At 63.7% G+C, this 56,985-nt stretch carries 50 protein-coding genes and 1 pseudogene (1 of these 51 running past the window's edge); 27 read left to right on the top strand and 24 right to left on the bottom strand.

Annotation, left to right across the window (positions count from 1 at the left end):
• The 5 genes from iolE to RHIBR816_RS0103160 all read right to left on the bottom strand — a co-directional run.
• Positions 1 to 867 carry the 5' portion of a myo-inosose-2 dehydratase gene (gene iolE / locus RHIBR816_RS0103180; protein ID WP_018235085.1) on the bottom strand. Its footprint begins 36 nt before the window's first position, so 867 of the gene's 903 nt are visible here — the first part of the coding sequence; its start codon is at positions 865 to 867; its stop codon lies beyond the left edge, outside the window.
• Positions 868 to 1,060: 193 nt separating this feature from the next.
• Positions 1,061 to 2,914 (bottom strand): 3D-(3,5/4)-trihydroxycyclohexane-1,2-dione acylhydrolase (decyclizing), encoded by a 1,854-nt coding sequence (gene iolD, locus RHIBR816_RS0103175; protein ID WP_018235084.1) that lies wholly within the window; start codon positions 2,912 to 2,914, stop codon positions 1,061 to 1,063.
• Positions 2,915 to 3,024: 110 nt separating this feature from the next.
• Positions 3,025 to 4,992 (bottom strand): 5-dehydro-2-deoxygluconokinase, encoded by a 1,968-nt coding sequence (iolC, locus tag RHIBR816_RS0103170; RefSeq protein ID WP_018235083.1) that lies wholly within the window; start codon positions 4,990 to 4,992, stop codon positions 3,025 to 3,027.
• A gap of 109 nt (positions 4,993 to 5,101) precedes the next feature.
• On the bottom strand, positions 5,102 to 5,959 hold the full coding sequence (locus RHIBR816_RS0103165) for a MurR/RpiR family transcriptional regulator (protein ID WP_018235082.1): 858 nt from the start codon (positions 5,957 to 5,959) through the stop codon (positions 5,102 to 5,104).
• A gap of 115 nt (positions 5,960 to 6,074) precedes the next feature.
• The gene (locus RHIBR816_RS0103160; protein WP_018235081.1) at positions 6,075 to 7,205 is read right to left on the bottom strand and encodes a Gfo/Idh/MocA family protein; all 1,131 of its coding nucleotides are present in this window, start codon (positions 7,203 to 7,205) and stop codon (positions 6,075 to 6,077) included.
• A gap of 262 nt (positions 7,206 to 7,467) precedes the next feature.
• On the opposite strand from RHIBR816_RS0103160, the gene RHIBR816_RS0103155 reads away from it, so the two are divergent.
• Positions 7,468 to 8,316 (top strand): class II glutamine amidotransferase, encoded by an 849-nt coding sequence (locus tag RHIBR816_RS0103155; RefSeq protein ID WP_018235080.1) that lies wholly within the window; start codon positions 7,468 to 7,470, stop codon positions 8,314 to 8,316.
• Between the two features lie 15 nt (positions 8,317 to 8,331).
• Here the strand turns inward: RHIBR816_RS0103155 and coaBC are convergent, their stop codons facing one another.
• The 6 genes and pseudogenes from coaBC to ubiE all read right to left on the bottom strand — a co-directional run bounded on the left by coaBC (position 8,332) and on the right by ubiE (position 14,491).
• On the bottom strand, positions 8,332 to 9,537 hold the full coding sequence (gene coaBC / locus RHIBR816_RS0103150; RefSeq protein ID WP_018235079.1) for a bifunctional phosphopantothenoylcysteine decarboxylase/phosphopantothenate--cysteine ligase CoaBC: 1,206 nt from the start codon (positions 9,535 to 9,537) through the stop codon (positions 8,332 to 8,334).
• A gap of 231 nt (positions 9,538 to 9,768) precedes the next feature.
• Positions 9,769 to 10,311, bottom strand: coding sequence for a YbhB/YbcL family Raf kinase inhibitor-like protein (locus tag RHIBR816_RS0103145; protein WP_018235078.1), 543 nt, complete (start codon positions 10,309 to 10,311; stop codon positions 9,769 to 9,771).
• Positions 10,312 to 10,451: 140 nt separating this feature from the next.
• Entirely contained in the window at positions 10,452 to 11,303 is an 852-nt protein-coding gene (locus tag RHIBR816_RS0103140; RefSeq protein WP_026186589.1) for an AraC family transcriptional regulator, read from the bottom strand.
• Positions 11,304 to 11,427: 124 nt separating this feature from the next.
• Positions 11,428 to 11,930: pseudogene (locus RHIBR816_RS33625) on the bottom strand (N-acetyltransferase family protein).
• 205 nt (positions 11,931 to 12,135) lie between these two features.
• Positions 12,136 to 13,710 (bottom strand): 2-polyprenylphenol 6-hydroxylase, encoded by a 1,575-nt coding sequence (ubiB, locus tag RHIBR816_RS0103130; protein WP_018235076.1) that lies wholly within the window; start codon positions 13,708 to 13,710, stop codon positions 12,136 to 12,138.
• A 4-nt stretch (positions 13,711 to 13,714) separates the two neighbouring features.
• Positions 13,715 to 14,491, bottom strand: a complete 777-nt coding sequence (ubiE, locus tag RHIBR816_RS0103125; protein WP_026186588.1) for a bifunctional demethylmenaquinone methyltransferase/2-methoxy-6-polyprenyl-1,4-benzoquinol methylase UbiE — start codon at positions 14,489 to 14,491, stop codon at positions 13,715 to 13,717.
• A gap of 180 nt (positions 14,492 to 14,671) precedes the next feature.
• On the opposite strand from ubiE, the gene mutM reads away from it, so the two are divergent.
• The 9 genes from mutM (at position 14,672) to RHIBR816_RS0103075 (ending at position 23,505) form a co-directional block, all read left to right on the top strand.
• Positions 14,672 to 15,562, top strand: coding sequence for a bifunctional DNA-formamidopyrimidine glycosylase/DNA-(apurinic or apyrimidinic site) lyase (gene mutM / locus RHIBR816_RS0103120; protein WP_018235074.1), 891 nt, complete (start codon positions 14,672 to 14,674; stop codon positions 15,560 to 15,562).
• 79 nt (positions 15,563 to 15,641) lie between these two features.
• Complete coding sequence (locus RHIBR816_RS0103115) at positions 15,642 to 16,415, top strand: enoyl-CoA hydratase (protein ID WP_018235073.1); 774 nt, start codon at positions 15,642 to 15,644, stop codon at positions 16,413 to 16,415.
• 190 nt (positions 16,416 to 16,605) lie between these two features.
• On the top strand, positions 16,606 to 16,872 hold the full coding sequence (gene rpsT / locus RHIBR816_RS0103105) for a 30S ribosomal protein S20 (RefSeq protein ID WP_018235071.1): 267 nt from the start codon (positions 16,606 to 16,608) through the stop codon (positions 16,870 to 16,872).
• Positions 16,873 to 17,983: 1,111 nt separating this feature from the next.
• The gene (dnaA, locus tag RHIBR816_RS0103100; protein ID WP_034815919.1) at positions 17,984 to 19,423 is read left to right on the top strand and encodes a chromosomal replication initiator protein DnaA; all 1,440 of its coding nucleotides are present in this window, start codon (positions 17,984 to 17,986) and stop codon (positions 19,421 to 19,423) included.
• A 256-nt stretch (positions 19,424 to 19,679) separates the two neighbouring features.
• A complete protein-coding gene (locus RHIBR816_RS0103095; RefSeq protein WP_018235069.1) occupies positions 19,680 to 20,054 on the top strand; it encodes a YciI family protein in 375 nt (124 codons plus the stop codon).
• Entirely contained in the window at positions 20,051 to 21,319 is a 1,269-nt protein-coding gene (locus tag RHIBR816_RS0103090; RefSeq protein ID WP_018235068.1) for an RNA polymerase sigma factor, read from the top strand. The genes RHIBR816_RS0103095 and RHIBR816_RS0103090 overlap by 4 nt, the downstream gene beginning before the upstream one ends.
• Positions 21,320 to 21,400: 81 nt before the next feature.
• Positions 21,401 to 21,883 (top strand): SRPBCC family protein, encoded by a 483-nt coding sequence (locus tag RHIBR816_RS0103085; RefSeq protein ID WP_018235067.1) that lies wholly within the window; start codon positions 21,401 to 21,403, stop codon positions 21,881 to 21,883.
• Between the two features lie 14 nt (positions 21,884 to 21,897).
• Positions 21,898 to 22,764: a nuclear transport factor 2 family protein gene (locus RHIBR816_RS0103080; protein WP_018235066.1), complete on the top strand. Its 867-nt coding sequence runs from the start codon at positions 21,898 to 21,900 to the stop codon at positions 22,762 to 22,764.
• Between the two features lie 126 nt (positions 22,765 to 22,890).
• Positions 22,891 to 23,505: a glutathione S-transferase family protein gene (locus tag RHIBR816_RS0103075; RefSeq protein ID WP_026186586.1), complete on the top strand. Its 615-nt coding sequence runs from the start codon at positions 22,891 to 22,893 to the stop codon at positions 23,503 to 23,505.
• A gap of 52 nt (positions 23,506 to 23,557) precedes the next feature.
• Here RHIBR816_RS0103075 and hemW read toward each other — a convergent pair whose 3' ends face one another.
• Genes hemW through rph form a run of 4 tightly spaced genes read right to left on the bottom strand, consistent with a single transcriptional unit; the run spans position 23,558 to position 26,615 of the window.
• Positions 23,558 to 24,739, bottom strand: coding sequence for a radical SAM family heme chaperone HemW (hemW, locus tag RHIBR816_RS0103070; protein WP_026186585.1), 1,182 nt, complete (start codon positions 24,737 to 24,739; stop codon positions 23,558 to 23,560).
• Between the two features lie 11 nt (positions 24,740 to 24,750).
• Entirely contained in the window at positions 24,751 to 25,395 is a 645-nt protein-coding gene (gene rdgB, locus RHIBR816_RS0103065; protein ID WP_018235063.1) for an RdgB/HAM1 family non-canonical purine NTP pyrophosphatase, read from the bottom strand.
• Positions 25,396 to 25,429: 34 nt separating this feature from the next.
• Positions 25,430 to 25,861, bottom strand: coding sequence for a VOC family protein (locus tag RHIBR816_RS0103060; RefSeq protein WP_084810988.1), 432 nt, complete (start codon positions 25,859 to 25,861; stop codon positions 25,430 to 25,432).
• Positions 25,862 to 25,895: 34 nt separating this feature from the next.
• A complete protein-coding gene (rph, locus tag RHIBR816_RS0103055; RefSeq protein WP_018235061.1) occupies positions 25,896 to 26,615 on the bottom strand; it encodes a ribonuclease PH in 720 nt (239 codons plus the stop codon).
• A gap of 157 nt (positions 26,616 to 26,772) precedes the next feature.
• On the opposite strand from rph, the gene hrcA reads away from it, so the two are divergent.
• The 3 genes from hrcA (at position 26,773) to RHIBR816_RS0103040 (ending at position 29,003) form a co-directional block, all read left to right on the top strand.
• Positions 26,773 to 27,852: a heat-inducible transcriptional repressor HrcA gene (gene hrcA, locus RHIBR816_RS0103050; RefSeq protein ID WP_018235060.1), complete on the top strand. Its 1,080-nt coding sequence runs from the start codon at positions 26,773 to 26,775 to the stop codon at positions 27,850 to 27,852.
• A gap of 156 nt (positions 27,853 to 28,008) precedes the next feature.
• Positions 28,009 to 28,632, top strand: a complete 624-nt coding sequence (gene grpE / locus RHIBR816_RS0103045) for a nucleotide exchange factor GrpE (protein ID WP_018235059.1) — start codon at positions 28,009 to 28,011, stop codon at positions 28,630 to 28,632.
• A gap of 14 nt (positions 28,633 to 28,646) precedes the next feature.
• A complete protein-coding gene (locus tag RHIBR816_RS0103040) occupies positions 28,647 to 29,003 on the top strand; it encodes a hypothetical protein (RefSeq protein ID WP_018235058.1) in 357 nt (118 codons plus the stop codon).
• A gap of 105 nt (positions 29,004 to 29,108) precedes the next feature.
• Here RHIBR816_RS0103040 and RHIBR816_RS0103035 read toward each other — a convergent pair whose 3' ends face one another.
• From RHIBR816_RS0103035 to lptC, 8 genes are all read right to left on the bottom strand, one after another.
• On the bottom strand, positions 29,109 to 30,344 hold the full coding sequence (locus tag RHIBR816_RS0103035) for a D-arabinono-1,4-lactone oxidase (protein ID WP_018235057.1): 1,236 nt from the start codon (positions 30,342 to 30,344) through the stop codon (positions 29,109 to 29,111).
• A gap of 11 nt (positions 30,345 to 30,355) precedes the next feature.
• Complete coding sequence (locus RHIBR816_RS0103030) at positions 30,356 to 31,123, bottom strand: SDR family NAD(P)-dependent oxidoreductase (protein ID WP_018235056.1); 768 nt, start codon at positions 31,121 to 31,123, stop codon at positions 30,356 to 30,358.
• A gap of 273 nt (positions 31,124 to 31,396) precedes the next feature.
• Positions 31,397 to 31,861, bottom strand: coding sequence for a PTS IIA-like nitrogen regulatory protein PtsN (gene ptsN / locus RHIBR816_RS0103025; protein ID WP_018235055.1), 465 nt, complete (start codon positions 31,859 to 31,861; stop codon positions 31,397 to 31,399).
• A gap of 174 nt (positions 31,862 to 32,035) precedes the next feature.
• On the bottom strand, positions 32,036 to 32,608 hold the full coding sequence (gene hpf, locus RHIBR816_RS0103020; RefSeq protein WP_026186583.1) for a ribosome hibernation-promoting factor, HPF/YfiA family: 573 nt from the start codon (positions 32,606 to 32,608) through the stop codon (positions 32,036 to 32,038).
• A gap of 191 nt (positions 32,609 to 32,799) precedes the next feature.
• The gene (rpoN, locus tag RHIBR816_RS0103015) at positions 32,800 to 34,365 is read right to left on the bottom strand and encodes an RNA polymerase factor sigma-54 (protein WP_018235053.1); all 1,566 of its coding nucleotides are present in this window, start codon (positions 34,363 to 34,365) and stop codon (positions 32,800 to 32,802) included.
• Between the two features lie 140 nt (positions 34,366 to 34,505).
• A complete protein-coding gene (gene lptB / locus RHIBR816_RS0103010) occupies positions 34,506 to 35,318 on the bottom strand; it encodes an LPS export ABC transporter ATP-binding protein (protein WP_026186582.1) in 813 nt (270 codons plus the stop codon).
• A gap of 14 nt (positions 35,319 to 35,332) precedes the next feature.
• On the bottom strand, positions 35,333 to 35,896 hold the full coding sequence (locus RHIBR816_RS0103005) for an LptA/OstA family protein (protein WP_018235051.1): 564 nt from the start codon (positions 35,894 to 35,896) through the stop codon (positions 35,333 to 35,335).
• A gap of 15 nt (positions 35,897 to 35,911) precedes the next feature.
• On the bottom strand, positions 35,912 to 36,580 hold the full coding sequence (gene lptC, locus RHIBR816_RS0103000; protein WP_018235050.1) for an LPS export ABC transporter periplasmic protein LptC: 669 nt from the start codon (positions 36,578 to 36,580) through the stop codon (positions 35,912 to 35,914).
• Between the two features lie 259 nt (positions 36,581 to 36,839).
• On the opposite strand from lptC, the gene sppA reads away from it, so the two are divergent.
• The 8 genes from sppA (at position 36,840) to RHIBR816_RS0102960 (ending at position 44,679) form a co-directional block, all read left to right on the top strand.
• Positions 36,840 to 37,799, top strand: coding sequence for a signal peptide peptidase SppA (sppA, locus tag RHIBR816_RS0102995; RefSeq protein ID WP_018235049.1), 960 nt, complete (start codon positions 36,840 to 36,842; stop codon positions 37,797 to 37,799).
• A 122-nt stretch (positions 37,800 to 37,921) separates the two neighbouring features.
• Positions 37,922 to 38,224: an integration host factor subunit beta gene (locus RHIBR816_RS0102990; protein ID WP_018235048.1), complete on the top strand. Its 303-nt coding sequence runs from the start codon at positions 37,922 to 37,924 to the stop codon at positions 38,222 to 38,224.
• A 120-nt stretch (positions 38,225 to 38,344) separates the two neighbouring features.
• On the top strand, positions 38,345 to 38,686 hold the full coding sequence (locus RHIBR816_RS0102985; RefSeq protein WP_018235047.1) for a hypothetical protein: 342 nt from the start codon (positions 38,345 to 38,347) through the stop codon (positions 38,684 to 38,686).
• Positions 38,687 to 38,867: 181 nt separating this feature from the next.
• A complete protein-coding gene (locus tag RHIBR816_RS0102980; RefSeq protein WP_026186581.1) occupies positions 38,868 to 40,019 on the top strand; it encodes a class I SAM-dependent rRNA methyltransferase in 1,152 nt (383 codons plus the stop codon).
• Positions 40,016 to 40,873: an RNA methyltransferase gene (locus RHIBR816_RS0102975; protein WP_018235045.1), complete on the top strand. Its 858-nt coding sequence runs from the start codon at positions 40,016 to 40,018 to the stop codon at positions 40,871 to 40,873. Before RHIBR816_RS0102980 ends, RHIBR816_RS0102975 begins: the two co-directional genes overlap by 4 nt.
• Positions 40,873 to 41,373, top strand: a complete 501-nt coding sequence (gene lspA, locus RHIBR816_RS0102970; RefSeq protein ID WP_018235044.1) for a signal peptidase II — start codon at positions 40,873 to 40,875, stop codon at positions 41,371 to 41,373. Before RHIBR816_RS0102975 ends, lspA begins: the two co-directional genes overlap by 1 nt.
• A 47-nt stretch (positions 41,374 to 41,420) precedes the next feature.
• Positions 41,421 to 43,673 (top strand): hybrid sensor histidine kinase/response regulator, encoded by a 2,253-nt coding sequence (locus RHIBR816_RS0102965; protein ID WP_018235043.1) that lies wholly within the window; start codon positions 41,421 to 41,423, stop codon positions 43,671 to 43,673.
• A 115-nt stretch (positions 43,674 to 43,788) separates the two neighbouring features.
• Positions 43,789 to 44,679: a GNAT family N-acetyltransferase gene (locus RHIBR816_RS0102960; RefSeq protein ID WP_018235042.1), complete on the top strand. Its 891-nt coding sequence runs from the start codon at positions 43,789 to 43,791 to the stop codon at positions 44,677 to 44,679.
• Between the two features lie 399 nt (positions 44,680 to 45,078).
• Here RHIBR816_RS0102960 and RHIBR816_RS0102955 read toward each other — a convergent pair whose 3' ends face one another.
• Positions 45,079 to 47,364 (bottom strand): NADP-dependent malic enzyme, encoded by a 2,286-nt coding sequence (locus RHIBR816_RS0102955; RefSeq protein WP_018235041.1) that lies wholly within the window; start codon positions 47,362 to 47,364, stop codon positions 45,079 to 45,081.
• 102 nt (positions 47,365 to 47,466) lie between these two features.
• Here RHIBR816_RS0102955 and mutS point away from each other — a divergent pair, with 102 nt between their 5' ends.
• The 6 genes from mutS (at position 47,467) to RHIBR816_RS0102925 (ending at position 56,944) form a co-directional block, all read left to right on the top strand.
• Positions 47,467 to 50,214, top strand: coding sequence for a DNA mismatch repair protein MutS (gene mutS, locus RHIBR816_RS0102950; protein WP_018235040.1), 2,748 nt, complete (start codon positions 47,467 to 47,469; stop codon positions 50,212 to 50,214).
• 196 nt (positions 50,215 to 50,410) lie between these two features.
• Positions 50,411 to 53,260, top strand: coding sequence for a [protein-PII] uridylyltransferase (locus RHIBR816_RS0102945; protein ID WP_018235039.1), 2,850 nt, complete (start codon positions 50,411 to 50,413; stop codon positions 53,258 to 53,260).
• On the top strand, positions 53,257 to 54,858 hold the full coding sequence (gene murJ, locus RHIBR816_RS0102940) for a murein biosynthesis integral membrane protein MurJ (protein ID WP_018235038.1): 1,602 nt from the start codon (positions 53,257 to 53,259) through the stop codon (positions 54,856 to 54,858). The genes RHIBR816_RS0102945 and murJ overlap by 4 nt, the downstream gene beginning before the upstream one ends.
• A complete protein-coding gene (locus RHIBR816_RS0102935; protein ID WP_018235037.1) occupies positions 54,855 to 55,244 on the top strand; it encodes a VOC family protein in 390 nt (129 codons plus the stop codon). Before murJ ends, RHIBR816_RS0102935 begins: the two co-directional genes overlap by 4 nt.
• A gap of 91 nt (positions 55,245 to 55,335) precedes the next feature.
• On the top strand, positions 55,336 to 56,400 hold the full coding sequence (gene trpS / locus RHIBR816_RS0102930) for a tryptophan--tRNA ligase (protein WP_026186580.1): 1,065 nt from the start codon (positions 55,336 to 55,338) through the stop codon (positions 56,398 to 56,400).
• A gap of 52 nt (positions 56,401 to 56,452) precedes the next feature.
• The gene (locus RHIBR816_RS0102925; protein WP_026186579.1) at positions 56,453 to 56,944 is read left to right on the top strand and encodes a universal stress protein; all 492 of its coding nucleotides are present in this window, start codon (positions 56,453 to 56,455) and stop codon (positions 56,942 to 56,944) included.
• Positions 56,945 to 56,985: the final 41 nt, after the last annotated feature.

Below are 56,985 nucleotides of genomic sequence, written 5' to 3'. Positions count from 1 at the left end.
CTTCAGCGACTTCAGCCCGAGCGATTGGAATTCGAATGGGTTGCGTACGGCCGAATCCTGCTCCGCCTCGATCACCAGCCAGCCGTCATAACCATGCTCGGCCGCGATCTTCAGCACCGGCAGGAAGTCGACGCCGCCTTCGGAATCGCCCGGCACCGTGAAGACGCCGCGGCGCACGCCTTCGAGGAACGAGAGGCCTTCGCCCTCGACCACTTTGCGGACCGCCGGACGGACGTTCTTGCAATGGATGTGACGGACACGGTCCATGTATTTCCTGGCGACGTCCGCCGGATCGGAGCCGCCGAACCAGGCGTGCCCGGTGTCGAGCAGCAGCTTCGTCGCCGGGCCGGTGTTTTCCATCAACAGGTCGATCTCCTCGCCGGTCTGGACGATCGTGCCCATGTGGTGGTGATAGACGAGATCGATGCCCTGGGCGGCGCAATACTCAGCGACCGCTTCGAGATCGGCGCCGAACGTCTTCCACTGGTCGGCCGGCAGCACCGGCTTGTCCTTGACGAGCGACTTGGAATCGTCGCCGTGGATGGCGTTCGAGGTCTCGCAGACGATCGCCACCTTGCAGCCATTGTGCTTCAAAAGGTCGAGATGCGGTTGGATCGCCCGTTTCTCGGCTTCGACGTCATGGGTCAAGAGATTGGTCGAGTGCCAGCCGGAGACGAAGACGAGGTCGTAGGAGCCGAGCTTCTGCTTCAGTGCCTCCGGATCGGACGGCATCTTGTGGCCCTTCTCGATGCCGTCGAAGCCGATCTTCTGGCAATCGGACAGGCAGTCCTCGAGCGTCAGATGCGCGCCGATCGAATGGTCGTCGTCATTGCTCCAGGCGATCGGGTTGGTTCCGTAGCGGATCATGTCTTTTGCTTTCTATCATTGCTTGAAGCGATTGCTTCGCTGTCTCTCGTCTTATGTGTAAAGGGCGGGCTAGCCCCTCATCCGGCTGCTGCCACCTTCTCCCCCCATGCGGGGAGAAGGTGTATGTCGCGCCCTCTCAAGTCCCCTCTCCCCGCGAGCGGGAGAGGTTTAGGGTGAGCAATTGATTGCAGTATCAGCCGAAGCGCTGCGACTGGAGCGCCTTCTCGTAACCTTCGCGGGCCACTTTCACCTGCTCGCGCTCCGAGACTTCCGGAACGGCGACGTCCCACCAATGGCCGCCGGCCTCGGTCGTGATCAGCGGATGGGTGTCGATGACGATGACTGTGGTGCGGGCCTCGTTGGCGGTTTCGGCAAGCGCCGCTTCGAGTTCGGGGATCGAGCCGACCTTGCGGGTGACGGCGCCCATCGCGGCCGCATGCGCGGCGAAGTCGATCTGCGGCAGTTCGACGTGGTGCGTGTCCTGAAGCAGGTTGTTGAAGTTGGCGCCACCGGTTTCCATCTGCAGCCGGTTGATGCAGCCGTAGCCGGCATTATCCAGGAGAACGATGGTGAATTTGGCGCCGAGCATGATCGAGGAGGCGATTTCCGAGTTCAGCATCATGTAGCTGCCGTCGCCGACCATGACGATCACGTCGCGCTCGGGCCTGGCGAGCTTGACGCCGAGGCCGCCCGCGACCTCGTAGCCCATGGTCGAGAAGCCGTATTCCATGTGGTAGCCGCCGGGCTCTTCCGCCTGCCAGAGCTTGTGCAACTCGCCGGGTAGACCGCCGGCCGCGCAAACGAGCGTCGTCTTCTTGCCGCCGCGGGCGCGCTGGACGGCGCCGATGACCTGGGCGTCGGAGGGAAGCGCCGCATTGGTCGTGGCCGTCGCCTTGTCGGCGGCCTCCAGCCATTCGGCCTTGCCGGCCTTGGCCTTCTCGGTCCAGCTCGCATCTGCCTTATAGCTGCCGAGCCCGCCGGACATCCGGTTGAGGCCGACCCGCGCGTCCGAGATCAGCGGCAGGCCGTTGTGCTTGCCGGCGTCGAAGGGCTGGACATTGAGGCCGATGATCCTCAGGTCGTCGTTCTTGAAGAGCGCCCAGGAACCGGTGGTGAAATCCTGCAACCGCGAGCCGACGGCAAGCACGAGATCGGTCTCCTCGGCAAGCCGGTTGGAGGCGGACGTGCCGGTGACGCCGACAGAGCCCATGTTGAGCGGATGCGAATGCGGCAGCGCCGACTTGCCGGCCTGCGTCTCGACGACCGGAATGCCGTACTTCTCGGCGAAAACCGCGAGGTCGCTCGTCGCTTCGGAATAGAGCGCGCCGCCGCCGGCGACGATGATCGGTTTCTTCGCCTCCTTCAGCGCCGCAATCGCTGCCGCCAGCTCGTCGAGATCGGGCTCGATGCGGCGCGGCACCCAGACCTTCTCGTCGAAGAAGGTTTCCGGATAATCGTAGGCTTCGGCCTGGACGTCCTGGCAGAGCGAAAGCGTCACCGGGCCGCAGTCTGCCGGATCGGTCAGCACCTGCATGGCACGGCGTAGCGCCGGGATGATCTGTTCCGGCCGGGCGATGCGGTCGAAATAGCGCGACACCGGGCGGAAGCAGTCATTGGCCGAGACCGTGCCGTCGCCGAAGCCTTCAACCTGTTGCAGCACGGGATCAGGCCGCCGGTTGGCGAAGACGTCGCCGGGCAGGAACAGGACCGGCAGGCGGTTGACATGGGCAAGTGCCGCGGAGGTCACCATGTTGAGCGCGCCCGGGCCGATCGAGCTCGTGCAGGCCATGAAGCGGCGGCGGAAGCTTGCCTTGGCGAAGGCGATCGCGGCGTTCGCCATGCCCTGTTCGTTCTGGGCGCGGTAGGTCGGCAGGGTTTCGCGGATGGCATAGAGCGCCTCGCCGACGCCGGCGACGTTGCCATGGCCGAAGATCGCGAAGACGCCGCCGAAGATCGGCACGCGCTTGCCATCGATGATGGTCATCTGCCGGGTCATGAACCGCGCCACGGCCTGTGCCATGGTCAGGCGCACGGTTTTCTGGCTCATCTTGAATTTCCTCCAGGTGGCGAAGTCCGCTCCGCCCATTGTCGTTTTTGATGCCGCAGGCCGGCTATAAGTAGAGCAGGCTTCGGGCGCTTCCCACGTCCTCGTCCTGCTTAGGCGGCCTTTGTTTCACCCAAGCGCAGCCAGAGATCCACCAGCGCCTTGAACTTCGCCGCCATGTCGGCGACGGCCTCGTCGTCGGTCATCGAACCGGTGAGCCAGCTCTTGGCGGCGTCGGCGAAGATCGTCCGGCCGACCGCGAAACCCTTCACCGTCGTCGACGTCCTTGCCGCGGCAAAACCGTCCTTCAGCACCTCGTAAGGGGCCTCCAGGCCGAGCAGGACGACGCCCCGGCAGAGAGGGTCACGGTTTTCGATGACGGCGTCGATGGCCGCCCAGGCGCCGCGGCTCGCCTGCGGCTCGAGCTTCCACCAGTCCGGCTTCAGCCCGGCATCATAAAGCTCGTTGAGCGCCCGCGGAATGGTCTGGTCGTCGAGCGGCCCGTGCTTGCCGGCGATGATTTCGATCAGGATTTCACGGCCGACCTTGCGGGCCGCCTCGAAGGCCGAACGAAGCTTGGCGACCTGCGTGGCCTTCAGTTCGGCCGGATCGTCCGGGTGATAGAAGGAGAGCACCTTGATGCAATGATCGACGGGCCAATCGATGAGCCGGCTGCCGAGATCCTGGCTGAATTCGAACTGCAGCGGCCGCGACCCTGGCAGCTCGATCGGCTTGCCGATCCAGAAATCGCGGTGTGCGCCGGCGGCGAAAAGCGCGTCGCGACCGTATTTGTCGTCGATCAGCATGCCGAAGCCGGGCCGGCCGGCAGCGACCTGAGCGGCCGCCTTGACGGCCAGCGCCTTGAAGGCCGGGATGCGCGCCAGCAGCTCCGGCTTGCCCTCGGCGATATCCTCCAGCTGGCTGCGATGGTCGATCGCGAGCGCCATCAACAGCGGGATGTCGCGGCGGCGCGTCGTCGCCCAGTGCACGTGGTTGATCGCCTCGTCCTTGCGCAGCGCCTTTTCCTTGCTGCCGTATTCGAGGAAGAACTGGAGCTCGGTCCAGGTCGGGATCTCCGGCGCACAGAGCAGCCGCGACACCGCGAAGGCGCCGCAGGCATTGGCCCAGGTGGCGGAGGTCGCATGGGGCTCGCCCCTCAGCCAGCCGCGCAGGAAGCCGGACATGAAGGCGTCGCCGGCGCCGAGCACGTTGTAGACCTCGATCGGGAAGCCCTTGCCGACGATGCCGTCTTCGAGATCGTCCGAGATCGGCCCGTCATAGACGATGCAGCCCATCGGCCCGCGCTTGAGCACGATCGTTGCCCCGGAGAGAGAACGGATGGTCTTGAGGGCCTGGAGCAAGTCGCTCTCGCCCGAAGCGATCAGCACCTCTTCCTCGGTGCCGACGATCAGGTCGCAATCGCCGAGCACGGTCTTGAGATGCGCCGAGACGCGGTCGGAAGCGATGTAGCGGCTTTCGCCCGCATCGTGGCCCGCGAGACCCCAGAGGTTCGGGCGATAGTCGATGTCGAAGACGATCTTCGCGCCGTTCTCCTTGGCGATCCGGATCGCCTTGCGCTGGGCGGCATCGGTATTCGGCTTGGAGAAATGCGTGCCGGTGACGAGGATCGCGCGGGCGGAGCGGATGAAGTCCTCCGCGATGTCATGTTCATTGAGCGCGTTGTCGGCGCAATTGTCGCGGTAGAAGAGCAGCGGGAAGGACTTTTCGTTCTCGACGGAGAGGATCGCGAGTGCAGTCAGCCGTTCCGGATCGGTGACGATGCCGCGCGTCTCGACCCCTTCGCGCTGCAGCTGCTCGCGGATGAAACGGCCCATCTGCTCGTTGCCGACGCGCGTCAACAGCGCCGATTTCAGCCCGAGGCGCGCCGTGCCGACCGAAATATTGCAGGGGCAGCCGCCGACGGACTTGGCAAAACTCGCCACGTCCTCGAGCCGCGTGCCGATCTGCTGACCGTAAAGATCGACCGAGGCTCTTCCGATGGTGATGATGTCGAGGGGCTTGGCGCCCTTTGCCGAAGGAATTTGGGCTGATGGAGTTTGGGCCGATGGAATCTGGCTCACTGCTTCCTCCCCGCGGACGCCGCGCCGGCGCCGACAGTTATGATTATGTCATGGGCGATGAGCTTATGAAACATAAATTCCGTAGTTTCGTCAACATGGAATTTCTGTTCTATATTGCTGCATCTCCCGCGCGGCGACGCTTCTCGGCAATCGCCACGGTCAGCGCCATCGCAAAGGCCATGCTGGCCGAAAGCGAGCGGAATCCGGCGTGATCGGCCTCGACGAGTTCGAACCAGACCTTCGACGACTCGGCGAGCGGAGAGAAGGCGGAATCGGTCAGCGACACGACCGGAATCTTGCGGTTGGCAAGCAGGCGCGCCTGGGCCGCACTTTCCGACGCATAGGGCGAGAAGCTGACGGCGAAGGCGGCATCCTGTCTGGTCGCCATCGCCAGCATATCGTCGTCGATGCCGGCCGCCGTGCCGACATGCTGGTACTTCACCTTCAGCTTGCCGAAGGCATAGGCCATGTAGCTGGAGATAGGGTAGGAGCGGCGCTTGGCGATAAGGTAGATCGTATCGGCCTTGGCGAGGATGTCGACGGCCCGCTCGAAGGCTTCCGGATCGACGGATGTTGCTACATTGTCGAGCGAGCGATGCGCGGCCGCGACGAAGCCGTTGAAGATCGAGCCGCTTTCGAGCCGGCTGTGGTCATCGCCGCGCAACGCCTTCAGCCGCTCCTCGTAGCCCGGCGTTCGTTCGCGCAGGCGCGCCCGAAAGATTTGCTGCAGGCTCGAAAAGCCTTCGAAGCCGAAATGCTGGGCGAAGCGCACGAGCGTCGAGGGCTGGACATCGGCGGAGGTGGCGATGCTCGCCGCCGTGCCGAAGGCGATCTCGTCCGGATTGTCGAGCGAATAGGCGGCGACCTGTTTCAGGCGCTTCGGCAGTTGCGCCTTGCGCTCCAGGATGACGGCCTTCAGCGCCTCGAAATCCTGCGGCACATCCGTGGTCGTCTCCGGCGTTGACATCGTTCAGCGTCTCCAGGCTTGCCCGCGTTCCGTTTGCCTCACTCTAATCGATGAGCCGTCGCGGGTATAGAACGAACGTTCTATTTTGGACGGGTTCTCCACCCGCAATCCGGGATCAGCCGATGTCGATCCACGCGTTGGTCCTGGCCGACCGGTAGGTGGCGGAGAGCACTTTCTGCACCTCGTAGCCCTCGCGGAAATCCGTCGAAGGCTTGCCGCCCTTGGCGATCGCCTCCAGGAATTCGTGCGCCTCGATGGCTTTCAGATCGTTGAAGCCGATCTGGTGGCCGGGCGCCACGCAGAAGGCGCCGTAAGGCGGGTGCTCCGGCCCGGCCCAGATGGTGCGGAAGCCGCGGCTCTTGATGTCGTCGCCGGTAGAATAGACCTTGATTTCGTTCAGCCGCTCCTGGGTGAAGACGATGCTGCCCTTGGAGCCGTAGATTTCGAAGTCATGCTGCATCTTGCGGCCGGTGGCGATCCAGTTCGCCTCGAAGCTGCCGCTCGCGCCACTTTCGAAGCGAACGAAGGCGCGGGCTATGTCGTCGACTTCGACGGGGCGGGTCTCGGCCGCGCCGCGGGAGACCGGGCGCTCCGCTATGTGGGTGATCGTCTCTGCAAGCACCGATTTGATCGGTCCGACCAAGTGGCGCATGCAGGCGATGATATGACTGCCGATATCGGCGAGCGCGCCGCCGCCGCTTCTCGGATCGAGTCGCCAGGCCCATGGGATATCGGCATCGGCCATGAAGTCTTCGGCATGGACGCCACGGAACGACCGGATTTCGCCGATCTCGCCGCTGTCGATGATCTCCTTGGCAAGGAAGATCAGCGGGTTTTTCAGATAGTTGAACCCGACCTGGGTGACGAGGCCGGCCTTCTCGGCCGCCGCGACCATTTCGGCGCAGTCGGCAACGGTCGGTGCCAACGGCTTTTCGCAGTAGACGTGCTTGCCATGCGCAATCGCCGCAAGCGCCATCTCCTTATGCAGCAGGTTCGGCGTGGTGATGTCGATGATGTCGATGTCGGGATCGCTCAATAGCTCCCGCCAGTCGGCCGTCGCCTTGCGGAAGCCGAGGCGCGCGCGGGCCGCCTCGGCGCTCTCCGCAGTCACGTCCGCAACCGAAACCAGATCCAGTTCGAAGGGCAGGTCGAAGACCCGCGAGGCGATCGTGAAGCCGAGGGCATGGGCCTTGCCCATGAAGCCCGTGCCGATCAGGCCGACGCCCAGTTTGCGCTTGCCGCTCATGTTTCCTCCCGGGTCGAGCCTTAGCATGACGGGGTGGAAATGAAATGAAGTGTGCGGCGCTTGTCAATATGGAATGTTTATTCGAAATAGCTTTCTGATGTGCCAGGCGAAACAGCGCCCTCGAAGGTCTCTCGCTACTGTTGAAAAGGACGGCCTTGCGAAAAGTGTTAACGCATTTTTACCATGTTCCGTTGGAACATCGCCGTGACGATGGTCAGCGAATCGCCTTTTATCGAAGTCCCGCAACCGGAGTGATCGACGCATGTGCCGCTGGGCAGCCTATCGTGGAGAGCCGCTTTATCTCGAGGAACTGGTGACGTCGCCGGCGCATTCGCTGATCGAGCAGTCCCATTGCGCGACACGGGCGAAGACCGCCACCAATGGCGACGGTTTTGGCATCGCCTGGTATGGCGACCGCGCCGAGCCCGGCCGCTACCGCGATATCCTGCCCGCCTGGTCCGACTGCAACTTGCGGAGCATTGCTCGGCAGATACGCTCCCGGCTCTTTCTCGCCCATGTTCGCGCGGCGACCGGCGGCGGCACGCGACGCGACAATTGCCACCCCTTCGTCTTCGGCCGCTGGGCCTTCATGCACAACGGCCAGATCGGCCATTTCGAGCATCTGCGCCGGCCAATGGAAAACATGCTCGACGACGATCTCTACGCGGCGCGCACCGGCACGACGGATTCGGAGCTGCTTTTTCTTCTGGCGCTGCAGTTCGGTCTCGACCGCGACCCGCTCGGCGCCGTTGCCGAGGCGCTCGGCTTCGTGGAGCGCCTGGCAGAACAATTGAACCTGAAGGTGCTCGTCCGCTTCACCGCGGCGTTTTCCAACGGCCAGGATCTCTATGCGGTCCGCTACGCCTCCGACCGCAAGGCTCCGACGCTCTATGCCGCCCCGATGGGACCACAGGGCGGCTACTGCCTCGTCTCGGAACCGCTCAATGACGACGACAACGCCTGGGCCGAAATTCCGGACGGCTCGGCAGTGATCGTCGGCGAAAATGGCGTCGATGTTCGCCTTTTCAACGCCATTGAAGCGCCCGCGCGCGATCCGGTTCATACCGCGCCGCTTTCCCGGGCGGCCGGCAAGGATGTTCAACTCGCCTGAAGTCCCGAACCGCAGCTATGCGGAAAGTTTCGCGGCAATCAGCGCGGCCAGCCTTTCGGCCACCTCGTCCTTGCCCATCTCCGGCCACTCCTCCGTGCCGTCGCGGCCGATCAGCTTCACCCGGTTATGGTCGCCGCCCATGATGCCGGTTGCCGGGGAAACGTCGTTTGCCAGGATGTAATCGGCGCCCTTTCTTTCGAGCTTGGCGCGGCCGTTCGCGGCGACGTTTTCCGTCTCGGCGGCAAAGCCGATCACCAGTTTCGGGCGTGACGCATGATGGCCCACCGTCTTCAGGATGTCCGGGTTCTCTGCAAGCTGCAGCGGCGGCGGGGCTTCGCCCGGCCGCTTCTTAATCTTGTTGCCGGCCGCGGACGCAACACGCCAGTCGGCGACCGCCGCGACCATCACCGCGACATCGGCCGGAAGCGCGGCAACGACCGCGTCGCGCATCTCCTCGGCGCGCTCGACATGCACGACACGGACCCCCGCGGGCTCGGCGATGGTCACGGGACCGGACACGAGCGTGACGTCAGCCCCGAGCCGGGCGAGCGCGGCGGCGATAGCATGGCCCTGTTTGCCGGACGAGCGGTTGGCGATATAGCGGACCGGGTCGATCGGCTCGTGCGTCGGCCCGGAGGTGACGATCGCCTTCCGCCCGGCAAGCGGTTTGGCGCCTGAGAGCAGGTCCTCGATCGCCGCGACGATCTCCACGGGCTCGGCCATCCGGCCTTCGCCGGCCTCGCCGCTTTCCGCCATCTCGCCGGAGGCCGGCCCGACGAAACGGATGCCGTCGGCGGCAAGCGTCGCACGGTTGCGGCGGGTCGCGGGATGCATCCACATCATCGGGTTCATCGCCGGAGCGACAAGCACGGGGCGGTCGGTTGCGAGCAGGACCGTCGAGGCAAGGTCGTCGGCATGGCCGTTCGCCATCTTGGCCATCAGGTCGGCGGTCGCCGGCGCCACGAGGACGAGGTCGCACGCGCGCGCGAGGCGGATATGCCCGACATCCTGCTCGTCCTCGCGCGAAAAGAGCTCCGTATAGACGCGCGAGGCCGCAAGCGCGCCGACTGCAAGTGGCGTCACGAACTGCTGCGCCCCCGCCGTCATCACCGGCCGCACCGCGGCGCCGCGTTCGCGCAGCCGGCGGATGAGGTCCAGGCTCTTATAGGCCGCGATGCCGCCGGAAATGATGAGGAGAATGCGCTTGCCCGACAGTGTCATTCCGTTTCGGCCTCTCGCCGCTCCTTGCTGTTTCACGCGACCCTACTGCATGATTCCTCAAATCGGAATCGGTTTAAGGAATCACGCAGCAATTCAAGGTCCTACAGCGACCTTTGAGCGTCTGATAGGACGCGCGGGGTTGCAGCGGAGCGAACGGGTTGCGCGCAACTGGGGCGGGAATGTACCCGCGGCGGGGAGCCGCCGCGGGCAAAGCCGTGACCGAAGCGCAGGTCAGCGCTCGTACGTAACCTCGACAGTCGCCTGGTCAAGCGCATTCGCCCGGACGAAGAATCCGACCATCGCCCCCGGAGCCTGGCTGTCGAGTGGGAGCTTGTCGAGCGATAGAGCGTATACGGTGAACTGATAGCGGTGCGGTCCATGACCTTCCGGCGGGCATGCACCGCCGTAGCCGGAGGCGCCGAAATCGGTGCGGCCTTCTATGGCGCCGGCGGGAAGCTTTCCGCTGCCGCTCGCTCCGTTTGCGACCTCCGTCGCATCAGCCGGAAGGTTGAACACTGTCCAATGCCACCAGCCGGAGCCGGTCGGGGCATCAGGATCATAGGCCATGATCGCGAAGCTCTTGGTGCCCGCAGGCGCGCCCGACCATTGCAGTTGCGGCGAGATGTTCTTCCCGCTGCAGCCGAAACCGTTGAAGACCTGCGCCTCGGCCATGGGTTTGGCCGCCACCAGATCGTTGGACGTCAGTTTCATTTCGGCATGGGCTGCAGTGGCGCCGAGGAAGCTCAGGGCGAGAAATGTGGTGATGAAGCGCATGGATCTTTCCTGCAGTTGCTGGAGCAATTCCAGGAAAAGTGTGCAAGGGTTTTCCGTCCGGAATTGCGTAGTTTCAAAGGGTTAGGTCATTTCGGTGTTTCAAGGAAACAATGAGATGATCCAACAAAGCAACCGTAGCCTCAGGCGGACACAGCGTCTCTCCTGATCTGCTCAACTTCTGTCCCGATCCGCTCAAAAAATCCGAGATCTCCGCGTACCTCGCGCGGATTGATGCCGAACCGCTCCTTGAACCGGGCCGAAAACTGCGATGGAGAGTCGTAGCCCACCTCCTGGGCGACGTGGGCGATCGGCAGGGTGGTCGTCTGCAGGAGCGCCAGTGCCCGCGTCATGCGCGTGTCGCCCAATGTCTCCGTGAAACTGGTGTCTTCCGCCGCCAACTTACGCCGAAGCGTGGCCTCGCTCATGTTGAAGGTGCGGGCAGCGTGGCCCAAGGTCCAGTCGCGGGCAGGGTCGGCCTCGATCATCTGGCGCAGGCGATGCTGCAAGAGGGGGCTTTCCCGGTCGCCGAGCACGGCCCCGCTCAGGGCGAACCAGGTGATGAGTTCCATCAAGCGGACCGTGGCGACGGGGACGGGGAGCCTCGACATGTTCTCCGAGCAGCAACAGAAATCAAACAGCGCCATGGCCTCGGCGGGCAGGTCGACGGCCTTCACCGGTCGTGCTGTCCGCGGAGGCGTAATGAAAGGAAAATGCGCGTAGGTCTCCTCGAACAGGGGACGTGGAACAGGCAGGATGCGCGCTTCGTAGTTCTGAGGCGCCTTGGGAATGTTCTCCATCGTCATGGGCTGGTGGTCGGGCAACAGGCCAAACTCGCCGGCCGTGAGGAGCAAAGCTGTGTCGTGGACAACCACCTTGTTTCCCGAGCGCACGTGAATGAGCACCGGAGTTGTATTCGTCAGGCGATGAAAGCACGTCCTTCCGCCCTGTCGGATGGTGGCGCCGGCTTGAACGGGGTGGGCTTCATGCTTCATGTGTCTGGTCTCTCGGTTGGCAAACGGCATGGCAGTTCCGACGATTGATCGCAAGACGCGGGGAAAGTGAATCGGTCCGACCTTCCCTCTGCCCTTGCAAGGCAGCAGGACATCTTCGTTCCGCTCACCCTCGCAATCGCGCCATGGCAAAGACGTCGGCATAGTCTCCGTCTCGCAGTGCATAGGATTTCAGGACACCTTCGGTGACGAAACCCGCCTGGCGATAGAGGCCGATCGCCGCCTCATTGTCGGTAAAGACCGTCAGTTCGAGGCGGGCGATGCCGAGCCAGCGGTCCGCCGCCTCGATCAGCGCCTCGAGCAGAGCCTTGCCTATGCCGCGCCGGCGGTAGTCGTCGTGGACCACATGCCGAGGTCGGCCGAATGCTGCCGCCGCCCTTTGTGGCGGTGCAATCCGGCGAGCCCGACGACCTGCCCCTCGAACTCGGCGACGATGACCATATCGTTTTCCGTGAGGCTTTCGAGCCAGCGTCGCGTCTGCTCCGGCGGGGCGAAAGGCAGGCGCAGAGTTCCGGAGCGGACGCCGGGCAGATCGCGTAAGGCGGCGAGCGCCTGCCAGTCGGCAGCGGATGCAGCGCGAATATGGAGGTCGGGCGAGGCTGCGTTCATTGTTTCCTCTCTCTACTGGCCGAGGAAACAGAGCTGAACCCTGCTCGCCTCGGCAGGGTTTGCGTGAAGACAGTTCGCTTAGCGCGCCAGGCCTCCCGCACACCCCGGGGTCCGCGTGGTCACCATCATCGCAAGCGAAAAACGACTGTCCATCAACGGATGCTATCCCAGGATGCAAGAAATCGGAAGTGACTTTGCGTCTGGGTCAGGCCAACCGCCAGGCAATATAAACGAGCGTTGCCGCAATTACCCAGAGCGCCAGCCGGCCGGAGCGCGTATGGCGTGCCTCCGCCTTGCCGATTGCCTCCGCCGTCTCCGCATCGAAGCGCAGGCCGTTCTCGGTCATGGCCATGATTTCCGCCGAGAACCGTTCGGTGCGGGCGGCGATCTCCGGAAGGGCTTCGGCGACGCGGAGTGCGGCGTGCAGCCCGTCGCGCAAATCGGCGACGATGCGCTTCGGGCCGAGATTGTCGCGGATCCACTTGCCGACGACCGGCTCCGACGCCTTCCACATGTTGAAGCGCGGGTTGAGCGTACGCGCCACGCCCTCGACGACGACCATGGTCTTCTGCAGCATGACGAGCTCGGGCCGCGTCTGCATGTCGAAGAGCTCGGTCACCTCGAAGAGCAGCGTCAGGAGCTTGGCCATTGAGATGGTTTCGGCCGGCTGGCCGTGGATCGGTTCGCCGATGGCGCGGATCGCCTGGGCAAAGCTCGCCGCGTCGTGATGCGATGGCACGTAACCAGCCTCGAAATGCACGTCGGCAACGCGCTGGTAGTCGCGGGTGATGAAGCCGAAGAGGATTTCGGCGAGGAAGCGGCGTTCCTTCTTGCCGAGCCGCCCGACGATGCCCATGTCGACCGCAACGATATGGCCGGCGTCGTCGACGAACAGATTGCCCTGGTGCATGTCTGCGTGGAAGAAGCCGTCCCTCAGCGTATGGCGCAGGAAGGACTGGATCAGCGTTTCGGCGAGCGTGTTGAGATCGTGGCCGGCGGCTTTCAGACCTTCGATGTCCGACATTTTCACGCCGTCGATCCATTCCATCGTCACGACATCGCGGCCGGTGCGTTCCCAATCGACCTTGGGTACGCGAAACCCGGAATCTTCCTTGGTATTCTCGCCGAGTTCGGAAAGGGCCGCCGCTTCGAGCCTCAGGTCCATTTCGACCTTGGTCGTCTGTTCGAGCGTCTTCGTCACCTCGACCGGCCTCAGCCGCCTTGTATAAGGCAGGAACCGTTCCTGCATGCGCGAGACCAGGTACATCGCCTCGATATCGGCGGCGAAGCGCTGGCGCACGCCCGGGCGGATGACCTTGACGGCCACCCTTTCGGGCCGGCCGTCGCGCAGGACCACGGCCGGATGGACCTGGGCGATCGACGCGGCGGCCATCGGTTCGGAAAATTCGGCGAACAGCGCATCGACGGAGCGGCCGAGCGAGCCTTCTATCGCGGCCCGGGCCTCGCTCTCGGGAAACGTCGCCATCCGGTCCTGGAGGAGCGACAGGTCGGCTGCGAGCTCCGCGCCGACTACGTCCGGGCGCGTCGCGAGAAACTGGCCGATCTTGACATAGGAAGGGCCGAGCCGTTCGACGGCCCGGGCAAGCCGGCCGCTGCGCACCTCGAGCCGGGCCCGGCGGCGGGCGAGCAGCCCGGCGAGCCTCTGCACGAAACGCGCCAGCGGCGGCAGGTGTTCGGCAGGGACGGCCGAAAAGGCATCCTCGCGCGCCAGCACCCAGCCGATCCGCACGAGACGGAAATATGCTCCAGGCGTGCTCATGTGGTCAGATTTTCCAGCCGGAATGCAAGGCGGCGATGCCGCCCGTATAGTTGGTGAAGGAGACGCGGCCAAATCCGGCAGTGCGGATCATCGCTGCGAAATCGCGCTGGTTCGGGAACTTGCGGATCGATTCGACCAGATATTGATAGGGCGCCTCGTCACCGGTGATGAGCTTGCCGAATTTCGGGATCGCGTTGAACGACCAGGCGTCGTAGAAGCGATCGAGCAGCGGCATTTCGACCTCGGAGAATTCGAGTATCAGCAGCCGCCCGCCGCGCTTCAGCACGCGATAGGCTTCCGTGAGCGCCACCTCGATGCGCGGCACGTTGCGAATGCCGAAGGCGATCGTATAGGCATCGAAGGAATTTGCCGCGAAGGGCAGGTCCTCGGCATTCGCCTCGACGAATTCGAGATTGGCGGTGAGCCCCTTCTTCCTGGCGCGCTCGGCGCCGACGGCGAGCATCGAGCCGTTGATGTCGAGTACCGTCGCATGCGCTCGGCGCGCCGAGGCCTCGACGATGCGGAAGGCGATGTCGCCCGTGCCGCCGGCGACATCGAGGACCCGGTAGTCCTCCAGGCGCGGCGGATTGAGCGCGGCGATCATCGCGTCCTTCCAGACGCGGTGGAGACCGGCCGACATCACGTCGTTCATGATGTCGTAGCGTTTGGCGACCTTGTGGAAGACATCGTTGACGAGCGGCTGCTTTTCGCCCGTGCCGACTTCGCGGAAACCGAAGGAGGTCTCCATTCCGCCATCGGCCGATACGCGCTCATCCGTCATGCGAAACTCCACTTCAACGAATTTTGCCGCAACCATAGCGAAATCGTTCCGCGCGCGCTATCTCAGCGGCGGGGCATGGCTGCGACATAGCGCTCCCTATAGGCCATCAATCCTGCCATGGGAATGGCGCGCTTGCGGTGCGGGCGGATGGAATGAACAAAGAGTGAAGGAAGACGGCCGATGCCGGAATTGCCCGAGGTGGAAACGGTCAAACGCGGACTGTCGCCGACGATGGAAGGGGCGCTGCTGGTGCGCGCCGAACTGCGCCGGCCGGACCTGCGTTTTCCTTTCCCGGAGAATTTCGCCGCCGCCGTTTCGGGGCGCCGCATCGTCGCGCTGTCGCGTCGGGCGAAGTATCTGATGATCGATCTCGAGGGCGGCGACGTGATCGTCGCGCATCTCGGCATGTCCGGGTCGTTCCGCATCGAGGCCGGCGCGGAGCCCGTCGCGCCCGGCGCGTTCCATCAGCCGCGCGGCAAGGACGAGAAGCACGACCATGTGATCTTCCATCTCGACGGTCGGTCCGGCCCGGCGCGCGTGATCTACAACGACCCGCGCCGCTTCGGCTTCATGGATCTGGCGCGGCGCGACACCATCGCCGAGCACGCCTTCTTCCGCGAACTCGGCGAGGAGCCGACGGGCAATGCGCTCGACGCCGCCTATCTCGCCGCCCGCTTTGCTGGGAAGATACAGCCGCTGAAGGCGGCCCTTCTCGACCAGAGGATCATTGCCGGGCTTGGCAATATCTATGTATGCGAGGCGCTGTGGCGCTCGGGCCTGTCGCCGAAGCGGGCGGCCGGTACGCTTGTCGACAGGCGCGGCCGCCCGAAGCCAGCGCTCACTGCGCTCGTCGAGGCGATCCGCGCGGTGATTGCGGACGCGATTGCCGCGGGCGGCTCCTCGCTCAGGGACCACATCCAGGCGGATGGCAGCCTCGGTTATTTCCAGCACGCCTTCTCCGTCTACGATCGAGAAGGCGAGACTTGCCGCACATCGGGCTGCGGCGGTACGGTCGCCCGGATTGTCCAGGCGGGGCGTTCGACCTTCCATTGCCCGCGCTGCCAGAAATAGGCTCACACGAGGTCGTGCGCGGGGCGATGTCTGCCGCGCGCCCTTTTTGAATAGAGAATCTTGAAGTGGAGGAGACGACATGAGTTACGAGACGCTGCTGGTCGAAACGCGCGGGCGCGTCGGCCTGATCACCCTCAACCGGCCGCAGGCGCTCAATGCGCTGAATTCGACCCTGATGCGCGAGCTCGATCAAGCGCTGAAAGCCCTGGACGCGGACAGGGGTGTTGGCGCGATCGTCATCACCGGCTCGGAGAAGGCCTTCGCGGCCGGCGCCGACATCAAGGAAATGCAGTCGCTCGATTTTGTCGACAGCTATCTCGGCGACTTTCTCGGCGGCTGGGAACACGTCGCCGGCGCCCGCAAACCGATGATCGCGGCCGTTTCCGGCTTTGCGCTGGGCGGCGGCTGCGAGCTCGCCATGATGTGCGATTTCATCATCGCATCGGAGACGGCGAAATTCGGCCAGCCGGAAATCACTCTCGGCGTCATTCCCGGCATGGGCGGCTCGCAGCGCCTGACCCGGGCGGTCGGCAAGGCGAAGGCGATGGACCTGATCCTCACCGGCCGCATGATGGACGCGGCCGAAGCGGAACGGGCGGGCCTCGTTGCGCGCATCGTCGCGCCTGACAAATTGATGGAAGAGGCGCTCGCCGCGGCCGAGAAGATTGCCTCCTTCGCACTCCCGGCGGTGGTGATGGCCAAGGAGGCGGTCAGCCGCTCGCTGGAGGTAACACTTGCCGAAGGCCTGCGTTTCGAGCGCCGGCTTTTCCAGGCGCTTTTCGCGACCGAGGACCAGAAGGAGGGGATGGCCGCCTTTGTTGCGAAGCGCAAAGCGGAATTCAAACACAGGTAAGTCTGGAACGCGCCGGTTTTCTCAAAATGCGCGTTGACGTGAGGGCGGTTTCCCGTTATACGCCGCCCTCAGTTTGAAACGCCATCTCGCATGGCTTTCCGATAATGCTCCCGAATTGCTTGGATGACAGGTCGCAGTGACCCGGCACGGCGAGGGCGGGGTTCATGTCAGTTTTCGAAGAGAGGCATCAATGGCCAATACAACTTCGGCGAAAAAGGCGACCCGCAAGATCGCACGCCGTACCGCAGTGAACAAGGCTCGTCGTTCGCGCGTCCGCACCTTCGTCCGCCAGGTTGAAGAGGCGATCGCTTCCGGCGATCAGGCAGCCGCCGCCGCAGCGCTCAAGGCAGCGCAGCCGGAACTGATGCGCGCCGCCACCAAGGGCGTGCTGCATGCCAACACGGCATCGCGCAAAGTGTCCCGTCTGGCACAGCGCGTGAAGTCGCTTTCGGCCTAACCCGGCTAAATAAAAAGCAAATGATGAAAAGCCCGGCGCCTGCGCCGGGCTTTTCGGATTCATATTTCTGCCACGGTCATAGTTAATCTGCCGCGAAGGCATCTGTGTCAGTGGGGTGACATAACTCTCTCAATAATTTCAAAGGGTTGCGCGAGGATATCGCGAGCGCCGCGTCCCGGTGCGCCGGCGTCTTCGACGCAAGGTGAGTCAAGAGAATTTTTATTTTTTTTCTTTTTCGCCAGCTAAACATGGCCGCAAAAATCAAAACCCTTGATTCAAAAGCGATTCTTGCGGGACTCGCAAACGCCCATGCAAAACGCTGCACGAGAGTCAACTGGCAGCGCTTAAGAAGCGGTAAAAATCACCATTGATCTTGCCCCACGATCCTGCCTAAATGACTTCCACAGGGGACACGGATCACATCTGTAATAAGGAGGTTTGAGGTCATTTCAACGAGATGGCTTCGGGCATTCTGTTCCCTGTGGCGGGGGAAATCCACGTCGCTCAATCAGACAAGTCGAGATGGTTAAGCCGGGCGAGCCTTCGCCGCGGAACGAGGACATTTCGTCTTGTGGTTGTGGTGCGCGTGGTTCCCGTCGGTACTGTGCGGGTGTGTGTTCAGGATTGACGGAGACCTAGGCTACCCGCTTCGTACGAGGGCGCGGTGTAGTCATAAAAGGGTAAGGCCGGATAGCTTGAAAACAGCCGCACGGAATCGATAGGACTACAGCGCCGCGCGTCCGATAGACGCGCAAGGGTCGCTGTAGCACTTTGAATGGCTGCATGACTTCGCCTTAAATCGATTCCGATTTAAGGAAGCCATGCAGCAGGCGCGAGGGGACATTCGCTTGAACGAGGCGAGCGAGTGAGCGCAGCGCGCAACGGGGCGGGATATGAGGAGCCTGGTTTCGTTGCGACAGAGCGTCCGTCGGGCGCGGCATGGCATTGGAGGCAGCCGTGTCCGATGGACATAAAAGAGATGAGGCCGGCAGCGATGACGGCATCGGATAATATATTGGAAGGCGGCAAAATGCAGATGAATTTGGCGACGGCGTCTGACGGATTTCAGGCCGGAAGCAATCAGTCTCAGGCGGCGGGGGAAAAACACGACATGCGGCATGACGCACTTTTCGAGCGGGTAAGTGCGCGCCTGAAAGCCCAGGTCGGTCCGGATGTCTTCGCAAGCTGGTTCGGGCGTCTCAAGCTCCATTCGGTATCGAAAAGCGTCGTGCGCCTGTCGGTGCCCACGACGTTTCTGAAGTCCTGGATCAACAACCGCTATCTCGATCTGATCACGAACCTTTTCCAGCAGGAAGACGGTGAGATCCTGAAAGTGGAGATCCTCGTTCGCACCGCGACCCGCGGCCAGCGTCCGGCTGTTCACGAGGAGGCTGTGACCGCGGCAGCCGAACCGGCGCCGGCTGCCCCGGTCCGCCGCACCTCGCCGCAGCCGGTCGCCGCTGCCGCCGCCACGGTCGCCGCCGCCGCAAGGCCGGCGCAGGCGCCGCTGTTCGGCTCGCCGCTCGACCAGCGCTACAATTTCGAGAGCTTCGTCGAAGGCTCGTCCAATCGCGTGGCGCTCGCCGCTGCGCGCACGATCGCAGAGGCCGGCGCCGGCGCCGTGCGCTTCAATCCGCTGTTCATCCATTCGAGCGTCGGTCTCGGCAAGACGCATCTGCTGCAGGCGATCGCGCTTGCCGCCTTGCAAAGCGCCCGGGCACCGCGCGTCGTTTACCTGACGGCCGAATATTTCATGTGGCGCTTCGCCACTGCGATCCGTGACAACGACGCCCTGTCGCTGAAGGAATCGCTGCGCAACATCGATCTTCTCGTCATCGACGACATGCAGTTCCTCCAGGGCAAGTCGATCCAGCATGAGTTCTGCCATTTGTTGAACATGCTGCTCGACTCGGCCAAGCAGGTCGTCGTGGCGGCGGACCGGGCACCCTGGGAACTGGAATCGCTCGACAGCCGCGTTCGCTCGCGCCTCCAGGGCGGCGTGGCCATCGAGATGGAGGGGCCTGACTACGACATGCGCCTCGAAATGCTGAAGCGCCGTCTCGAGTCTGCACGCCAGGACGATGGCTCGCTCGACATTCCGCAGGAAATTCTCTCGCATGTGGCGCGCAACGTCACGGCCAGCGGCCGCGAGCTGGAGGGCGCCTTCAACCAGCTCCTCTTCCGCCGTTCCTTTGAGCCGCAGTTGTCGATCGAGCGTGTTGACGAACTCCTCGGCCATCTGGTCAATGCCGGCGAACCGCGCCGCGTCCGCATCGAGGATATCCAGCGCGTCGTTGCCAAGCACTACAACGTCTCGCGTCAGGAACTGGTCTCGAACCGCCGCACCCGTGTCATCGTCAAGCCGCGCCAGATCGCCATGTACCTGTCGAAGACGCTGACGCCGCGCTCCTTTCCGGAAATCGGTCGCCGCTTCGGCGGTCGCGACCACACCACCGTGCTGCACGCGGTGCGCAAGATCGAGGAACTGATCGCCGGCGACACGAAGCTCAGCCACGAGATCGAGCTGCTCAAGCGGCTGATCAACGAATAGGTAAGCTGAGGCTTACAAAAAGGCCCGGTTCGCCGGGCCTTTTTGCGTTATGAGACCAGCCGGCGGTGTCGCTCGACAGCCCTCTCGGCTTTTCGCCGCATCCGAAATCCGCAAGGCAAGGAAAGGCCACCACCGTCAGGGGCGACCCGTCTCGGTTCCTCCTTCGAGATGGAGCGTCGACGAGCATTTTTTTCGCCCCGCTTGTCGGCTATCTCTTTCGTCATTCGTCTTTTCAATCGAAGCGGGAGAGGTCTCGATGCTTTACGCGGTGCTTTGCTACAATTCGGAAGATGTGACCGGCGGCTGGACCAAGGAGGAAGACGACAAGGTCATGCGCGACCTGACTGCCGTCCAGCGCAAATATGTCGAGGCCGGCAAGCTCGGCCCCGTTGCGCGGCTCCTGCCGACGACGGCGGCCACGACCTTGCGCCACAGCCCGGGCGAGACCATCGTCATCGATGGACCTTTTGCCGAAACCAAGGAGCAACTGCTCGGCTTCTACCTGATCGATTGCGCATCGCTGGACGAGGCGCTCGATTTCGCCCGCGAGCTGAGTGCAGCCAATCCGGCTGCGGGTTCTTACGAAATCCGCCCCCTTTCCCTCTATAAGCCGAGCGAGCTCGCCCCATGACCGACACCGCCTGGATCGATCTTGCCTTGGTTTCGGCGCGGCCGCAGGCCATGGGCGCGCTGCTGCGCTATTTCCGCAATCTCGATCTGGCGGAGGAAGCCTTCCAGGAGGCCTGCATCCGGGCCTTGAAGACCTGGCCGAAGAACGGCCCGCCGCGCGATCCGGCAGCCTGGCTGATTTTCGTCGGCCGCAACAGCGGCATCGACAAGGTCCGGCGGCAAGCGCGCGAGACGGCGCTGCCGCCGGAGGAACTGCTTTCCGATCTCGATGACAGGGAAAGTGAGCTTGCGGACCGTCTCGATGGCGTGCACTACCGCGACGACATCCTGCGGCTGCTCTTCGTCTGCAGCAATCCGGCCCTGCCGGCGACGCAGCAGATCGCGCTGGCGCTGCGGATCGTGTCCGGCCTTTCCGTCCGGCAGATCGCCCGCGCCTTCCTCGTCAGCGAGGCGGCGATGGAACAGCGCATCACCCGCGCCAAGGCGCGCGTCGCGGCCGCCGGCATCCCCTTCGAAACGCCGGACGCTTCTGACCGGGCCGAGCGTCTCGCGGCCGTCGCGACGATGATCTACCTCGTCTTCAACGAGGGCTATTCGGCGATGAATGGGTCCGAAGGCGTTTCGGCCGACCTCTGCGACGAGGCGATCCGCCTGTCGCGGCTGCTGCTGCGGTTGTTTCCCGCAGAACCGGAGATCATGGGGCTGACGGCCCTGTTGTTGCTTCAGCATTCGCGTGCCCGTGCCCGCTTCGATGCCAATGGCGCCATCGTCCTGCTCGACGACCAGGACCGGAAGTTGTGGAGCCGGCCGATGATCACCGAAGCCCTGGCGATGATCGACAAGGCGATGCGCCATCGCCGCCCCGGTCCCTACCAGATCCAGGCGGCGATTGCGGCGCTGCATGCGCGCGCCGAGCGGCCGGAAGCGACGGATTGGGAGGAGATCGACCTGCTCTACCAGGCGCTCGAGCGTCTGCAGCCGTCCCCGGTCGTCACCCTCAACCGGGCGGTGGCCGTCTCGAAGCGCGACGGGCCGGAGGCGGCGCTGGCGCTGGTCGAGCCGCTCGCCGACAGGCTCTCCGGCTATTTCTATTTCCACGGCCTGCGCGGCGGCCTGCTCAAGCAGATGGGCCGGTCGCGGGAGGCGCGCACCGCCTTCGACCGGGCGATTGCGCTTGCTACCAACACGGCGGAAGCCACCTATATCCGTCAGCAGCTCGATCATCTGGCAGATGAGGCGGACACCTCGGACCTCACCGCAAAATAAACGAAAAAAATCGACGACCGCTGTCGGGACCCGACCTGGCCGGCCGTCCTATGCATGAAGCCATCAAGGAGGAATTCAAAAATGACCGCAGCGACCGACATCAAGCCTGCCGACGAACGCGAACTGGTTCTGATCCGCCTGATCGATGCACCGCGCGAAAAAGTCTATCGCGCCTTTACCGACGCGGAACTGCTGAAGCAATGGTTCGCACCCCTGCCGTGGACGATCACGGAAGCGGAACTCGATGTCAGGCCAGGCGGCACCAATCGCTTCGTCATGCGTTCGCCGGAGGGCGATCTCTATCCGAACCAGGGCGTCTATCTGGACGTCGTGCCGAACGAGAAGCTGGTGATGACCGACGCCTACACGGAGGCCTGGAAGCCGTCCGAGAAACCCTTCATGACGGCAATCCTGACCTTCGAGGACGAGGGCGGCAAGACCCGCTATACGGCTCGCGCCCGCCACTGGAGCGCCGCGGACCGCGAGGCGCACGAGAAGATGGGCTTTCACGACGGCTGGGGCCAATGCGCCGACCAGCTCGCCGCCCTGGTCGCAAAACTCTGAAGGGGGTATGAGCCATGTCCACCACCGAGAACAGCACCGCAAACACCGCGGCAATTCGGGCGGTGATCGAAGACTGGGCGGAAGCGCTGCGGCAGAAGGATGCAAGCCGCGTGCTTTCCCACGGCACGGAGGATTGCCTGGTCTTTTCGCTGGCGCCGCCCCTGAAGGCCTCGGACGCCGATGCCGGGGGACTGGAAAAGTGGTTTTCCACCTGGAAGGGTCCGCTCGGCTACGAGCTTCAGGACCTCGACATTTCATCAAGCGATGATGTCGCCTTCGCCACGGCGTTGGCGCATCTTTCCGGCGAGAAGCAGGACGGGGCGAAAGTCTCGCTCTGGCACCGCCATACGCTCGGCCTGAAACGCACCGACAAGGGCTGGAAGATCGCCCACCAGCACGAGTCCGTCCCCTTCTATATGGATGGGAGCTTCAAGGCGGCGATCGATCTCGAACCCACGTCAAAGATCGACTGGAACGCGCCCTCGCATCCGCCGATGGCTGGCGTCATCGCCTATCTCAACGTCGAGAATGCGGACGCAACCGCCAAATTCTACAGCCGTGCCTTTGGCGCCAAGGAGGAGGACCGCAAATATGCCGAAGACGGCAAGCGCCTCATCCATTGCCACCTGACGATCAACGGCGGCGCGCTGATGCTGAACGACCCCTTCCCGGAATTCGGCATTCCCTGGAAGCCGCCGGAGGGCTTCGTCCTGCACCTCATCGTCGACGACGCCCATTTCTGGTGGGAGCGGGCCGTTGCGGCGGGGGCGGAAGTGACGATGCCGCTGGAGATCGCCTTCTGGGGCGACTATTACGGCCAGCTCCGCGATCCCTTCGGCATTACCTGGGGGATCGTCGCGCCGGTGAAGAAGAGCGATTGAGCACTTGCGTACACCCACGGCCGCCGCGCGTGAAACAAACTTGCGCGGCGGCCGGCGAAACAGAGCGCAAATCTTGCGGCTGATTTCCTATTCTTCGCGGAGCGACGTAGGTTCACGCGAGGCAACATAATCCTGTATTATCAGACGCACTCCCCCTTCGCCCGAAAGGTGCTCGTCTTTGCCCATGAAGCGGGGATAGCCGCCCGGCTGGAGGTCATCCACCACGAGACGAGCCCGACATTGCGCAACGATCGGGTGTACGCCGAAAATCCACTCGGCAAGGTGCCCGTGCTGCTCCGTGCAGATGCGGCGCCGATCTTCGATTCCGATGTGATCTGCGCCTATCTCGATACCATCCACGGCGGCAGAAGGCTCGTTCCGGAGGACGGTGAAAGCCGCTGGCAGGCATTGACGCTGCAATCGGTCGCGCAAGGGCTGGCCCAGACGGGAATTGCGTTGCGCTGGGAAACCGTTCGACGGCCGGAACCGCTGCGCTACGAAGCGCTTCGCGATGGCTATGCCGAAAAGATCGAGGCGACCTATGACTGGTTGGAGACGACACCGGACTTCGAGGCGCCGCTCCATGTCGGCCATATTGCGCTGGCGACGGCGCTTTCCTGGATGGCGTTCCGCGGCCTGCCGTCGTTTCGCGATCGACTGAGGCTGGCCCGGTGGTTCGATGCATTCGAGCGGCGCCCATCCATGCAGGCGACGCCGCTTTCCGGCGAGACGCACGACTGAACTGTACTGCAAGGGGCCAGCGCTCTGACACGGCCGCGCGACGCTGTCCGTGTCAGCAAGCGAGGTCGGCGACCACCGCGTCGAGGATCAGCATGCCGGCCGGCGTGCAGCGCAGGCGCGAATTGCCGAGCCGCTCGATGAAACCGTGCTCGATCAGGAACTGTTCGCGGTCCGGATCCGGATCGCGGCCGGAGAGGCTCTGCCAGCGGGCGAGATCGACGCCTTCCCGCAGTCTCAACCCCATCAGCAGCAATTCGTCGGCCTGTGCCTCGTGGTCGAGCGATTCCTGCTCGATGATGCCGTAGCCGTGCTCCTCGACGAGGCGCAGCCATGCCTCGGGATTGCGTTCCGTTGCAGTCGCGATCTTGCCAGGCCCGACGGTCAGGCGCCCATGGGCGCCGGGGCCGATCCCCGCATAGTCGCCATAGCGCCAATAGGTGAGGTTATGCCGGCTTTCCGCCCCCGGGCGGGCGTGGTTGGAAACCTCGTAGGCGGGCATGCCGATCGCCGCGGTGATCTCCTGCGTTGCCTCATAGAGCACCGCCGACTGTTCGCCATCCGGCACGACGAGCTTGCCGGCCTTGTGCAGCCCGAAGAAGGGCGTGCCTTCCTCGATGGTGAGCTGGTAGAGCGACAGATGGTCGACGGCATAGGAAACAGCCTCCTTGAGCTCGCGCTCCCATTCTTCGACCGTCTGCTTCGGCCGGGCATAGATCAGGTCGAAGGACATGCGCGGAAAGATCTCGCGCGCCAGCCGCACCGCTTTCAGCGCATCCTCGACATTGTGCAGCCGGCCGAGGAACTTGAGGTCCCGGTCGTTCAGCGCCTGGACGCCGAGCGAGACACGGTTGACGCCAGCCGCCCGGTACCCGTGGAAGCGTGTCGCCTCGACGCTCGAGGGATTGGCCTCCATGGTGATCTCGATGCCGTCCGGCACGTGCCAGTGCTTCGCGATGCCGTCGAGGATCGCGGCGACGGTCGCCGCGTCCATCAGCGACGGCGTGCCGCCGCCCATGAAGATGCTGGTAACAGTTCTCTGGCCGGAGAGCGCCCGCACCGCCGCCATCTCCTGAAGGAAGGCCGCGACGAAACGCGGCTGGTCCACCGGCTGGTGGCGGACATGGCTGTTGAAGTCGCAATAGGGGCATTTGGCCGCGCAGAAGGGCCAGTGCACATAGACCCCGAAGCCTGGGTCCATGCCGTCACCGATTGCCGAAAGCGGGGCCGTCTGGATCATTCTCGTTCTCAGGCGCCGAGGCAGGTCTCGGCAAACAGCTTGAAGGCGCGGGCGCGATGCGACAGGGCTGTCGCATCACCCGGCTTCCAGCCGTGTTTCTCTTCCGCGCTCATCTCGCCGAATGTGGTGGCGTAGCCCTCCGGTTGGAAGACCGGATCGTAGCCGAAGCCGCTCGTGCCGCGCGGCGGCCAGACGACCTGGCCCTCGACCTCGCCGCGAAACAGCTCGACATGCCCATCCGGCCAGGCGAGGCAGAGCACCGAGACGAAGCGGGCCGTCCGTTCCTCCGGCGCCATTGCGCCCTTTTCCTTGAGTTCTTGCTCGACCTTCTCCATTGCCATGGCGAAATCGCGGCTGCCATCCTCGCGCTCGGCCCAATTGGCCGTGTAGACGCCGGGGGCGCCGCCGAGCGCATCGATGGCGAGGCCGGAATCATCCGAAAGCGCCGGCAGGCCGGAGGCCCTGGCCGAAGCCAGCGCCTTGATCGTCGCGTTCTCCTCGAAGGTCGTGCCGGTCTCCTCCGGCTCGACAAAATTCAAATCGGCGGCCGATTTTGCCTGGAAGCCGAGCGGACCGATCAGGTCGCGGATCTCACGGATCTTGCCGGCATTGTGGCTTGCGACCACGAGCGTCTTGTCAACGAGTTTGCGCATTCCGTTCCGTTCCGTCCAAACTTTCAAAGCCGCATCAATCAATGGCCCAGAGGCCGGGTTCGGCACATTCCAGGCTGTTCCCCGCCGGATCGCGGAAGTAGAAGGAGCGGGCGCCGTTCGGCCAGCGGATGTCCGCCTCGATCGCGACCCCGGCCGCCTCCAGCTTCGTCTTCCACGCATCGAGCGCTTGCGTCGCGACACGGAAGCACATGTGCCCTTTGCCCTGCGTGCCATGCGGCGGCACGGGCAGCGCGCCGGCCGGCGGCGGCTTTGTCGTTTCTGCCGCGTTGAAGATCAACAGCACGCCGTCGCCGCAGCGGAAGAAGACGTGGCGGTTGCCGGCACGCGTGATCCGCGCCAATCCGAGCACGGTGCCGTAGAATGCCTCGGCGGCGTCAAGATCGTCCGCGTAGAGCGCGGTTTCGAGGATGCCTTCAAGAGCCGGAGCCAACGCCAATCCTCTCATCTGTCAGCCAAGGCGGGCGCGCGCCCGCCGACCGCTAGCCGGCGATCGCCTGCTTCTGCAACGCGACGAGCTCGGCGATGCCATCCTTGGCGAGTTGCATCAGGCTCGCGAATTCTTCCTCGCTGAAGGGCTTTCCTTCGGCGGTTCCCTGGATCTCCACCAGGCCGCCGCTGCCCGTCATGACGAAATTGGCATCGGTTTCAGCCGCCGAGTCCTCGAGATAGTCGAGGTCCACCACCGCCTGGTTGGCGAAGATGCCGCAGGAAATGGCGGCGACGTGGTCCTTGAGCACCCGCTCGAGCTTGATCATGTTGCGCGCTTCCATCCATTTCAGACAGTCGTGCAGTGCAATCCAGGCGCCGGTGATCGAGGCGGTGCGGGTGCCGCCATCCGCCTGGATCACGTCGCAGTCGATCGAGATCTGGCGCTCGCCGAGTGCCGGCAGGTCGACCACGGCCCGAAGCGAACGGCCGATCAGCCGCTGGATCTCCTGCGTGCGGCCGCTCTGCTTGCCGGCCGATGCCTCGCGCCTCATCCGCTCGCCGGTCGCCCGCGGCAGCATGCCGTATTCGGCGGTGATCCAGCCCTTGCCGCCATTGCGCAGCCAGGCCGGGACCTTCTCCTCGAGGCTCGCCGTGCAGAGCACATGTGTATCGCCGAAGCGTACGAGGCAGGATCCCTCGGCATGCTTGGAGAAATTGCGCTCGAAGGAAACCTTGCGCATTTGGTCGGTTTTTCTGCCGGATGGCCGCATCGTCAACTCCTGTCGTCTCTGCTGAGCCTTCTAGAGCATGGCATCAATAAAGGGAACCAGTTGATATCCGGGGAGGGGAGTGATTTTTCCCTTTTGCCATTCACCCGGCCGGTCACTATATTCTGTGGGACACGAATGGTTGTTTGCACGGAGTGACATGGTACTGCGCAACCCTCAAAAGAAGGGGATCGCATCGACGCTGGACGAGCGCTCCGGCGAGATCTTTCGCCGCATCGTCGAGACCTATCTGGAAAGCGGCGAGCCGCTCGGGTCACGCAATCTTTCGCGCCTCCTGCCAATGTCGCTGTCTCCCGCCTCAGTGCGCAATGTGATGAGCGATCTCGAGGATCTGGGGCTGATCTATTCGCCTCATGTCAGCGCAGGCCGTTTGCCGACGCAGACCGGCCTGCGCTTTTTCGTCGATGCATTCATGCAGGTCGGTAACCTTTCCGCCGAGGAGCGCGCCTCGATCGATCGGCAGGTGCGGCGGGGGGAGCGCGATCAACCGGTCGAAAGTCTTCTCACCGAGGCAAGCCAGATGCTGTCGGGCATGTCCCGCGGCGCCGGCCTCGTGATCACGACGAAGAGCGATCCGGTGCTCAAGCACGTCGAATTCATCCGGCTCGCGCCGACCAAGGCGCTCGCGGTCCTCGTCGGCGATCACGATCAGGTGGAAAACCGGATCATCGAGCTGCCGGCGGGCATCACCAGCGCGCAGCTCACGGAGGCGGCGAACTTTGTCAACGCGCATCTTGCTGGCCAGACCATCCCGGAACTGCGAGGCCAGTTGGAGAGGGTCAAGGAAACCGTGCGCGGCGAACTCGACGCGCTATCGCATGAGCTGGTCGAGCGCGGACTTGCAATCTGGTCGGGAAGCGAGGGCGACGAAAAGCCCGCCCGCCTCATAGTCCGCGGCCGTGCCAACCTGCTGGAAGGCCTGGAGGGAAGCGAGGACATCGAACGGCTGCGCATGCTGTTCGACGATCTCGAAAAGAAGGATAGCCTGATCGAACTCCTCGATCTTGCCGAAAGCGGTCCGGGCGTGCGCATCTTCATCGGCTCGGAAAACAAGCTGTTTTCGCTGTCCGGATCGTCGCTGATCGTCGCACCCTATCGCGACAGCGACGACCGGATCGTCGGCGCCGTCGGCGTCATAGGCCCGACGCGGCTCAACTATTCGCGGATCGTTCCGATGGTGGATTACACCGCCCAGCTCATGTCGCGACTGTCGCGTTAAAGCCGTCCTTTTGCGCATCGGGTTCACTGGACCCTTGATTTTTCGAGCTCAAACCTCGATATCGGCTTCAAATCCAGGCAACAGAACGTTCAAGCAAAGCGACTTCCGCTGGTTTGATGATGCCGAACACCAAAGAGATGACATTCGGAGAACGTCATGACCGACGAAACGAACAAGAACGGACCTGAGGCCGCGGCGCCGGAAGAGACTGTAAAGACTGCCGCTCCCGAAGCGGAAAAGCCGGAGGCCGATGCTTCCGCCGCTGCGCCGGACCCGCTGGAACTCACCAAGGCGGAAAATGCGGAGTTGCGCGACAAATATCTTCGCCTGGCCGCCGAGATGGACAATCTGCGCCGCCGCACCGAGCGCGAGGTGAAGGATGCAAAGTCCTATTCCGTCGCCGGTTTTGCGCGCGACATGCTGGCCGTCTCCGACAATCTGCGCCGCGCGCTGGAAGCCATTCCGGCCGAGGCGCGGGAATCCGGCGATGCCGGCCTCACGGCGCTGATCGAAGGCGTGGAGATGACCGAGCGCTCGATGCTGTCCGCGCTCGAGCGCCATGGCGTGAAGCAATTGGACCCGACCGGCCAGAAGTTCGATCCGAACTTCCACCAGGCCATGTTCGAGGTTCCGAACCCTGAGGTTCCAAACAACACGGTCGTCCAGGTCGTCCAGGCCGGCTACACGATCGGCGAGCGCGTGCTCCGCCCGGCCATGGTCGGCGTCGCCAAGGGTGGCCCGAAGGTTGTTGCCGCGGAAAGCGAAACGCCGGCTGCCTGAGGACGGAGGAGGAGTTGCGCCTGACCGACGCAATTGAAAATGCGCAGAAAGAAATCTGCGAGAAATACGGCACGGCTTACTACCCTTCGTCACCAGGGATGAAGGTAGGGATTGCTTTGAACGGCTGGGATGGCACAACGCCCATAAATGGCTTGCGCCATCCGCCCGAAGGCGACACCACCGGCTGGTATATATGGACCGGTGAAGAGCTATCTGCCGACCCAGATTTCTTTGAACCACTGCATGTGCGGCATTTGGATGGTTGGTGGCCAGAGGTTCAGAAGTATCTTGCTTTGCCGCCCGGATGGCGATTTCTGGTAAGCGGGAACTATGAGGATGTTTGGTACGACGAGTCGCTATTGAACGTCTGATGTTTTGGTGTGCTGCTAGCAGCCGGTTCGGTGCCCCAACTGTTCGTCCGACCCGCGTTCGGCGCCACCGCGTAAGGTGAAGTTCAAACGACCTTGCAAGAGTCCCTATCCAAAGAGCTGCCGGAGGTGGTCGTTGAGGAAGCGGCCCTCCGGGTCGACTTTCGCTCTTAACGCCCGGAAGTCGCCGGAGCGCGGATAGAGCGCCGTCACGTCTTCGGCGCCGAGGAAGTGCAGCTTGCCCCAATGCGGGCGCGAGCCGTATTGCCGCAGGATCGTGTCGACGTCCTTCAGGTAGTCCCAATAATCGGTGCCCGGCTCGCCGGAAACGGAGAGGGTGATCGAATCCTGCTCGAAGAACGGGCTGATCCAGCCGGAATCGCCGGCGGTGAAGCGGTATTCGATCGGGTAGATACAGGTCGGGTGCTTCTCCAGCATCAGCTTGCGCACCGCCTGGACCGCTTCCTTGCCGTGCGCGACCGGCACTGCATATTCGAGCTCATGGAAATTGGGGACATATTCGATCGGGTAGATCTCCGAGGAATAGGCGATCCGCTCGAAGGCGCCGTCCATCGGTGGCTGGTCGGTGATGTCGATCACCTTCATTTCGCAGACGTCGGCGGTCTTTTCCGTCGTCGAGGCGGATGAGGTATCCGGCAGGCAGTAGCAATGGCGGCTTTCCGGAACCGGGCACCAGAAGAAGCCGAAATGCCGGTGCTTGGCGGCGAGCTCGTCATGCTGCTCCATGCATTCGTCGAAGTCGCAGCGCCACAGCTTCTCATGAAGGTTGTAGCTGTCCATCACCTGCAGCGTGATTTCCGAGATGACGCCGAGCATGCCGACGGAGACTCGCGCCGCCTCCAGCAGATCCGGGGTCGTCTCGTCGACGACGAGGATCGAGCCGTCCGGCTGCACGAGGCGCATGCCGACGATCTGCGACGCCATGTTGCCGAGCGCCGCGCCGGTGCCGTGCGTGCCGGTGGTGAGTGCGCCGGCGAGCGCCTGGCTGTCGATGTCACCCTGGTTGATGAGCGACAGGCCGTTCGATTTCAGCGCCTTGCCGAGCTGGTTGATCGTTGTTCCGGCGCTCACCGACACCCGTTTGCGTGCCTGGTCGATATGGGTGACGCCCTGCATGCCGGACAGTGTCAGGTGCAGGCCGCTCGTCAGGGCGACGGGGGTGAAGGAATGGCCGGAGCCGGCGCAGCGCACGTTGAGACCGGCGGACGTTGCTTCCCGCACCATCTCGGCAAGCGCCGCTTCGCTCTCCGGCGCGCCGCGATGACGGACGATGCAGGACTGATTTCCGACCCAGTTACGCCAATGACCACCCGCTTGCAGCATGCTTTGTCTCCTCAGACGGCCGTGAAGCAATTGTCGACGAACAGGTGCGTGCCGTTGACGAAGCTCGCCTCATCGCTCGCCAGGAACAGCGCGGCATTGGCGACTTCCATCGGATCGCACATCCGCCCCTGCTGGGCGGCGATTGCCGCCTCGGACACATCGACCCCGTATTTGCTCAGGCCCACCAGCTCGCGCTTGCCGTGATCGGTGGCGATGAAGCCGGGGCAGACGGCGTTGCAGCGAATGCCCCGGTCACGAAACTCGACGGCAATCGCCCGGGCGAACATGTGGCAGGCGCCCTTGGTCGTGTCGTAGAGCACTTCCATCGGCGTCGCCGCGACCGCCGAGATCGACGAGGTGCAGACGATGCTGCCGCCGCCGGCGCCGATCATGCCCGGGAGCACCGCCTTGGTCATCAGGAACATGCTCTTCACATTCACCGCCATCAGCCGGTCCCACTCCTCTTCCTCCGTTTCGAGGAAAGGGCCGACGGCGAGAATACCGGCATGGTTGAAGAGCACGGTTATCGGGCCGAAGGCAGCCTCGACGGTGCGGACGGCGGCGCTGACCTCGGCCGAGACCGAGGCGTCGGCGGCCGCGAACACGGCTTGCCCGCCCTCGGCGCGAATGGACGCCGCGACCTCCTCGCCCTTGCTCTTCGGCAGGTCGACGATGCCGACTTTGGCGCCCTCGCGCGCGAAGAGCCGCGACGCCGCCAGCCCGCAGCCGCCGGCGCCGCCGCTGATCAGCGCAACCTTGCCCGAAAGCCTTCCCGTCATGATGTACTCCTCCCGCAGATCGAACGCTCAGGTGGATTATTGTCGACGACGGGTAAGCTGTCGATAGCCGCCGGGGATGGGCGACAGCAACCTTTCGGAGATAGGCGGGCAGCAGCGCAACGCTTGAATTACGTGATTATTCGCGCCTGCAGACCTTGGGCGTCGACAAGCGATGACGCTTGCCGAAGGCGTGGCCGCACCGGTCTCGGGTCGCTTGCACGCTACGGCGTTAAATCAGCCCCGATTCAAGAAACATGAAATGCCAGCCGTCTCTCACGCGGCGTGCGAGGTCGTGTCTTCGTTGAGGAGCATATAGATGGCGCTTGCGGACTCGGTCGCCCGGATCCGCGTCACCATGTCGTGGTCGCGCAGCACTCGGGCAATGCGCGACAGTGCCTTCAGATGATCGGCTCCGGCGCCCTCCGGCGCGAGCAGAAGGAAGACGAGGTCCACCGGCTGGTCGTCGAGCGCCTCGAAATCGACCGGCGTCTCGAGCCGTGCGAAGATGCCGACGAGCGATGAAAGATTGCTGAGCTTTCCGTGCGGAATGGCGATGCCGTTGCCAACGCCGGTCGAGCCTAACCGTTCACGCTGCAGGATGACGTCGAAAATCTCCCGTTCCGGCAGACCGGTGAGTTTCGATGCTCTTGACGCCAATTCCAGAAGGAGCTGTTTTTTCGAGTTGGCCCTCATGGCCGGGATGATCGCATTTTGATGCAGCAAGCCTGCCAATGCCATTCTTTTATCCTCGTTCGCCGGTTAGAGCCTGACAACTTCATCACAAATATGCCGCAATGGCTCTAACCATCTTTAGCCTGGTGGATCCCATGCACAGAAAAGTCGAGCTTTTCGGGCGGCCCACCGATCGGAGCGGCGGGGAAGGCCGGCCACGCCGGCATCCCCCTATCCCACTCATCCTTTGATATTGGCGGCGTCGATCCAGCCAATATTTCCATCGTTGCGCCGATAGACGATGTTCAGATCTTCCTTGCCGGGGCTGCGGAACATCAGCACCGGTTCGTCCGTCATGTCGAGCGCCATGACGGCGTTGGCGACGGACATCGTTCTCAATTGTTTCGTGCTTTCGGCAACGATGGTCGGTGCATAATCATCGGGAACTTCCTCGTCCTCGAAAGGAACCGAGTCCATTACCCTGTAGGCCACCTCGGTAGCATTCTGTCCATTGCCGTTGTGATGGTCCTTGAGCTTACGCTTGTAGCGCCGGAGCCGCTTCTCGATGCGGTCCGAGGCTGCATCAAAGGCCGCCTGTGGCTCATTCGCCTGACCGTTTGCCTGCAAGACCACGCCCGTATCGAGATGAAGCTTGCAGTCGGCGCTGAAGCGTGAGCCGGACTTTTCCACAGTGACCTGGCTTGAATATCCTCCGTCGAAATATTTGGCTACGGCCTCTCGGATCTGCTCGCCTATGCGCGAGCGAAACGATTCACCGATTTCCATATGTTTACCGGATACACGCACACTCATGGAGTTTCCTCTCTCGTTCGTGACTTGCGCATCCAGTCTATTCCAAGCGCTTCCGTCATCCAAGCGTTTCGGCAAGGGGTGCGGATGGGCCGCCTTGAGCCGCCGAAGTGGAGTGGTGGCCTCGGCAATTCGCGGCGGCCTAATATCGCCTGCGCCGCGGGGAGTCAATTGCAGCCGCAAAAAAACCGCAATCAGAAGCCGGCCGCCTTGGCAAGGGCGCGCTTCTCGCGCCGCCGCTGGACCGAGGAGGGGATGTTCATCGCCTCGCGATATTTGGCGACGGTGCGCCGCGCGATGTCGACGCCGGCTTGCTTGAGGATATCGACGATATCGTCATCGGACAGCACAGCATCGGCGCTTTCCTGAGAGATCAACGTGCGGATGCGGTGCCGGACGGATTCCGCCGAATGGGCGTCGCCGTTCTCCGCCGAGCCGATCGAGACGGTGAAGAAATACTTCAGTTCGAAAAGGCCGCGCGGGGTCAGCATGTACTTGTTCGACGTAACGCGGCTCACCGTCGATTCATGCATCTTGATCGCGTCGGCGACGATCCGGAGGTTCAGCGGCCGCAAATGGTCGACGCCGTGAACCAAAAAGGCGTCCTGCTGCCGAACGATCTCGCTGGCGACCTTCATGATCGTCCTGGCACGCTGGTCGAGGCTGCGCGTCAACCAGTTGGCGTTCTGCATGCATTCGCTGAGGAAGGCCTGCTCGGCGCTGTTTTTGTGGGCGCCGCGCGAGATTTCGGCGAAATAGGCGTGATTGACCAGAACCCGCGGCAGCGCGTCGGGATTGAGCTCGACCAGCCAGCCGCCATCGGGCGCCGAACGCACGATGACATCCGGTATGATCGACTCGCTGACCCCGGTCTCGAAGCTGGTCCCCGGCTTCGGATCGAGCTTGCGGATTTCCGCAAGCATGTCGATGAGGTCCTCCTCGTCCACGCCGCAAATCTTCTTGAGGCTCGCGAAGTCACGGCGCGCCAGAAGCTCGAGATGGGCGACAAGCGCCGCCATGGCCGGATCGAGGCGGTTGCGCAAGCGCAGCTGAATGGCGAGGCACTCGCTGAGCGAGCGCGCGAAGACGCCGGGCGGATCGAACTGCTGCAGCACGAGAAGCACGCGCGTCACATCCTCCGTGGCCGCGCCGAGCCTTGCCGCCGTTTCGGCGATCTCCGCATGCAGATAGCCCGCTTCGTCGAGTTGGTCGATGAGATGCTGGGCAATCAGCCGGTCGCCGCGGGCACCGAGCGCAAAGGGGATCTGCTCGAGCAGGGTCTCGCGCAGGGTCTTCCGGCCGGCGACGAAATCGTCAAGGTCGTATCCCTCGCCATCGTCGCTGCCGCCGGCGCCCGGCATCGATTTCCATTGGCCGAGCAGTTCCGGCGCATCGGCGCGCTGCGGGGCGGTGTCGTCCTGGAAGACGTTGGCGAAATCGGCGTCGAGCTCTTCGCTGAGCCGCTCGCCGGAGCGTGACGTGGCACTGTCATAGAGGTCGCCCGTGCCGGCAGCCTGCTCCGTGCCGCCATCCGCCTCGGCCGCCAGGCCGGCATCCTCGCGCTCGGACCGGTCCGAGCCGAAGCCGCCGGTCTCCTCGGCCGATTGAAATTCAAGCAGCGGGTTCTTTTCGACTTCCTGGGCGATGAACTGGCCGAGTTCGAGATGCGTCATCTGAAGCAGCTGGATCGACTGCATCAGTTGCGGCGTCATGACCAGCGACTGTGACTGTCGCAAATGAAGGCTGGCGGACAAAGCCATGCAGACGCGAAACTCCCGTCATATCTCCGGGCCTGTCTTGCGTGGACGGGCCATTTATTAATTGGCCCAAAAATTGCTTATAACTTGGATTTGGTCAAGCGCCGAGGCGTTGTACCGGCCGATTCGCCGGCACGGATCGGTTACAGGCTGAAATTATCGCCGAGATAGAGCCTGCGCACATCCGGATTGGTGACGATGTCGTTGGCACGGCCATGCGTGAGCACTTCGCCGGCATGGATGATATAGGCGCGGTCGATCAGTCCGAGTGTCTCGCGCACGTTGTGATCGGTGATCAGCACGCCGATGCCGCGCGACGTCAGGTGCCGCACCAGCGCCTGGATATCGGCAACCGAGATCGGGTCGACGCCCGCAAAGGGTTCGTCGAGCAGCATGAAGGTCGGGTCGGTTGCCAGTGCACGGGCGATTTCCAGGCGTCGGCGTTCGCCGCCCGAAAGCGCGATGGCAGGCGATTTGCGTAAGTGCGTGATCGAAAATTCGCCAAGCAGGTCGTTGAGCTTGCTCTCGCGCCGATCGACATTCTTGTCGTGGATCTCCAGCACCGCGCGGATGTTTTCCTCCACCGTCAGCCCACGGAAGATCGAAGCCTCCTGCGGCAGGTAGCCGACGCCGAGCCGTGCCCGGCGGTACATCGGCATGGTGGTGACGTCGTTGCCGTTGATCTCGATCGATCCCTCGTCGACGGGGACCAGGCCGGTGATCATATAGAAGCAGGTCGTCTTGCCGGCGCCGTTCGGGCCGAGCAGGCCGACCGCCTCGCCGCGCCGCACGACGAGCGAGACGCCATTGACGACGCGGCGCGAGCGGTAGGATTTCGTCAGGCCACGGGCGATCAGCGTGCCGTCATAGCGCGCCTTGTCAACCGACCGCTCAGCGACGCTTGCCGCCGACGGCTTCTTGACCCGTTTGCGTTTGGGAAAAAAGGGAATCTGCACGTCCGAATCTTGCATCAATTCTGCTTGCGGGACTGCGGATCGAGCTGAATCTGCACGCGGCCGCCGCAGGCCTCGAGCTGGGCTTCGCCCGTATCCATCTGCACATTCAACTGGCAGCCGACGAAGACATTCTTGCCTTCCGACAGCACCACCTTCTCTCCCTTGAGCACGATCGTCTGCTTGGTCAGGTTGACAAGGCCGGTATCGCCCGTGGCCTGTTGGGCGCCGGAACTTAAGAACACCTTGTTGCTGACCTCGATCCGGTCGATATCGGCGTTGCCGCTGGTGATCGTCGCACCCTCGGTCGCCTTGTAGAAGACGGTCATGTTGCCGGCCTGCAGCGTCGTCGTGCCCTGTACGACCTTCACATTGCCGGTGAAAATCGCCTTGCTTTCAGGGTCCTTGATCTCGAGCTTGTCGCTCTCGATCTGGATTGGCTGGTCGTTGGAAAGCTGCATGCCCTTCATGCGGCTGGATGTGGCCTGCGCCAAGGCGCCGGATGCAATCATCAAAGCGCCGATCCCGGCGGCAGCCAGGGCGGCGGATACCTTAAAAGAAACAGAAGAAGTGACCGACATGGGGTGCACCGGGTCCTATTTGGCGTTTTTGCGGATGGCGCTGGGTTCGACATTGACCCGGACCATGCCTTCGAATGTTACAATACGTCCCTTATCTGTCATTCGCAGCGACTGCGCAATGATCGATCCGCCGTTCATGCTGATGGCAATCGGACGTTTCGTTTCCATTTCGCCGGCGTTGATATCCAGATAGGCCGTCTGGAAATCGGCATTGACCCCATTATTCATAGAAATAGTGAACGGGGCGTTCATATCGAGCGTATTTGCACCGCGATCGTAAATGCCGCTCGTCGCTTCCACCGTGGCGACCAGCGTGTCGTTGACCGGCATTTCGGCATGGATCCGCTCAAGCGTGATGAGGTCCGGGTTGGCGATGTCCTGCAGCGCCCTCCGCGCTTTCATGGAATAGCTGATGTCCTGCCGGTTGCGGCCGGAAATTGCCGGATTCTGCATGACGATCTTGCCGTCTTCGATCGTTGCGGTCTCGAGCTGCAGGTCTTCCGGCAGAAAGGCGCGCACGAAGGAAACGGCCGCAAAGACGAGGGCAATGACGCCGGCCGCGAGCGGCAGGACGACTTTCAGGCTCCTGACCCGCGCGGAGTGGCGCGCCGCCGATGCATAGGCATCCGCAGGACTCGTGCCCGAATCGGAAAAGATGTCGGGAAAGCGCGCTTGGTTCAGCATCAAGGGCCCGTCAGTTCTCTTGAGATCCTGCGATATCCGCCGGATCCGCATTTACATACAATGGCGTAAGTCACGGCGAATATGGTTATTTTGTTATCGTCCGGCAATGGAGGGACAAAAACTTTGAAGGGGCTGCGAAAAACGCGGGTTTTGGCTTTCCTCAGCCGCCAGCCGCGCCTATCTAGCCTGCCACTGCGCGCGCAGATAGCATGTTCCTGAGGAAACTGACAGGACCCGCGCCAAAATTCGGGAGATATTCATGGACGAACTCGCCATTGCCGATCGCCGCAGCCTGCGCAGGAAGCTGAGTTTCTGGCGCTGGGCGGCTGCCGCCATTCTTGTTCTCGGCGGCCTCGCGTTGCTTGCCTTCTCCGGCTGGACCGACGTCGGCGAACGCGCCCGCGATCACGTTGCGCGCGTCACCGTTACCGGCGTCATCCAGGACGATCGCGAACTGGTCGAGAGACTGGAGACGATCGCCGACAATAGTTCCGCCAAGGCCCTGATCGTGACGATATCGTCGCCGGGCGGCACTACCTATGGCGGCGAAGTGCTCTACAAGGCGATCCGCAAGGTCGCAGCCAAGAAGCCGGTCGTCGCCGATGTCCGGACGCTCGCCGCCTCCGCCGGCTATATGATCGCGCTTGCCGGCGATCGCATCGTCGCCGGCGAAACCTCCATCACCGGTTCGATTGGCGTCATCTTCCAGTATCCGCAGGTCAAGCAACTGATGGACAAGGTCGGCGTGTCGCTGGAGTCGATAAAGTCGCGGCCGCTGAAGGCCGAGCCCTCTCCCTTCCACCCGCCGAGCCCGGAGGCGAGAGCGATGATCCAGACGATGATCGACGACAGCTACGACTGGTTCGTCGATCTGGTGGCCGAACGGCGCAAGCTGCCGCGGGCGGAGGCGCTGGCGCTCGCCGATGGCCGCATCTTTACCGGCCGGCAGGCCCTTCAGGGCAAGCTCATCGATACGATCGGCGGAGACGACGAGATCCGGGCCTTTCTAGCCGAGCGCAAGGTGTCGAAGGATCTACCGGTGGTGGATTGGAAGGCGCCGGGCGGTTCCTTGCCGTTCGGTCTCGGGGCGGCCGTCTCCCATTGGCTCAAGCTGTTGGGATATGACGCTTTTCCGGCGATGAACGGGCTCGAAAAGATCGGCGGCGACAAGTTGTTTCTTGACGGTCTTGTTTCGGTTTGGCAGGTTGATGGTCAATAGGGAAGGCGCGACAAGTTGCCCTGAGGCGCCATGAGGGCCCTCGCCGTAAGATCGGCCGTGGGACGAGGCTTTCCAAGCGTCACAGAACAGACAGAAGAAGCAAAAAAACCAAGGGGGCGAAAGTGATCAAGTCAGAACTGGTGCAGATTGTCGCCGCGCGCAATCCGCACCTCTATCACCGTGATGTCGAAAATATCGTCAATGCGGTTCTCGATGAGATCACTGATGCGCTTGCGGCCGGAAACCGGGTCGAATTGCGCGGCTTCGGTGCTTTCTCGGTGAAGAACCGGCCGTCGCGCTCGGGCCGCAACCCGCGCACCGGCGACTCCGTCTTCGTCGAGGAAAAATGGGTGCCCTTCTTCAAGACCGGCAAGGAACTGCGCGAGCGGCTCAATCCCGGCATGAACGACAGGGAAGATGACTGAACGAGAGGCGCGCCGGCCACGGCCGGCCGTTTTCCGAATCGGCAAGCGTCCCCCCATTCCAATCTGCGCGCCGTGCCTGCCGAAGAGCATTCCGAGCCGGTGCCATAGCCGGAGCGGTGCATGATCAAGAAAATCGTCAACATCCTCGTGCTCGTCCCGCTGGGGGTGATCCTCATCGCCCTGAGCGTCGCCAACCGCCAGACGGTGACGCTGGCGCTCAATCCGTTCGACACCGCCGACAACGTTCTTTCGGTGTCCGGGCCCTTTTTCCTCTTCCTGTTTGCCGCAGTCATCGTCGGCCTGGTCCTCGGAGCGGCCGCGGTCTGGCTCAACCAGGGAAAATACCGTCGCCGTGCGCGCAACGAAGCCCACGAGGCGCTGAAGTGGCATCGCGAGGCGGAAAAGCACCGCAGCGAGGCTGAAAGGCTGGCGCAGACGAACCTGCCGGCGCCGCAGAACTGACGGGGGATAGGGCAGGCTTCCCCCGCCCGACCGGAAACGGCTTTGCCAAGAGCATCCGCGATGCTATTGCACGCATCGAGCATGCGGCGCGCCCGTTCGGGATGCGCCGGCGAGGCGTATTCTGTCTTGTTGGACACGAGCGGATGTGCCGGCGGTCGAGCGAAAATCCAAGGGTCAGCGCGTGAAGGAAAAAGATCGTCGATCGAAGAACGCCTCGGTCACGGCGGCCAAGGGCCGCGGCGCGGAGGCGCGTGGCGGTCGCCACGAGCAACGGCATCCATCGGCAAAGAGCGGCGCCCCCAAGGGCAAGGCCGGCGCCACGCCCGCGCCCAGGGCGCCCGACACGACGCCGCAGAAACCGCAACGGCCGGCCGCACAGGAAAACACCCCCGCCCGTGTCATCGGGCCGCGGAGCGGCGAGAAGCCGGCCGAGACGGTGCCGCTGATCCTCGAAACGGTACCGACCGGCGGCTATCATCTGATCGACAGCGGCGACGGCGAGAAGCTGGAGCAGTACGGACCCTATCGCATCGTCCGGCCCGAGGGGCAGGCGCTGTGGCCGAAGGCATTGCCGGGCGCCGTCTGGGAAAAGGCGGATGCGATCTTCACCGGCGACACCGAGGAGGACGGCATGGGGCGCTGGCGCTTCCCGCGCGAGGCGCTCGGCGAAACCTGGCCGATGCAGCTGCTCGACACGGATTTTCTCGGCCGCTTCACGTCCTTCCGCCATGTCGGCGTTTTTCCGGAGCAGCTTGCCCACTGGTCGTGGATGAAGGACCAGGTGGCATCGGCCGGCCGGCCGCTGAAGGTTCTCAACCTGTTCGGCTATACCGGCGTCGCCTCGCTGATCGCCGCAAAGGCGGGCGCGGAAGTGACCCATGTCGATGCGTCGAAGAAGGCGATCGGCTGGGCGCGCGAGAACCAGGCCATGGCGCGCGCCGAGAAATTGCCGATCCGCTGGATCTGCGACGACGCCATGAAGTTCATCCAGCGCGAGGAGCGGCGCGGCAGCCGCTATGACGTCATCCTGACCGACCCGCCCAAGTTCGGCCGGGGACCGAACGGCGAAGTCTGGCAGCTCTTCGACCACCTGGCGGCGATGCTCGACATTTGCCGCGAAATCCTGTCGCCCGATGCCCGCGGCCTGGTGTTGACCGCCTATTCCATCCGGGCAAGCTTCTATTCGATCCACGAGCTCATGCGCGAGACGATGCGCGGGTGCGGCGGCCGGGTGGAATCGGGCGAACTCATCATCCGCGAGGGCGGTCTCGACGGCACGGCGCCGGGGCGGGCGCTATCCACCTCCCTCTTCAGCCGCTGGGTACCCAAATGAACTCTGACAGAAGCGATCACGGCACGCCGCGCGTCGGCCAGGTTAAGGAGGTCACGAGCCTCACCAATCCGATCATCAAGGACATCCGCGCCCTTGCCCAGAAGAAGCACCGCGACGAGACGCATGCCTTCATGGCCGAAGGGCTGAAGCTGGTGATCGACGCGCTCGATCTCGGCTGGAAGATCAAGACGCTCGTCTATGCCAAGGCGGCCAAGGGCAAGCCGCAGGTCGAGCAGGTGGCGGTCAAGACGGTGGCAAAGGGCGGGCTCGTCCTTGAGGTCAGCGAGAAGGTGATCTCGACGATCACCCGCCGCGACAACCCTCAGATGGTGGTCGGCATCTTCGAGCAGCGCTACCAGCCGCTGAAGGACATCCGCCCGCAGGAGGGCGAGACCTATGTGGCGCTCGACCGGGTGCGCGACCCCGGCAATCTCGGCACGATCATCCGCACGGCCGATGCCGCCGGCGCCTCCGGCATCATCCTGGTCGGCGAGACCACCGATCCCTTCTCGCTCGAAACGGTGCGCGCGACGATGGGTTCGGTCTTCGCCATGCCGATCGCCCGGGCCAGCGTTGACGAATTTGTCCGTTGGCAAAAGTCGGCGGCGGTCCAGGTCGTGGCGACGCATCTGGCGGGCTCCGTCGACTACCGCACCATCGACTACCGGTCGAAACCGGTCGTCCTGCTGATGGGCAACGAACAGGCCGGCCTGCCGGTCGAACTCGCCCGCGAAGCCGGCGCATTGGCGCGCATTCCGCAAGCCGGCCGGGCCGACTCGCTCAATCTGGCGATCGCCACCGGCATCATGCTGTTCGAGGCGCGCCGCCACCTTCTTTCCTTGGATGAGCGCTGATGAGCGAACACAACACCGTCTTTTCCAGGCCGCTGCCGATCGCGCTCTTCATTGTCGTCGCGCTCGTTGCCGACCAGGCCATCAAATACCTGGTGGAAGGCTTGCTGCCCTTCCAGGAGGCGGTGCCGGTCATCCCGATGCTCGCGCTCTATCGCACCTATAACTACGGTGTCGCCTTCTCGATGCTGTCCGGCATGGAGGGCTGGTTCATCGTCGGCATGCGCCTGGCCGTCGTCGCCTTCGTGCTCTGGCTGTGGCGCCGCACCCCGAAGGACCGCTTCTTCGCCCATCTCGGCTATGCGATGATCATCGCCGGCGCACTCGGCAATCTCGTCGACCGGCTGCTCTTCGGCTATGTCATCGACTACATCCTGTTCCACACCGCCACCTGGTCCTTCGCCGTCTTCAATCTCGCCGACAGTTTCATCACCGTCGGCGCCGGAGCGATCATCCTGGACGAGCTGTTGCAGTCGAAAAAAACGCGGTCGCTAAAACTTTAGAAGTCCGTTGAAGCCATTCGGAAGGCTTGCCATGTCAGGTTGAAGGCATGAGCGAGCCTTCACCAGCCAAGCAGCCCAAACGAGCCGGCTCGGGCGCAAGATCCGACGCCATTGACGTCGCATCATCCGCCATGGTCACGGCGATCGCCGGTGGCCTTTCCCGGTCGCCGACCGGCCGGGAAATGTCCGTTGGCCGCATTTTTCTTGCTCTCGCCGGTCTCTGTGCCGCAGCGCTTCTCCTCGTCGTCGGCGTGCGCGCCGGCCTTCATCTGTTCCCGGCCCTTGCGGCCGTCGGCGCTCTCGCCGGCGCATTCCTGCTGCTCTCCAGCGACAGCGCACCCCCCCAGCCGGGCAAAGTCGCAAGCGATGCGGAGCGGCAATGTGCGGAAACCGCCAAGCTGCTTTCGACCATCCATGACGCGCTGGGGGACATTGCCCTCATTCGTGGAATGGATGGGCGGATCGTGCAGGCGAATGGCGTCTTCCGTCGGATGTGCGGCCGGACGGACGTAGGCGGGCTGACCTGCGCTTCGCTGGGCCTCATTTTTGAGCCGCGGCCGGATCCCGACCGTTTCATCGTGCGGTTCGCGACGCCGGCCGGCACGCGCCTCTACGATTGGCATGATGTCGTCATCCGTGAGCCGGCAAGCGGCCGGCTGATGCGCCACAGCATCGCCCGGGACGTGACGGAAGAGGCGCAGGCAGCGCGTCGGGGGGAGGAGGCGCGGCTGCGCGCCGAAGAGGCGAGCCAGGCAAAGTCACGCCTGCTTGCGACCGTGACACACGAGATCCGCACGCCGCTTTCCGGCATCCTCGGGATGAGCCATCTGCTCGCCCAGACGCAATTGTCGCCCGAGCAGCGGAACTATCTCGCGGACATGCAGCAGTCCGGCCATGCCCTGGTACAACTCGTAGAGGACCTGATCGATTTCTCCGCGCTCTCGGCCGGCCGGTTCCAGTTGCATCCGTCCGAGCAGGAACTGCGCCTGGTGATCGAGAACGTGGTCGAGATGCTTTCTCATCGCGCCCACGAGAAAGGTATCGAAATCGGTGCGGCGATCGATGCCACGGTGCCGACCCGCTTTGCGTTCGATTCTGCACGCCTGCGGCAGGTCCTGTTCAACGTCATCGGCAACGCCGTGAAATTCACCGAGACCGGCGGCGTGCTGGTCACGGCCGACGTCGTCGGGGGACAGATCCGCATTCGTGTCGATGACAGCGGCCCCGGCATGTCGGCAGACGAACTGGCGCGCGTCTTCGAGGACTTCGAGCAGGCCGGTGACGACGCCCAGCGTTCCAAGGGAACCGGTCTTGGGCTGGCGATATCCCGCCGCATCATGGAGGCTTTCGGCGGCAACCTGACGGCGTCGAGCGTCGCGGGAGAGGGAAGCCGCTTCGAAATTTGCTTTCCGATCGAGGGGGCCGATTCAGCGGCTCATCCCCGCCGCGGCATCCTCGCCGCCGCGCATGTGCTCGTGCTCGCTCCCGACGGCCCCGCTTCGACGGCCCTTGCCTCGACGATCGAGACGCTTGGTGGCCAATGCCATCGCGCCCCGACGCTGTCGGCCGCGCGCGGCGTGGTGGCCAAGGTGCTCGCCGGCCGCTTGCCGCTGACGGACATCATCGTCGATCACCGACACGCCGCGCAATTCCGCGAACTCCTGTCCCTGGAGCCGGCAATCGAACGTCAGCAATGGCGCAGGACCTGCCTGATCAGCCCGGAAGAGCGCACGAGCCATCCGGTGAACCGGATGGGCGGGTACGAAGCCTGGCTGATCCGTCCCTTGCGGGAAAAGTCCCTGGTGGAGGTGCTGCTCGGCCGGCTGACGGGCATCGAGAAACGCGACGGCATCAACGACAACAGGCCAATGCTGAGGGCGGAACCGCCCAAGGCGGCGGCGGCCCTGCAGGATGGTCGCCGGGTTCTGCTCGCCGAGGACGATCCGGTAAACGCCCTGGTGCTGCGGAAGATGCTGGAGAGGGACGGCAAAGCCGTAGACCACGTCGGCGACTTCGCGGCGCTCGAGGCGTTCATGCAGGGGAAGGGTGCACCGGGCCTCATCGTAACGGACTTCAACATGCCGGGTGGCGACGCCCTTGACCTGCTCCGGCGTCTTCGAGGGGGGGAAGCGCCCGGGAGCTGGAGCCGGATACCGGTGGTGGTCCTGACGTCGGACGCTCGCCGCGATCTTCATCGGTTGTTGCTTGCGAGCGGTGCGGAGGCAGTGCTGACAAAGCCGGCCGAACCGGAGCGGCTCCTCGCCGAAGTCGCTCGGCTGCTCGAGGCCGGGAAGGCGTAGTTTCCGTCTTCAGGCATTGCCCGGATCGGGGGTTGCCTCGCCCCTGCGTGTCACTATGCTGTTGCAGAAACGTGGTTTAAGCCCGACGGACACTGACGATTCGGGATGACACGGCATGACGATCGACCTTTTGGATTCGACGAGCGTGGTTGACACTTCAAAGGCTTGCGTCCGCAAGACGATTGCCGCACCGGCAACCGATGTTCTCGGGCGCATCGCCAATCTCGAAACGCGGCTCGCCCGTTCTGCGGCGGAGATCGACGCCGCGCAGGCCGTCCGTTACCGGGTCTTCGTCGAGGAGATGAAGGCGCAGGTGACCCCCGACGCCGAACGACGCAAGCGCGACGTCGACGGTTGGGACGCGATTTGCGACCATCTGCTCGTGCTCGACACAGCCATCGAAGGCGATCCGGAAGAGCAGATCGTCGGCACCTACCGCCTGTTGCGCCAGGAAGTCGCCGCGCGGGCGGGCGGCTTCTATTCGGCTTCCGAGTTCGCCCTCGACGCCCTTCTCGCGCGTCACCCGGACAAGCGCTTCATGGAACTCGGCCGCTCCTGCGTGTTGCCGGAATACCGGACCAAGCGCACCGTGGAACTTCTCTGGCAGGGCAACTGGGCCTATGCGCTGAAACACGGCATCGACGCCATGTTCGGCTGCGGCTCGCTGCCGGGGGTCGTTCCCGCGGAGCACGCGCTGGCGCTTTCTTTCCTGCATCACAATATTCTGGCTCGCGACGAATGGGCGGTCGCCGCCCGGCCGGAGCTCTACCGCACGATGGATCTGATGCCACCGGAGGCGATCAATCCGAAAAAGGCGCTTGCCGCCCTGCCACCGCTCATCAAGGGCTATATGCGGCTCGGCGCGATGGTCGGAGAGGGGGCCGTGGTCGATCACGCCTTTCGCACGACTGACGTGCTGATCGTTCTGCCGATCAGCAATATTTCCGGTCGCTATCTCAACTACTACGGTGCCGACGCGGGACGTTTTTCTTCACCCGTCTCCTGATCTCTCCATCACGCCGATCATTTGAACCGCTCCCAGCGAGGCGGAGCCATGCCATTTTGACGCCGTCTAGAGCATTAACCAGTTATTAAGTATATGTTTGACTTCTAACATAAAAATACGACAGTCTAGTCTCGTGGTTGGATCGGATTTTCATCACGAAGCAGTGTAGAAAACAAAGGAGTAATCGCTGCCCCAGTCCGTGACAGGTCGCGGCATCGACAAATTCCTACATTTTTATGACGTAAGGCGAAGACCAGCCGCAAGATATTGAGCCCACTTCCCTTCCCAAGGACGTGGGCTCTTGTTTTGTTTAGAGACTCTGTGCCGTTATTGCACGTTTCTCGAAATGCATTCGAACTGCGACAAAATTGACCGTCCTAAAACGGCACGCCGACCCCGTCACGTCCCGGCATTGTAGGCGGCGATCGCGGCCAGGTTGACGATGTCGGAATCCTTGGCCGACATGGAGACGATCTGCACCGACTTGTCGAAGCCGACGAGCAGCGGACCGATCACCGTCGAGCCGCCCAACTCCTGGAGCATCTTCGTGGAGATCGAGGCCGAGTGGAAGGCGGGCATCACCAGCACGTTGGCGGTGCCGGACAGCCGGCAGAACGGATATTGCTCCATCACCCGGTGATTGAGCGCCACGTCGGCGGCCATCTCGCCGTCATATTCGAAATCGACGCGGCGCTTGTCGAGGATCTTCACCGCCTCGCGCACCCGCTCGGAGCGCTCGCCCGAGGGATGGCCGAAGGTCGAATAGGCGAGCATCGCGACGCGCGGCACGTAGCCGAGCCGCTTGGCGAGGCCGGCGGCCTCCTCGGCAATATCGGCCAGTTCCTCGGCCGACGGCATGTCGTGCACGGCGGTATCGGCGACGAGCACGGTGCGGCCGCGGCAGAGTGCGATCGACACGCCGATCACCCGGTGGCCGGGTTTTGCGTCGATGCAACGGCGGACGTCCTCGAGCGCCGTCGAATAGTTGCGCGTGAGACCGGTGACCATGCCGTCCGCATCGCCAAGCGCGACCATCGAGGCGGCGAAGTGGTTGCGGTCGTTGTTGATCAGCCGCTGCACGTCGCGGAAGAGATAGCCCTTGCGCTGCAGGCGCGCATAGAGGAAATCGGTATAGGCGCCGACGCGCTTCGACAGGCGGGCATTGACGATCTGGATGCCGGGCCGGTCGAGGTCGATGCCTTCCCGCTCGGCGGTTTCGCGCATCTGTTCCTCGCGCCCGAGCAGGATCGCCGTGCCGAGCTGCTGGTTCGCATAGGCAATGGCCGAGCGCATCATCTGCACTTCCTCGCCCTCGGCAAAGACGATGCGCTTCGGTTGGCGGCGGACGCGCTCGAAGATGCGCTGCAGCGTCGAGGCGATCGGATCGCGCCGGGCCGAAAGCTGCTGGCCATAGGCATTGAGATCGGTGATCGGCTTGCGCGCAACGCCGGTCTCCATCGCCGCTTTGGCGACCGCCATCGGGATCGCCGAGATCAGCCGCGGATCGAAGGGCACCGGAATGATGTATTGCGCTCCGAAGCGCGGCCGGTTGCCCTGATAGGCGGCGGCGACATCGTCGGGCACGTCTTCCTTGGCGAGGCTGGCAAGCGCTTCCGCCGCGGCGATCTTCATCGCGTCGTTGATCGTCGAAGCGCGCACGTCAAGCGCGCCGCGGAAGATATAGGGAAACCCGAGGACGTTGTTGACCTGGTTCGGATAGTCGGAGCGGCCGGTCGCGACGATCGCATCGTCGCGGATCTGGGCAACCTCTTCCGGGGTGATTTCCGGATCTGGATTGGCCATGGCGAAGATGATCGGCCGTGGCGCGAGCGAGCGCACCATATCTGGCGACAGCGCACCCTTTGCCGAGAGACCGAAGAACACGTCGGCGCCCTCGACCGCCTCGGCCAGAGTCCGGCGATCGGTGTCGACCGCATGCGCCGACTTCCACTGGTTCATGCCCTCGGTGCGGCCCTTGTAGATCACGCCCTTGGTGTCGCAGAGGATGATGTTTTCCGGGTTGAAGCCCATCGCCTTGATGAGCTCGATGCAGGCGATGGCCGCAGCGCCGGCGCCGTTGCAGACGAGTTTTGTCGTCTTGAAGTCGCGCCCCGTCAGCGTCAGCGCATTGATAAGTCCGGCGGCGGCGATGATCGCCGTGCCATGCTGGTCGTCGTGGAAGACGGGAATGTCCATCACCTCGCGCAGGCGCTGCTCGATGATGAAACAGTCCGGTGCCTTGATGTCTTCGAGGTTGATGCCGCCGAAGGAGGGGCCGAGGAAGCGCACGCAATTGACGAACTCGTCGACATTCTCGGTATCGACTTCGAGGTCGATCGAATCGACGTCGGCGAAGCGCTTGAAGAGCACCGACTTGCCCTCCATCACCGGTTTGGAGGCAAGCGCCCCGAGATTGCCGAGGCCGAGGATCGCCGTGCCGTTGGAAATAACCGCCACCATGTTGCCGCGCGCCGTGTAGTCATAGGCCGTCGCCGGATCCTCGGCGATTGCCTTGACGGGCACGGCGACGCCCGGCGAATAGGCGAGCGACAGGTCGCGCTGCGTCGCCATCGGCTTTGTCGGTGAGATTTCCAGCTTTCCGGGACGACCCTGGGAATGGAAGTCGAGTGCTTCCTGTTCAGTAACGCTCGTCCTTGTGCGGTCGGACTTGTCGGTAGCCGGCATGTTTCCTCAACCTCCTGTGGGCGACCCTTTCGATCAGCCTCTTTGTTGTTGTCGTCTATAAATGCTTGCGGATAGTGTGACATCTCTTTTTTTGGAACAATCATGAATTTCATGCGTGACGCATCGAGCCGCACGGGCGACGTCCTTTCCGTGTCCGATCTGGCGAGCGAGGAGAGCCGTTCCACCGCCACGCCGATGATGGAGCAGTTCATCGAGATCAAGGCGAACAACCCTGATTCGCTGCTCTTCTACCGCATGGGCGATTTCTACGAGTTGTTCTTCCAGGATGCGGTGGACGCGTCCCGCGCCCTCGGCATCACGCTGACAAAGCGCGGCCAGCATCTGGGCCAGGACATCCCGATGTGCGGGGTGCCGGTGCATGCCGCCGACGACTACCTGCAGAAGCTGATCGCACTCGGCTTCCGGGTCGCCGTCTGCGAGCAAGTGGAAGATCCCGCCGAAGCCAAGAAGCGGGGCAGCAAATCCGTCGTGCGCCGCGACGTCGTCCGGCTGGTGACGCCCGGAACGATCACCGAGGACAAGCTGCTCTCGCCTTCGGAAACGAACTATCTGATGGCGCTCGCCCGCATCCGCAGCGGCTCCGAGCCGGCTTACGCGCTCGCCTGGATAGACATTTCCACCGGCATTTTCCGCCTTGCCGAGACGGCCGAGAGCCGGCTGCTCGCCGACATCCTGCGCGTCGAGCCGCGCGAGCTGATCCTGCCGGATACCGTCTTCCACGATCCGGAACTGCGCCCGGTCTTCGACGTGCTGGGCCGGGTGGCGGTGCCGCAGCCCGCGGTCCTGTTCGACAGCGCGACGGCGGAGGGCCGGATCGGCCGCTACTACGGCGTCAAGACCCTCGACGGTTTCGGTACCTTTTCGCGTGCCGAGCTCGCGGCCGCCTCGGCGGCAATCTCCTATGTCGAGAAGACGCAGCTCGCGGAGCGTCCAGCGCTCGGCGTTCCCGAGCGCGAGAGCGCCGCCTCGTCCCTCTTCATCGATCCGGCAACCCGTGCCAATCTCGAACTGGTCAAGACGCTGTCCGGCACCCGCGACGGAAGCCTGCTGAGAGCCCTCGACCGGACCGTCACCAGCGGCGGCGCGCGGCTGCTCGCCGAGCGGCTGATGTCGCCTCTGACCGATCCGGAGCGGATCAATCAAAGGCTCGATTCGATCGAGGTCCTGCTTGACCAGCCGAGCTTCGCCATGGATGTCCGCGACGCCTTGCGGCGCGCGCCGGACATGCCACGCGCCCTGTCGAGGCTCGCGCTCGGCCGCGGCGGCCCGCGCGACCTTGGCGCCATCCAGGCTGGCCTTCGGGCAGCGGCGGCGACCTCGGCGCTGCTTGCGAAAGCGCTGCTTTCCGCGGAGCTGAGCGAGGCGCAAGCCGCGATCGCCGCCTTGCCGGCGTCCTTGTTGGTGCGCCTCGATGCGACGCTTGGCGAAGACCTGCCGCTTCTGAAACGCGACGGCGGTTTCCTGCGCGAAGGGGCGAGCGGCGAACTCGACGAAATGCGGGCGCTGCGCGACCAGTCGCGCCGTGTCATTGCCGGCCTGCAGCTCCAATATTGCGAAGAGACCGGCATCAAGTCGCTGAAGATCAAGCACAACAACGTGCTCGGCTATTTCATCGAGGTCACTGCCGGCAATGCCGGGGCGATGACCGACACGGACGCCGGCCGCGCCCGTTTCATCCATCGCCAGACGATGGCGAGCGCGATGCGCTTCACCACCACGGAACTTGCCGAGCTCGAAACGAAGATCGCCAATGCCGCCGACCGGGCGCTCGCGATCGAACTCGATGCCTTCGACCAAATGACCCGCGAGGTCGTTGCCGAGGCCGACGCGATCAAGGCGGCGGCGCTGGCGCTCGCGACGCTCGACGTCTCGGCGGGGCTTGCCGTTCTCGCCGAGGAGCAGAACTATGCCCGGCCGCTCGTCGATCACTCGCGGATGTTCGCGATCGATGGCGGACGCCACCCCGTCGTCGAGCAGGCCCTGAGGCGCCAGGCGGCCAATCCCTTCGTCGCCAATGGCTGCGACCTCTCCCCTCCGGACGGTCCGGAAGCCGGGGCGATCTGGCTGCTCACCGGTCCGAACATGGGCGGCAAGTCGACCTTCCTGCGCCAGAACGCACTGATCGCCATCATGGCGCAGATGGGCTCCTTCGTTCCGGCCAACGCCGCCCATATGGGTATCGTCGACCGGCTGTTCTCGCGCGTCGGCGCCTCGGACGATCTCGCCCGCGGCCGCTCCACCTTCATGGTCGAGATGGTCGAGACGGCGGCGATCCTCAACCAGGCGACCGACCGTTCGCTGGTGATCCTCGACGAGATCGGCCGCGGCACCGCGACCTTCGACGGCCTGTCGATCGCCTGGGCGGCGGTCGAGCACCTGCACGAGGTCAATCGCTGCCGCGGGCTCTTCGCCACCCATTTTCATGAATTGACCGTTCTGTCCGAAAAGCTCGGGCGCCTGTCGAACGCCACCATGCGGGTCAAGGAGTGGGACGGCGACGTGATCTTCCTGCACGAGGTCGGCCCGGGTGCGGCCGACCGGTCCTACGGCATTCAGGTCGCCCGCCTCGCGGGTCTTCCCGCCTCCGTCGTCGCGCGGGCGAGGGACGTGCTCGCCAAGCTCGAGGATGCCGACCGCAAGAACCCGGCAAGCCAGCTGATCGACGACCTGCCGCTCTTCCAGGTCGCGGTCAGGCGCGAAGAGGCGGCAAGGGCCTCCGGCCCCTCCAGGGCCGAAGAGGCGCTGAAGGCGCTCAATCCCGACGACATGACGCCGCGCGAGGCGCTGGATGCGCTCTACGCCTTGAAAAAGGACTTTGCCAGCCGCTGACGTGGGGCGCATCTCTACGCGCCAGCGCGTTTGCAGTGCCCCGATTTTCCCTGTCAATCGACCGGCAAAAAGGCTATACAGCGCCGCGTGCCTTTTCATGAGGGCATGCAGTAGTGCTTGAAATGCTGCATGATTCCGGCGCTTGCACATGCAACGAACCATACGATCAGTCGGACAGGACGCCTCCCGGCACTAAATGGCCAAACACGAAACTTCCTTCCTCGAAATTCTCGACGTCGCCGCGCTTCGGGCGAAGTGCGGCTTCATTGCGTCGGCCCATGCCGAGCAGCGTGAGCCGATGCGCCGCGCGCTTCTCGCCGCCTTCAAGGAAGCGAACAATGCCGGCCGCGCCAAGGCACGCGAACTGCTTGCCGTCGACGGTGCGGGGATCAAATGCGCCGAGCGCATCTCCTGGCTGCAGGACCAGCTCATCACGGTGCTGCACGATTTCGTGCTGAACGAGGTGTTCGACGCGGCCCAGGCGCCGCCGGCGTCCCGGCTCGCGGTGACGGCGGTCGGCGGCTACGGTCGCGGCACGCTTGCGCCGGGCTCGGATATCGACCTGCTCTTCCTGCTGCCGTCCAAAAAGGCGGTCTGGTCGGAACCGGCCATCGAGTTCATGCTCTATGTTCTGTGGGACCTCGGCTTCAAGGTCGGCCATGCGACGCGGACGATCGACGAATGCATCCGGCTGTCGCGCGCCGACATGACGATCCGCACGGCAATTCTCGAGTGCCGCTACATTTGCGGTTCCGAGGCGCTGGCCGGCGAACTCGAGCAGCGTTTCGATCATGAGATCGTCCGCAACACCGGCCCCGAATTCATCGCCGCCAAGCTTGCCGAACGCGACGGGCGGCACCGCAAGGCGGGCGATACCCGCTACCTCGTCGAGCCGAACGTCAAGGAAGGCAAGGGGGGGCTGCGCGATCTGCACACGCTGTTCTGGATCGCCAAGTATTTCTACCGGGTCAAGGATCCGGCCGATCTCGTAAAGCTCGCGGTGCTTTCGAAGCAGGAATACAAGCTGTTCCAGAAATCGGACGACTTTCTCTGGGCGGTGCGCTGCCACATGCATTTCCTGACGGGAAAGGCGGAGGAGCGCCTGTCCTTCGACATCCAGCGCGAGATTGCCGAAGCGCTCGGCTATCACGACCATCCGGGCCTCTCGGCGGTCGAACGTTTCATGAAGCACTACTTCCTCGTCGCGAAGGACGTCGGCGATCTCACCCGCATCTTCTGCGCGGCACTTGAAGATCAGCAGGCGAAGGATACGCCGGGGATTTCGGGCGTCTTCAGCCGCTTCAAGCACCGCACGCGCAAGATCGCCGGCACGCTCGACTTCGTCGACGATGGCGGTCGCATCGCGCTCGCAAGCCCGGATGTCTTCAAGCGCGATCCGGTCAACCTGCTGCGCCTGTTCCACATCGCCGATATCCACGGCCTGGAGTTCCATCCGAACGCGCTGAAGCAGGTGACGCGTTCGCTCGGCCTGATCACGCCGCACTTGCGCGAGAACGACGAGGCCAACCGGCTGTTTCTGTCGATCCTCACCTCCCGGCGCAATCCGGAACTGGTCCTGCGGCGGATGAACGAGGCGGGCGTGCTTGGCCGCTTCATTCCTGATTTCGGCAAGATCGTCTCCATGATGCAGTTCAACATGTATCACCACTATACGGTGGACGAACATCTGCTGCGCGCGGTCGACGTTCTCTCGCGGATCGACCGCGGCCTCGAGGAGGAGGCACACCCGCTGACCGCCATGCTGATGCCCGGCATCGAGGACCGAGAGGCGCTCTACGTCGCCGTGCTGCTGCACGACATCGCCAAGGGCCGCCCCGAGGATCACTCGGTCGCCGGCGCCAAGGTGGCCCGCAAGCTCTGCCCGCGTCTGGGCCTTTCGCCGAAGCAGACGGAAACGGTGGTCTGGCTGGTCGAGGAACACCTGACCATGTCGATGGTCGCGCAGACCCGTGATCTCAACGACCGCAAGACCATCCTCGACTTCGCCGACCGGGTTCAATCGCTCGATCGCCTGAAGATGCTGCTCATCCTGACCGTCTGCGACATCCGGGCGGTCGGCCCCGGCGTCTGGAACGGCTGGAAAGGGCAATTGCTGCGCACGCTCTATTATGAGACGGAGCTGCTTCTCTCCGGCGGCTTCTCGGAACTGTCGCGCAAGGAGCGGGCAAAGCACGCCGCCCATATGCTGAGCGAGGCGCTCAAGGACTGGTCGAAGAAGGAGCGGGACGCCTATGTCCGGCTTCACTACCAGCCCTATCTCCTCACCGTGGCGCTCGAGGACCAGGTGCGGCACGCCGAGTTCATCCGCGACGCCGACCGCGCCGGCAAGACATTGGCGACGATGGTGCGCACCCATCATTTCCACGCCATCACCGAGATCACCGTGCTGTCGCCGGACCATCCGCGCCTGCTGACGGTTATCGCCGGCGCCTGCGCCGCCGCGGGCGCAAACATCGTCGACGCGCAGATCCATACGACCTCGGATGGCCGGGCGCTGGATACGATCCTCGTCAACCGCGAGTTTTCGGTCGACGAGGACGAGACGCGGCGGGCGGCGAGCATCGGCAAGCTGATCGAGGACGTGCTTTCCGGCCGTAAGCGCCTGCCGGAGGTCATCGCCAGCCGCACCCGGGCGAAGAAGCGCAGCAAGGCCTTCTCGGTGACCCCGGAGGTGACGATCAGCAACACGCTGTCGAACAAGTTCACCGTCATCGAGGTCGAGGGCCTTGACCGGACCGGCCTGCTTTCGGAGATCACGGCGGTGCTGTCGGACCTGTCGCTCGATATCGCTTCGGCCCATATCACCACGTTCGGCGAGAAGGTGATCGATACCTTTTATGTGACCGACCTCGTTGGCGCGAAGATCACCAACGAGAATCGGCAGGCCAATATTGCCGCGCGCCTGAAGGCCGTTCTGGCTGGCGAGGTGGACGAGGCGCGTGAGCGCATGCCCTCCGGCATCATCGCGCCGGCCTCGGTGCCGCGCGCATCCGACGCTTCGAGAACCACAGAAGCCGAAACATGAGCCTGGTCAAGAAATTCGCAACGGTCGGCGGCGCGACGCTCGGAAGCCGCGTCTTCGGCTTCGTGCGCGAAACCTTCATGGCGGCCGCGCTCGGCACGGGACCGGTCGCCGACGCTTTCAACACCGCCTTCCGACTGCCGAATACCTTCCGCCGGCTTTTCGCCGAAGGGGCTTTCAATTCGGCCTTCGTGCCGCTCTTCGCCAAGGAGATTGAGCAGCGCGGCATGGACGGTGCCCGCCGCTTTTCCGAAGAAGTCTTCGGCGTGCTCTTCACCGTCCTTCTGTTCCTGACCATCGCGATGGAACTGGCTATGCCGTTCATCGTGCGCGAACTGATCGCCCCCGGCTTCGCCGACGACCCGGCGAAATTCGCGAACACCGTCACCTTCGCGACGATCATGTTCCCATACCTCGCCTGCATGTCGCTCGCGGCGATGATGGCCGGCATGCTCAATTCGCTGCATCGCTATTTCGCGGCGGCCATCGCGCCGGTGTTCCTGAACGTCATCCTGATCGGCGTGCTTGGCTATGCCTGGTATAGCGGCCAGGACGCGGTCGCCGTCGGCTACAGCCTTTCCTGGGGCGTCATGGCGGCTGGCCTCGTCCAGCTCGCGATCGTCTGGATCGCCGTCCGCAACGCCGGGATCAAGATCGGCTTCCGCCGTCCGCGGCTGACGGCCAATGTCCGGCGTCTGCTCGTCCTGGCGCTGCCGGCGGCGATTACCGGCGGCATCACCCAGATCAACCTGTTGATCAACACCAATATCGCCTCGGCGCAGGAAGGAGCGGTCTCGTCGCTCGTCTATGCCGACCGCATCTACCAGCTTCCGCTGGGTGTCGTCGGCATCGCGGTTGCGACCGTGCTCCTGCCGGAACTGGCGCGCGCGCTTCGCGCAGGCAACCTCAACGAGGCATCGAACCTGCAGAACCGCTCCGTCGAGTTCACCCTGTTCCTGACCTTGCCGGCCGCGGCCGCGCTGCTCGTCATGTCGGAGCCGATCGTTCGGCTGCTTTTCGAGCGCGGCAAGTTCTCGCCGGAATCGACCGTCATCGTCGGGCATATCCTCGCGATCTACGGTCTCGGCCTGCCCGCCTTCGTGCTGATCAAGGCCTTCATTCCTGGCTTCTTCGCGCGCGAGGATACCCGCACGCCGATGATCTTTGCCGCGATCTCCGTCGTGGTGAACGTGTCCTTGGCGCTGACGCTGTTTCCGTCGCTCGGTGCAAGCGGCATCGCCACCGCCGAGATCGTCGCCGGCTGGGTCAATGCGATGCTCCTCTTTGCGACGCTCGCCTGGCGCGGCCACTGGGGCCGCGACATTCCGCTTCTGACCCGCATGCCGCGGCTCGTGATCGCCGCCGCGATCATGGCGACGGCGCTCTATTATGCCATCCAGTGGCTGACCTTCCCGCTTTCATCGGCAGCGCCGCTCGCTGTCCGCGCCGCAACCGTCTGCGCTCTCGTCGCGGCTGCGATGGTGATCTATTTCGCCGCGGCCTTCGGACTTGGCGGCGCCAGCCTGGGGATGATCCGGCGCAGTGTGAAGCGCAAGGCGGAACAGTCTGCCGGACCGGCCGAAGGCACGGACGGCCCATGAGACAGACTATTGCCCGTGTCGCCATTCTCGTTCCGGACTACGACGAGGGTCTTGCCTTCTATTGCGGCCGGTTGGGCTTCGACCTGATCGAGGACACCGATCTCGGTGGCGACAAGCGCTGGGTGCTGGTTCGGCCGAGGGGCGCGAGCGAAACCGCGCTGCTCATCGCCAGGGCAGAGGGCGATCGGCAGCGGGCGGCGATCGGCAATCAGGCCGGCGGCCGCGTCGGCTTCTTTCTCTTCACCGACGATTTCGCCCGCGACCATGCGGCGATGCTTGCCGCCGGCGTCGAATTTCTCGAGACGCCGCGCCATGAAGCCTACGGGACCGTCGTCGTTTTCACCGATCCGTTCGGCAATCGTTGGGACCTCCTGCAACCCGCCTGACTGCGTCCTGCCTCTTGATTGCATTTCTCCCGCCGTGCATAAGCGCGGCGATATCAATCGGTGGGCCCTCCACAAGCCCGATGGGGACGACATGAACGAATTCAAGCCGCTCGTATTTTCCGGCGTGCAACCGACCGGCAATCTGCATCTCGGCAACTATCTGGGCGCGATCCGCAAGTTCGTCGCGCTGCAGGAGAACAACGACTGCATCTATTGCGTCGTCGACCTCCACTCGATCACCGCGCAGCTCGTGCACGAGGACCTGCCCGGCCAGATCCGCTCGATCGCGGCCGCCTTCGTCGCCTCCGGCATCGACCCGGAGAAACATATCGTCTTCAACCAGTCGGCGGTGCCGCAGCATGCCGAACTCGCCTGGATCTTCAATTGCGTCGCCCGCATCGGCTGGATGAACCGGATGACGCAGTTCAAGGACAAGGCCGGCAAGGACCGAGAAAACGCCTCGCTCGGCCTGCTCGCCTATCCGAGCCTGATGGCGGCCGACATCCTCGTCTACCGTGCCACACATGTGCCTGTTGGCGACGACCAGAAGCAACACCTCGAACTCACTCGCGATATCGCCCAGAAGTTCAATATCGACTTCATGGAGCATATCCGGGTGCGCGGCTACGGCGTCGACATCGTCGTCGGCGAAGAGCCGATCCATGCCTATTTCCCGCCGGTCGAGCCGCTGATCGGCGGCCCGGCGCCGCGCGTCATGTCGCTGCGTGACGGCACGAAGAAGATGTCGAAGTCCGATCCATCCGATCTGTCGCGCATCAATCTGATGGATGACCCGGAGACGATCGCCAAGAAGATCCGCAAGGCCAAGACCGATCCCGATGCGCTGCCGAGCGAAGCGGAGGGGTTGAAGGGCCGTCCGGAAGCCGAAAACCTCGTCGGCATCTATGCGGCGCTTGCCGACCGGACGAGGGACGAGGTTCTCGCCGAGTTCGGCGGCCAGCAATTTTCGGTCTTCAAGCCGGCCCTCATCGATCTCGCCGTCGAGGTGCTGTCGCCGATCACCGGCGAAATGCGCCGCTTGATGGACGATACGGCGCATATCGACGCGATCCTCAGGAATGGCGGCGAGCGTGCGCGGGCGAGGGCGGAAAAGACCATGCGCGAGGTTCGCGAGATCATCGGCTTCTTGCAGTAATCCGCCGAAATGAGATCTTGCGGGACGCGTGCGGCGATGTAATGTTCGCCGCATGGTTTCTGCCCGACTCTCACGAATGGAAGGTCATCGCCGCAAGTTCATGGCGGTGATCGACGACACGCCCGAATGCGGCCGTGCCGTGCACTATGCAGGCATGCGCGCGAAGAACTCGAATGGCGGTCTCGTGCTGCTCTACGTGATCGCCGACGCCGACTTCCAGCAATGGCTGGGTGTCGAGGAAATCATGCGTGCGGAGGCGCGCGAGGAGGCGGAGGCGACGCTCGCCAAGGTCGCCCAGACGGTGCGCGAGCGGATCGGCATCGAGCCCGAAATCGTCATTCGCGAAGGTATTGCCACGGACCAGATCTACGCGCTGATCGAGGAAGATCGGGATATCGCCATCCTCGTGCTTGCCGCGGGATCGGCCAAGGAAGGCCCTGGCCCGCTGGTATCGTCGATTGCCGGGAAGGCGGCGGCCTTTCCCATTCCCGTCACGGTCATTCCCGATCTCCTGACCGATCAGGAGATCGACGCGCTGACCTGACCTCTACAGCGCCCTTGCGGGGCCGAGGCGATGTCCCTATA

This window comes from Ensifer sp. BR816 (assembly GCF_000378985.1).
GTDB lineage: Bacteria > Pseudomonadota > Alphaproteobacteria > Rhizobiales > Rhizobiaceae > Sinorhizobium.
Note: the sequence above shows the minus strand (reverse complement) of the source record. Positions and strands in the feature narration are given on the sequence as shown.

Bases quoted from the DNA above. Each gene is read 5' to 3' on its own strand.
- iolD (WP_018235084.1), bottom strand. From the start codon at position 2,914: ATGAGCCAGAAAACCGTGCGCCTGACCATGGCACAGGCCGTGGCGCGG.
- RHIBR816_RS0103165 (WP_018235082.1), bottom strand. From the start codon at position 5,959: ATGTCAACGCCGGAGACGACCACGGATGTGCCGCAGGATTTCGAGGCG.
- RHIBR816_RS0103160 (WP_018235081.1), bottom strand. From the start codon at position 7,205: ATGAGCGGCAAGCGCAAACTGGGCGTCGGCCTGATCGGCACGGGCTTC.
- RHIBR816_RS0103155 (WP_018235080.1), top strand. From the start codon at position 7,468: ATGTGCCGCTGGGCAGCCTATCGTGGAGAGCCGCTTTATCTCGAGGAA.
- coaBC (WP_018235079.1), bottom strand. From the start codon at position 9,537: ATGACACTGTCGGGCAAGCGCATTCTCCTCATCATTTCCGGCGGCATC.
- RHIBR816_RS0103145 (WP_018235078.1), bottom strand. From the start codon at position 10,311: ATGCGCTTCATCACCACATTTCTCGCCCTGAGCTTCCTCGGCGCCACT.
- RHIBR816_RS0103140 (WP_026186589.1), bottom strand. From the start codon at position 11,303: ATGAAGCATGAAGCCCACCCCGTTCAAGCCGGCGCCACCATCCGACAG.
- ubiB (WP_018235076.1), bottom strand. From the start codon at position 13,710: ATGAGCACGCCTGGAGCATATTTCCGTCTCGTGCGGATCGGCTGGGTG.
- ubiE (WP_026186588.1), bottom strand. From the start codon at position 14,491: ATGACGGATGAGCGCGTATCGGCCGATGGCGGAATGGAGACCTCCTTC.
- mutM (WP_018235074.1), top strand. From the start codon at position 14,672: ATGCCGGAATTGCCCGAGGTGGAAACGGTCAAACGCGGACTGTCGCCG.
- RHIBR816_RS0103115 (WP_018235073.1), top strand. From the start codon at position 15,642: ATGAGTTACGAGACGCTGCTGGTCGAAACGCGCGGGCGCGTCGGCCTG.
- rpsT (WP_018235071.1), top strand. From the start codon at position 16,606: ATGGCCAATACAACTTCGGCGAAAAAGGCGACCCGCAAGATCGCACGC.
- dnaA (WP_034815919.1), top strand. From the start codon at position 17,984: ATGCGGCATGACGCACTTTTCGAGCGGGTAAGTGCGCGCCTGAAAGCC.
- RHIBR816_RS0103095 (WP_018235069.1), top strand. From the start codon at position 19,680: ATGCTTTACGCGGTGCTTTGCTACAATTCGGAAGATGTGACCGGCGGC.
- RHIBR816_RS0103090 (WP_018235068.1), top strand. From the start codon at position 20,051: ATGACCGACACCGCCTGGATCGATCTTGCCTTGGTTTCGGCGCGGCCG.
- RHIBR816_RS0103085 (WP_018235067.1), top strand. From the start codon at position 21,401: ATGACCGCAGCGACCGACATCAAGCCTGCCGACGAACGCGAACTGGTT.
- RHIBR816_RS0103080 (WP_018235066.1), top strand. From the start codon at position 21,898: ATGTCCACCACCGAGAACAGCACCGCAAACACCGCGGCAATTCGGGCG.
- rdgB (WP_018235063.1), bottom strand. From the start codon at position 25,395: ATGCGCAAACTCGTTGACAAGACGCTCGTGGTCGCAAGCCACAATGCC.
- RHIBR816_RS0103060 (WP_084810988.1), bottom strand. From the start codon at position 25,861: ATGAGAGGATTGGCGTTGGCTCCGGCTCTTGAAGGCATCCTCGAAACC.
- rph (WP_018235061.1), bottom strand. From the start codon at position 26,615: ATGCGGCCATCCGGCAGAAAAACCGACCAAATGCGCAAGGTTTCCTTC.
- hrcA (WP_018235060.1), top strand. From the start codon at position 26,773: ATGGTACTGCGCAACCCTCAAAAGAAGGGGATCGCATCGACGCTGGAC.
- grpE (WP_018235059.1), top strand. From the start codon at position 28,009: ATGACCGACGAAACGAACAAGAACGGACCTGAGGCCGCGGCGCCGGAA.
- RHIBR816_RS0103035 (WP_018235057.1), bottom strand. From the start codon at position 30,344: ATGCTGCAAGCGGGTGGTCATTGGCGTAACTGGGTCGGAAATCAGTCC.
- RHIBR816_RS0103030 (WP_018235056.1), bottom strand. From the start codon at position 31,123: ATGACGGGAAGGCTTTCGGGCAAGGTTGCGCTGATCAGCGGCGGCGCC.
- ptsN (WP_018235055.1), bottom strand. From the start codon at position 31,861: ATGGCATTGGCAGGCTTGCTGCATCAAAATGCGATCATCCCGGCCATG.
- hpf (WP_026186583.1), bottom strand. From the start codon at position 32,608: ATGAGTGTGCGTGTATCCGGTAAACATATGGAAATCGGTGAATCGTTT.
- rpoN (WP_018235053.1), bottom strand. From the start codon at position 34,365: ATGGCTTTGTCCGCCAGCCTTCATTTGCGACAGTCACAGTCGCTGGTC.
- RHIBR816_RS0103005 (WP_018235051.1), bottom strand. From the start codon at position 35,896: ATGTCGGTCACTTCTTCTGTTTCTTTTAAGGTATCCGCCGCCCTGGCT.
- lptC (WP_018235050.1), bottom strand. From the start codon at position 36,580: ATGCTGAACCAAGCGCGCTTTCCCGACATCTTTTCCGATTCGGGCACG.
- sppA (WP_018235049.1), top strand. From the start codon at position 36,840: ATGGACGAACTCGCCATTGCCGATCGCCGCAGCCTGCGCAGGAAGCTG.
- RHIBR816_RS0102985 (WP_018235047.1), top strand. From the start codon at position 38,345: ATGATCAAGAAAATCGTCAACATCCTCGTGCTCGTCCCGCTGGGGGTG.
- RHIBR816_RS0102975 (WP_018235045.1), top strand. From the start codon at position 40,016: ATGAACTCTGACAGAAGCGATCACGGCACGCCGCGCGTCGGCCAGGTT.
- lspA (WP_018235044.1), top strand. From the start codon at position 40,873: ATGAGCGAACACAACACCGTCTTTTCCAGGCCGCTGCCGATCGCGCTC.
- RHIBR816_RS0102965 (WP_018235043.1), top strand. From the start codon at position 41,421: ATGAGCGAGCCTTCACCAGCCAAGCAGCCCAAACGAGCCGGCTCGGGC.
- RHIBR816_RS0102960 (WP_018235042.1), top strand. From the start codon at position 43,789: ATGACGATCGACCTTTTGGATTCGACGAGCGTGGTTGACACTTCAAAG.
- RHIBR816_RS0102955 (WP_018235041.1), bottom strand. From the start codon at position 47,364: ATGCCGGCTACCGACAAGTCCGACCGCACAAGGACGAGCGTTACTGAA.
- mutS (WP_018235040.1), top strand. From the start codon at position 47,467: ATGAATTTCATGCGTGACGCATCGAGCCGCACGGGCGACGTCCTTTCC.
- RHIBR816_RS0102945 (WP_018235039.1), top strand. From the start codon at position 50,411: ATGGCCAAACACGAAACTTCCTTCCTCGAAATTCTCGACGTCGCCGCG.
- murJ (WP_018235038.1), top strand. From the start codon at position 53,257: ATGAGCCTGGTCAAGAAATTCGCAACGGTCGGCGGCGCGACGCTCGGA.
- RHIBR816_RS0102935 (WP_018235037.1), top strand. From the start codon at position 54,855: ATGAGACAGACTATTGCCCGTGTCGCCATTCTCGTTCCGGACTACGAC.
- trpS (WP_026186580.1), top strand. From the start codon at position 55,336: ATGAACGAATTCAAGCCGCTCGTATTTTCCGGCGTGCAACCGACCGGC.
- RHIBR816_RS0102925 (WP_026186579.1), top strand. From the start codon at position 56,453: ATGGTTTCTGCCCGACTCTCACGAATGGAAGGTCATCGCCGCAAGTTC.